Genomic DNA, 43,500 nt, shown 5'->3' with positions numbered 1-43,500 from the left:
CCTATTCCTCTGTTCGCAGTTCAATAGGATTGGGTACGGCAAAAGGAGATATGCCATGCAGCATTTCGATAAGTGCGAACAGTGCGGTAAGGAATACAACCCTGATGTTAAAGATTCTCTGGAAGATATCCCCACATGTGGCAATTGTGGGGCTGAGATATACGAACACGGCTCAACACCCTCGCATGAGGTGGACGGTGAAAATGATGATGAGCATCTTGTTGAAAAGGGCCTGCGAAAAGTAACCGAAGGAATTACTGGCAACAAAAAGTAGTTAGCAGTCAGATCCTTCTTGTCTAATAATTAATTCTTTATAGGCAAACTTATGTTGCGGGTAGATAGGCATTCCTATGTTTTATAGAAAGGCATAAAAAACCGCCTTGAAGGGCGGTTTTGGTAAGAATCAGCTTTCTCGCTTAGTGGAGCTGCGTATGGGCCAGCAAACCACGCATTTGGATGTGTGGTGTCTCGTGAGGAATTACACGTATTTGATGGCTGCTTCTTAATTCGGCGGTGATCTCTCGGTAGGCTTTCTGCTGGACTGCGTTGCTGCCTGTTGGCTCTTTGCATATGAAAACCGTGTCTTGTGGCATGCCACCGTGTTTTGCTAAGCGATTCATCTGCATGATCCAGAGATCACCCTTATCGATTATGCTCTTTGTATCATCAAGATCGAACGATAGGGGGCGAATAGCTTGGGCAGTGATGCCACCGTTTTGCCACACGAAAGGAAAGGTGACGTGATATAACTCATCACCCAGCTTCTCCTCTCAGTAGTCCCGTCCTAACGCAGCTAGCACTAAAACACACCGAGAGCTGGTGAACTACTGAGTGCGCCACTATCGATGATTTTTCGGCAAAGACTCAAAAACGTTTTACGTTCTAGGTCTGTCAGTGCGCCGAACACCTCTTGTTGACGTTGAACTACCTTATGTTCGATCTCTGAAAGCAAAGCGGCGCCTTCGATAGTAGGAAAGAGCTGCTTCGCACGCGTGTCATTATTATCTACCTCGCGTTTGATCAAACAACGGTTCTCAAGAAGTTTGATTGCACGGCTGATCGAGTTCTGTGGTCGTGGGAAGAGAATCTGTACATCCTTTGCAAGAATCCCAGGAAAATAGGTAACCGCATAAAGCGTTGACCACGCATTTACTGGCATATCATAGTTTTTTTCGATGAAGCGGCTCGTCACTTGATTATTGGCCAGCACGATGTGGCTAACAGCCATCAGATAGCACAAGTCTGAGGAGAAGGTCTCATCGAGCATTGAAAACACCTTATCAGTCATTTTTTGATCCTTCCTTCTGCGGTACTCAAATCACCATCCTGTTGCAATATAGATCCATGTGGATCTATATTGAGGTTTAGCGCGCAGCGAATTACAAGCTTAACGGTTACTCAACGGGCTGCGTTCAAACCGAAAAGAGGGTTTCATATGCCACAACTAGCAGCCTTCGCAATACTTGTGTTCATTCTTTACATCGGCGATGCGGTCGCTTTGCGTACCAAATCAAAGCTTCCTTCAGTTTTCGTATGTGCGGTCTTATTTTTGATCGGCTACTGGACATTTTTTCCCGAAAATATAGTTGAGGTCGCGGGCATTCCTACGCCTGTGGTTTATCTCGCTATATATCTGCTAATCACGAATATGGGCACTTTGCTGTCGATTGACGAACTGAAACGACAATGGCGTACGGTCGTCATCGCACTCTCCGGGATCGCTGGCATTGCCGCTATTCTATTCACAGTGGGTCGACTTTTCCTTGATTATCAAACAGTAATTGTAGCAACCCCTCCTCTGACTGGCGGCATTGTATCGTCCTTGATTATGTCAGAGGCAGCTGCAGAGGCTGGCCTCGAAAGTCTTGCGGTGCTTGCGATACTGATATACGTCATGCAGGGCTCCATCGGTTATCCGCTGACATCAATGATGCTACAACGAGAAGGGCGACGCGTTCTTGATCTTTACCGTTCAGGCCAATGGACAGTTTCTGATGCTACCGCAACGGCTTCAAAACCAGACGAGAATTGCCTACCGCGCCTTTTTCGCAAGCTGCCACCCGCCTACAATACGACTTATTTCAAGCTTTTTCGGCTAGGGGTGGTCGCCTTTTTGGCCTGGGGCGCGGCTCAACTGATTCAACCCGTTTTCGACATTAGTCCTTTTGTGCTTTGCTTGATCGGTGGGGTGCTCGCGTCCTCTATTGGTTTCCTCGAACGTCAGCCATTGCAGTCGGCGAACTCGTTCGGCTTCATCATCATGATCCTAATGCTGTTCATTTTTGGCGGCCTTAATAGGGCTACACCTGAAATGTTGCTCGATCTTGCTGGACCGATGTTTGGCGCGATCATTATCGGCATCGTTGGTATGTACATTTTTTCCTTTGTCGCGGGCAAAATTTTTGGAATGACACCGGCGATGGCTTTTGCCTGCTCACTAACAGCGCTATACGGGTTTCCTGCTGACTACGTTATTACTAATGAGGTAGTGAACACGCTTACCAACGATGAGAAAGAGCGCGCCGCTCTTTCCGCGCATATGTTGCCTTCAATGTTGGTCGCTGGATTTGTAACGGTGACTATGGTTTCCGTGGTGATAGCAGGTATTTTTGTAGGATTAATCTAATGACACAGCAGCACGTTAAAGAATGCCGAATCCAGGATATGATCGAACATGTAGCTCAGTTCACCTCGACGCCTGGCAAGGGAACTACCCGCCTTACCTACAGCACAGAGCACCGCGGTGTCCGAGATTATCTGCAGGCGAAAATGAAAGAGGCGGGACTTCAGGTGCGTGAGGATGCGGTCGGAAATCTTTTTGGGCGGATTGAAGGTAAAAACCCTGATCTCCCGCTTGTGTTAGTGGGATCACATTTCGACTCTGTTCCCAATGGGGGTAACTTTGATGGCCCAGCTGGAATTATTGCCGGGCTTGAGACTGCTTTCGTTTTTCAAGAACTTGGTCTGAAGCCTAAAAGATCTGTTGAAATTATTGCGATGATCGAAGAGGAGGGCGGCCGTTTCGGCAGCGGATTGTTGGGTTCACGACTCCTGACAGGCCAGGTCACGCAGCAGGATCTGCATGAGCTGAAGGATCAAAATGGCATATCCGTTGCACAGGCAATGTTGGACTTTGGACTGGATCCTTCAAGGTCTGGCGAAGTTGCGCTTTCCGCAAACGCCCTCTATGCCTTTCTGGAACTGCACATTGAGCAGGGGCCGATCCTAGAACAAAACCAGGAAGACATCGGCCTCGTAACGGAAGTTGTGTCGCTTTCACAGATCGAAGTGACCGTAGCCGGTGCGGCAGGCCATGCGGGAACAACACCAATGAACGCCCGAAAAGATGCGCTGGTCGGGGCAGCAACAGTTATCGCTCGGATTCCCGATATTGTTACAGAGGTGGATAAGCTAGCTGTCGGTACTGTCGGGCGTATAGTGGCTCAACCGGGTGGTGCGAATGTCATTCCGAGCAGTGTCTCTTTTAGCGTTGATATCCGGTCGCCGCAGGCGCAAAGCGTTACCGAGATTAAAAACAAGCTTTGCGCAGAGTTGAAGCAACTTCTGGATAGCGGTCTTACATTCGAGATTGATGAGAAGATAACCATCCCGTCTACACCAATGGCGGAAGTGATTCGAAACCAGTTCGCTCAAGATGCCGATGCGGGTGGAATAAAATGGCGCTGGATGACCAGCGGTGCAGGGCATGACGCTATGATCTTGTCGAAAATAACGCAGACGGGGTTGGTCTTTGTCCCGAGCCGCAATGGCATCTCTCATGCGCCTGAGGAATGGACTGACTACGACAAGCTGGCGAAGGGGATTGAGGTGATTTTCCGAACAGCAAAAACTCTCTCTGAGTGAAAAATGATCAGAAACTGCCAGGCTCGGCTCCTCCATAGACCTTTCCCCTCTCTAAGTGTGAGATCGCAAAACATGTAAGCTGTCTGTCAGGAGGTAGAGTGGCGGCAAGCTGATCGGGCAGCCGCTTAATAATTTTTCCGAAAACTGTTTCCACACCGATAGCCACTTCAATGGTGCGATTTTGATTCAGTTACAGGGTGGCTGCTTGGTTTTCAAAGAAGAATTCTTTGAGTTTTAAACAGTGGAACTGTAATGCACCTTTTTAGCGCATAAAACCGCCCGATGAGCCACAAAGAAGCTCTTTTCCGACAGCAAAGTGCGAGGAAGCACCTTTGACAAGGGGGGCTGTTTGATTGGCACGCTTATTGCTTTTTAGTTAGTAGTGTCATTTAGCTGCCTTTTTCGACCAAAAACACCAGTGCTATATTGACAAAGTCGAAACAGGGTCACAATCTAGGTTTTACATAGACAATTTTGTGCGTCGGTTCATGCCGAACGTTCAAAGAGCAATAGGGCTCCCCTCGCTGCCATAAGGTAGCGTCGAGAGCCCTTTTTTATGCGCGTAAGAAAAAGGAAGGGCAATCCATGAACAGTCGTATTCCGGTTGGTATCCTCTTCTCTACCCAAGGCCCTTACGCCACCGTTGGCCGCTCAATGCGTGACGGGGCGATGCTGGCGCTGGAGGAGGTCAACCAGGACAAACGATTCCCTTTTGAGCTTGTACCCATCGAATGCGAGCCCGCCGGTGACACCGCTGCCTACAGCACCCACGTGCGGAGTTTGCTGCGCCATGAGGGCGTGAAGCATGTGATTGGTTGCTATACGTCTTCCAGCCGCAAAGAAGTCATCCCAATTTTCGAAAAATACGATGGCTTGTTGTGGTACCCGTCTCACTACGAAGGTTTTGAGACCAATAATAACGTTATCTATACCGGCGCTGTTCAGAATCAGCATGTTCTGCCGCTGATGGATCATGTGCTTTCCCATATCACACGCGATGTCTACTTCGTGGGCTCTAACTATGTCTGGGCCTGGGAAAACGGCCGCATCATCAGAGAGCTGACCAAGGCGCATGGCGGAAAGATGATCGCCGAGCGTTATCTACAGGTCGGGGACCTGGATGTGGCCCGCATTATTGAGGAGATTCACGAAAAGCGGCCCGCGTTTATCATGAACATGCTGATCGGTGAGTCCAGCTATGCTTTCTACCGCGCGTTTGCCAAGGCGCGCGATGAGAACGCCGCCCTGCAAAAAACGGTGGTGGGTAGCTGCACGCTTTGCGAGCCGGAACTCGCCCAGATTGGTCCGCAGGCGTGCGGTGGGCACCTCGCATCGAGCGTTTACTTCTCTACTATTGAGACGGCGGCTAACGCGCAGTTCGTCGCCAGTTATCGCCAGCGCTTCGGCCATGATGCCTTGCCCAGTGCCGACGCCGAAGCTTCCTACAACACCGTTCACCTACTCGCCCTTGCCCTGGCTAGCGCGGATTCTGTTGATATCGACCGGGTTAAAAACGCATTGCATGGAGTGTCGTTCCAGGCGCCCCAGGGAAGGGTGCATGTCGATCCTGAGAGTAATCACAGTTACTTAACCGTCCGGCTGGGAATTTCCCGCGAAGACGCGACGTTCGAGGTGATTTCAGAAGCCATGGCACCCGTTCGCCCGGATCCCTATCTCGTCTGGGCGGAAGCATGTGGATCAGGCGCAGCTCAGCCGGAAACGCCCATTGACCAAAACACCATTGGCTTGAGGATCGTGCGATGACCGCTACCACACGACGTAATTTCAGGGGCCATCGGGCATTGATTGTGTGTGCCGCCGAAAAGGATCGAGCGGTACTGACTCAGTTTCTTGTGGAGCTGGGCGTCACCCCAGTCGTTCATGAAGGGCACGATGAGGCGGGGGCTGATAAGCCGTTTGACTTGGTGTTCTTCGACGATGAACTGGGCCGCCAGTTTGGTGCCATTACGCGAATGATCGACAGCGTCCAGGGGCCAGCGATTGCATTGATTGGTTCGGATGCGCCGAGCTCGGTCAATTGGTTCATCGAACGCCGGGTGTGCGGCTATCTCACCAAGCCATTACGCAAGGCTGGGATTCTGGCGAGCCTTATTATCGCTTACCAAACGTTTAACGCGTCTTACGAGACGGAACAGAAGCTCCAGCGTCTGGAACAGCAGGTTCGTGCCCGCCAAGTCGTCTGTACAGCGGCGATCAAGCTCATCGAGGAGATGGGGGTGTCGGTCAATGACGCCTTTGCCCTGTTGCGTTCGGCGAGCATGAACCGACGCCTATCTCTTGAGGATTGCTCGGCCATGATCGTTTCGGGTGAGGTCGCGGTGGCGGCTCTCAAGGAGGATGTCGACACAGTCCATCGTCTCCGGGAAAACCGGTTGAACCGTTATTTGTAGCGGACTCATTGAGATCAATCGAAGTGGAATGTGTCAGTCAGGATTCAAGAGCAAAAGGTCGTTTCTCTCTTTATGAAGAGGCGATTAGGGAGCTGTTGTGCTGTAGGACGGCGAGGAAAGAAAAAGTAAAACTACATTAGAGGTATACAAATGAAATACTCAACAATACAGAAGACGTCAACCCTGACGACGTTGTTAGCGGGCGCTTTCGTGGCACAGGCGTCAGCGGATGATCCCATCCAGATCGGTGTACTTGAGGATCAGTCGGGCAACTTTGCCGCGGTGACCCAGGTTAAGGTGAGTGCCATTGAGTTAGCGGCTGAGGAAATAAATGCGGCGGGTGGTATTGCGGGTCGCGAGGTGGAACTCGTCGTTTATGACACTCAGTCTGATGATCGTCGTTATCAAGAGTTAATGCGGCGGGTTCTCCAGCGTGATCAAGTGGATACCGTCTTCGCGGGGTTTGCTTCTTCATCACGGGAAGCATATCGACCGATTGTTAACCAGTTTGATGGGTTGGCGTTTTATAACAATCAGTATGAAGGCGGCGTATGTGACGCCAACATGATTGTCACTGGTGCAGTCCCTGAACAGCAGTTCTCGACGCTGATTCCCTGGATGATGGAGGAGTATGGCCCTAATGTCTATACGATCGCCGCGGACTATAACTTTGGTCAGATCTCGGCGGAGTGGGTTAGACAGATTGTGGAAGAGGAAGGCGGGGAAATTGTAGGCGAGGCGTTCATTCCACTGAGTGTTTCACAATTTTCACAGACAATTCAGGATATTCAGGGTGAGGATCCAGACTTTGTAGTAACCCTACTTGTCGGTTCCAACCAGGCGTCTTACTACGAGCAAGCGGCATCGGCAAATCTGGGGCTGCCCATGGCATCGTCAGTAAATGTCGGACAGGGCTACGAGCATAAGCGCTTCGCGCCCCCAAGCCTTGCAAACATGTTTGTTACTACGAACTTTATCGAAGAAGTGGATACTCCTGAGGCTAACGCGTTTGTTGAGAAGTTCTATGAGCGCTTCCCTGATACGCCCTATGTGAATCAGGAAGCCGCGAACTCTTACATTGCTATGTACCTTTATAAGCAGATGGTTGAGCGTGCCGACGGTTCGACCGACAAGGAAGACCTTCGCGCCGTCATCGCCGAGGGTGATGTCTGCTTTGATGGCCCTTCTGGAACGGTGTGTCTTGATCCGCAAAGCCAGCATATGTCTCACAATATCTTCCTAGCGAAAGTGGATGAGAACCACGAGATCTCCTTCCCTGAAACCTGGGAAAATATCGAGCCGTACTGGCTGGGTGACAATGGTTGCGACCTGACCCAGAACGACCCGAGTGCCCAGTACACCCCCTCTAGCCCTCCCAACGAGTAAATATCACGCATCGTCCCGGCAGGGTGGCGAACGTCACCCTGCCTGGCTTGTGAGTTTGCATTAAGCAGGAAACCTCGCGGGCGTTTCCTGCCCAGGAGCTGGATATGGAATACCTACATTTAGCGTTCACAGCGTTCTATCAGTTTGGGGATGCGTTTGCTTTTCTGGTGCTATCCGCCATGGGGCTTGCGGTGATCTTCGGAATGATGGGCATCATCAACCTGGCTCATGGTGAATTCATCATGTGCGGCGCCTACGTCACGGTGGTAACGGCACGCCTGGGGGTGCCACTGCCCATCGCGATGCTGTGTGGCAGTCTGGCCGCCGGGATACTTGGCATTGTACTAGAGCGCACGATCATCCATCGCCTCTATCACCGGCCGCTGGACTCTATTGTGGCTACCTGGGGGATCAGCCTGATTCTTACCCAGGGCACGCTAATCCTGCTTGGCTCAAGCATGTCGGGCATCAGTACGCCGCTGGGCAGCTTTTCGGTGGGCGACTACACCTATTCTACCTACCGAATGGTGCTGCTTGGGGTCGCCGTGCTGCTTCTCGTTGGCCTGTATGTGCTGTTTCACCATACGACGTTCGGTATCCACTCGCGTGCCACCATTCAAGCGCCGCACATGGCGAAAGCGGCGGGTATCGATACCGGGCGCATGTACTCCCTCACCTTTGGCCTCGGGGCGGCCCTGGCCGGTCTAGCCGGCGCGCTTTATGCCCCCACAATTTCCATCGTGCCGACGCTGGGGGCCAATTTCCTGGTCGAGAGCTTCGTGACGGTTGTTGTCGGTGGGGCGGATGTGTTCCTGGGTACCGCACCTGCGGCGGCCACGCTCGCGGTTATCAAGGCTTTTCTGACTGGTTGGCAAGGGCAGCTAATAGGCCAGGTGGGGCTATTAATAACCGTCATGGTGGTTATTCGTATTCTCCCACAAGGCCTGTCTGGCTGGTTACTCAAGGGGCGTTCATAAATGGGTATGTTACAGCGAGAAGGATCGATGACGACGCGGTCGTCGTCTCTAGTGCCCAACTGGATGCGGCTCATTAACGGTCCGCAAACACTGGGTCGCGGCCCCCTGTTTTGGGTCGGCTTTGCCTTGGCTATTGGGGCTGCCATTGTTTACCCCGCCTTTGCGGATGCCTGGAGCGTGGGTAATACGGCCTACTTCTTTTGCTGGGTGTTTATGGCCCTTGGGCTGTCGTTGATCTGGGGCTACACGGGCGCGCTTAGCTTTGGTCAGACAGCTTTCTTCGGGCTTGCCGGGTATACCTATGGCGCCGTCACGATCAACTTGGGCGCGGCTTATGGTATGACCCTCGTCGGTGTGTTGCTGGGGGTTGGGGTGTCGTGTCTGGGGGCGGCGATACTCGGTTACATTCTGTTTTACGGACGAATCAGCGGTGTCTTCCTGGGTATTGTCACGCTGTCGACCACGCTGGTATTTGCCACCTTTATGGCACAGACCGCTGGCTCACAGTGGGCGATCGGCGATGCGCGCCTGGGTGGCGACAATGGCATGACCGGTATGCCGCCGTTGACCATTCCTTGGCCAGGGGGCGGTATCGCGCTGTATTCGGGCGTGCCGCTTTATTACCTCCTTCTGGCCCTGCTGGTGCTTTGCTACCTGGGGTTGCGCGTGCTGGTCAATTCGCGATTCGGCAACGTGCTGGTGGCGATTCGTGAGAATCCGCATCGCGCTGAAATGCTGGGTTACGACATACGTCGCTATCAGTTGATTGCCTTTGTGATTGGCAGCGGGCTGGCGGGGCTATCCGGCGTTCTGTATACCGCCTGGGGACAGTACATCAGTCCCTCCAACATGAATTTAGCGGCTGCCGCGTTACCCATTATCTGGGTGGCAGTGGGTGGGCGTAAAGACCTCACTGCGACGCTGGTAGGCACCTTAGTGGTCCTTGGCATCTTCCAGAATCTGACCATTTACGGCAGCTACTACGCCTTCGTCATCATGGGCTTGCTGCTGGTCGTCGTCGTGGTCTATTTGCCGGAAGGTCTGATCACGGGGCTGGTTAGGCTCTTTGGTCGCCTTCGTAGTAAGCGTAAGGAGGGCATGTCGTGACCCTACTGCGAACCGAAAATTTATATAAACATTTCGACGGCGTGAAAGTCGCCCAGGATGTGAACTTCTCGATGGAGACCGGTGAAATCCGCTGCTTGATTGGCCCCAATGGTGCGGGGAAGAGCACGTTTTTCAAGCTTGTGCTTGGTGAGCATCAACCCAGCGCCGGGAAAATTTACTTCTCAGAGAAGGAAATCACCAAGCTTCGTTCCTTTGAGCGGGTGAAACAGGGCATTGCCGTCAAGTTCCAGGTGCCAGGAATCTTCGCTGAGCTGTCCGTTTGGCAAAACATGCAGATCGCGGTTCAGAACCATCTGCATGGCGATTCGATGACAGCGGCGATCGACAAAGCCCTTGCCTTTGTAAGGCTCACCGACAAGGCGGCAGAACTTGCGGGTGAGCTCTCCCACGGCGAGCAGCAGTGGCTTGAGATCGGCATGGCGGTAAGTACAGAACCGCGGTTGCTGCTGCTCGATGAGCCGACGGCGGGTATGACGCCGGAAGAAACAGCTCGCACGGGCGAAATGATCCAAGCGCTCAATCGCCAGGGAATGTCCATTTTGGCGGTTGAGCACGATATGGAATTCGTGCGCCAGATTGCCCACAAGGTCACCGTACTGAACTTCGGAGAGATCTTTGCGGAAGGCACGATCAACGATATCGAGGCTAACGAAGAGGTCGCACGTATTTACCTGGGGACAGCCGATGACGACGAATAATACAGATCTGCTGAGCGTGGAGGGCGTCACTTCTGGCTACGGGACAACCTCTGTTCTGCAAGAGGTCAGCTTGAGTGTTGGCCGGGGCGAAGTGGTGGCCGTCATCGGCCGGAATGGCGTCGGCAAGACGACCTTGATGAAGACGCTGATCGGTCTTCTCAGGCATCGACAGGGCATTATCCGCTTCGATGGTGAGGATATCAGTGCGCTCGAATCCCACCAGCGTGCGCGCTTGGGTATTGGCTATATCCCGCAGGGGCGCGAGGTCTTCTCTCGCATGACCGTCTGGGAAAACCTCAAGGTTGGCGAGATGCTCCAGCAGCCAGGAGAGGGCGTCGACTATGAGCGGGTCTACGAGTTCTTTCCTATCCTACGCGAGCGGGCCAATCAGCGGGCGGGCACCTTCAGTGGTGGACAGCAGCAACAGCTGGCGATCGGCCGGGCCATGGTGGGCAAGCCGAAGCTGATGCTGCTCGATGAACCCTCGGAAGGTATCCAGCCGAATATCGTCAAGGACATTTCGCGCAACATTCTCAAGCTCAACCGTGAGCTGGGCGTCACGATTCTGCTCGTCGAGCAGAACCTGGACATGATCATGACCATGGCGCAGCGCTGCTACGTCATGGACAAGGGGCAAATCACCCACGAGCTGGCTAGGGAACAACTCCGTGACCGTGACGCGATGCGTCGCATTCTGGCGGTTTGAGGGTAGGGCGTGACCCCAAGGTGGGCATGCGAAGCGTAGGTTCATTTCACCATGACGCAAGCTCCGGTCTGCAGTTCCTGGAGCGATGACTGAAAGCAGCTAAAAGTACCTAAACAGTACATTAAAAGGAGTAGAACAATGAATTGGTTTGATCATTCCATCATGGCGCGTCGCGCAGTCGCCAGCGGTAAGCCGGGTACTACCCACCAACTGACAGAGGCGGTTCAAGGTCAGTATCACTATACGCTTGGGCCCAACCCCAAGCCCGTGCTGCATATTCAGCCGGGGGATATCGTCAGTGCGGAAACCCATGATGCTTTCGAAGGCAAACTGCGCTCGGAAAGCGACAAGCCAAGCGAATTGCTTAATCTGCCTTACCTTAATCCGCAAAACGGGCCGATCTACGTAGAAGGGGCCGAGAAGGGTGACTGCCTGGCGGTGTATATCCGCGACATGAAACCCCGTGGCCCGCAGCCCTGTGGTACGACGGCGCTGATTACCGAATTTGGTGGCCTGGTCGCGACCGGGGATACCGCGCTACTCAACGCACCGCTACCAGAGCGGGTAAAGAAGGTGGAGGTTGACGCGGTCACCGGCGTCAAGTGGACCGACAAGATTACCCTCCCGTATCAGCCATTTATCGGCACCATTGGGGTATCGCCGGAGATCGAGTCGATCAGTTCGCTGGTCCCCGATTATTACGGCGGCAATATGGACTTGCCCGATGTGGCGCCGGGGGCGGTGATCTATCTGCCGGTGCACACGAAAGGCGCCTACCTGTATCTGGGTGACTGCCACGCGGCACAGGGCGACGGTGAATTGTGCGGCGTGGCGATCGAGCATCCTACCGTGACCACCGTACAGGTCGACTTGATTAAGGATTGGACGTTCAAGTGGCCGCGCCTGGAAAACGAGCAGTTTTATATGACCATTGGATCGGCGCGGCCCATGGAAGATGCCACGCGCATCGCCTACCGAGAGCTGGTTCGCTGGCTGGCAGCAGAGTTTGATTTCGATGAGATCGAGGCTTACATGCTGCTTACCCAGGCAGGGCGTGTGCGGTTGGGTAATATGGTCGATCCAAAATATACGTTGGGCGCGTCCATTCTGAAGTCCATCGTCGGGCAAGCACGCTAGCGAGCGGGGAGGTCACCATGAAATACCTTGCCGCCACGGTGCAGTTTGAGCCTGAGATGTTCGCCAAAGAGCGCAATGTCGAGGCGCTGAAGCGATTAGTGGAAGAGGCGGCTGCGTCGGGGGCGCGTCTGATCATCACGCCGGAAATGGGGCTGACTGGTTACTGCTGGTACGACAGGCAGGAAGTAGCGCCCTATGTGGAAACGGTCCCCGGGCCTTCAACCGATACCTTCGCCGCCCTGGCGGCGAAGCTTGATTGCTATATCGTTATCGGGCTTCCCGAAGTGGAACCCACCAACGGGCTTTACTACAACACCGCTGCTTTAGTGGGCCCAGACGGGTATTTGGGCAAGCACCGCAAAAGTCATCCCTACATTGCCGAGCCAAAGTGGGCGGCCTCGGGGGATACGGGCCATCAGGTGTTCGAGACGTCGCTTGGGCGTATTGCGCTGCTCATCTGCATGGATATTCATTTTCTTGAAACCGCTCGGCTGGTGGCATTGCAGGGCGCCGACGTCATCTGCCACCTGAGCAACTGGCTCGCCGAGCGCGCACCGGCACCGTACTGGATCAGTCGTGCCAGGGAAAATGGCTGCTACCTGATCGAGAGTAACCGCTGGGGGCTTGAACGTGGGGTGCAATTCAGCGGCGGTAGCTGCGTGATTGATCCGGATGGCCGTCTCCAGGCGAGCCGCGATGACGGCGATGGGATTGTGCTGGGCGAGATTGATACCGACCGCGTTACCGGGCCGCTGGCCGCTGAGCGTCGACCAGAGCTCTATCATGAGCTGCTCCACCAAACTTACGCCTGGAACCCGCTGGACTTTTTCAGGCTTTATGGCCATCAGCCTCTACCCAAGGGCAAAGCAAGCACCATCGCGGTTGCGCAATTTGCCCCAACTAACCACCTCGATGACAACCTTGCTGAGTGTATGGCACTGATCGAACAGGCAGGGCACGTGGAGCTTGTGGTGTTGCCCGAGCTGGCCCTGACGGGGCTGAGCCCTGGCGCGATCAATCCTATTTCATTGGATCACCCGGTTTTCGACTCGCTGCGTAGGCTTGCGGCGGAGCGTCAGCAGTATTATGTGGTCGGTTTTGCGGAGGCATCCGATGACTACCTCTATAATGCGACCGCGGTGGTGGGCGCCCAGGGCGTTATGGCGGTGTATCGCAAGATTCACTTGAATGATGCTGATCGTAAATGGGCGACCCCAGGCGAGCGGTGGGTAAGCTGCGATTTGCCTCTGGGCCGCGTAGGAATGCTGATTGGCCACGATGCCGATTTTCCCGAGGCGGGGCGCATCCTGGCACTGCGGGGGTGTGATGTCATCGCTTGCCCAGCCGCCTTACCTGGGCCATTTCATAGTGCGCATCCCGGTACCTGCATTCGTCAGCCGTCACCGATTCCCACCGGCTCGGACGATCACCATTGGCACCATTACCGGGTGCGCGGTGGCGAGAACAACTGCTATTTCGCTTTTGCCAATGTGCACATGCCCGAGGCGGGATTGCCCGGGCTGAGCGGTATATTCGGCCCGGATACGTTTCATTTTCCCCGCCATGAGGTGCTGCTGACCAGCGACACAGGCTGCGTTCAGCTTGCCATCGACACGAGCAACCTGGAATCGGCTTACCCGAATAGTGCAGTGCGCCGCAAGGACCTGGTGGTGATGCGCCTGCCACACCACTACCTTGAATTATTGAAGAGATAGCGCACCCCCTTACTGGATTCCTTTTCAGGCAAGCATTCGCGTACAGGAGTAGTTGACCATGAGTGTGAAGCGACCCGGCATCGATACGTTAGCGGCCATTTCCGATTATTACGGCTTTGATCTTTCCTTTGAGGAACTGGGCGAGTTCCAGTCCGCCGTTGCGGGCTCAATGGCCATTTATGATCGTCTGGATGAACTGGCGGATGAAGCACTACCCGTCAACTATCCTCGGGCAGAATTGGGCTATCGCCCGGTTGGTGACGACAACCCGCTCAACGGCTGGGCGTGGAGATGTTCGGTGCCCGGTGCCGACGAAGGGCCACTCGCGGGTCGAACGGTCGCGCTAAAGGACAATATCGCCCTGGCCGGCATTCCCATGATGAATGGCTCGCCGGTCATGGAAGGCTTTGTGCCCCGGGAAGACGCCACCGTGGTCACCCGGCTGCTCGACGCTGGCGCGCATATCATCGGCAAGACGGCCGTACCTGCGTTCTGTTTTGACGGTGGCGGCTGTACCGGTTATCCCGAACCTCAGCCGGTTAACCCGCATGATCATGGCCGGCTGGCCGGGGCTTCCTCCAATGGCAGCGCGGTGGTGGTCACCAACGGTGAAGTGGATATGGCGCTGGGGGGCGACCAGGGCGGCTCCATTCGGTTGCCCGCCTCCTGGAGCGGCTGTTACGGCATTAAAGGCACTCATGGCCTGGTGCCTTACACGGGTATTTTTCCCATTGAACTGACACTCGATCACGTTGGCCCCATGGCGCGCACCGCGGAAGATTGCGCCCGCATGCTGGAAGTACTGGCTGGCGCGGATGGCTTGGATCCGCGCCAGTACGATGTACGCACGGCGAAATACACCGAATCGCTTAGCGAAGACCTTTCTGGTTTGCGCATTGGCATCCTGCGTGAAGGGTTTGGCATTGCTGGAGTCAGTGAACCCGATGTGGACGCCGCGGTGAGAGAGGCCGTCAGCGTGTTGGAAAAAGTAGGGGCGCTTGCCTCGGAGGTATCGGTGCCCATGCATAGCGACGGGCTTGCGCTGTGGAGCGCGATCGCCTTTGAGGGTGCCACCGAACTGATGGTCAGAGGCGATGGCTACGGTACTAACTGGCGTGGGCATTACAGTACGCAACTGATGGACTTTTACGGGCGGGCTCGCCGCGCTCGCGGCCACGACTTTAGCGACACCGTGAAGATGACGGTTCTCGCTGGGCATTACATGTCCGAACAGTACAATCGCCACTACTACGGTAAGGCCCAGAATATCGGTCGGCGGTTAGCTCGCGATTATGACAAGGCCCTGCAGGAATATGACCTGTTGATCATGCCCACCACCGCCATGAAAGCGGTCAGCAAGCCGGCTGACAAACGCCTGGATAGCACAATTGCCGGGGCGCTTGGCAACCTGCACAACACCGCCCCGTTTGATGTGAGCGGTCACCCGGCAATGAGTGTGCCGGTCGAGTTTTCAGAAGGCTTGCCGGTGGGCATGCAGCTTGTGGGCAGACGCTGGGATGAAGCGACCGTGCTGAAGGTTGCTCACGCCTATCAGGTGGCCAGGGGGTAGCGGTTAAAGACCAAACTTTATAGTCAAACGGTTGCCCGGTTCTCTTCGATGCACCTGGAGATAATCGGGTTACTTCAACTGCTTGGCATACGATATTAATGAGACTACGCTAATTGCAGTAAGAGCTCTCATAAATCCTCGTGAATTTAATCCATCGTTCCCACGAGATTACGGTTATGAGATCCAATTAGCATGAAATAATGTGGATCATGAGAGGAAGGGGCCAGGTAGATAACTAAAAATAAACGTTGTGATGTATAAATTTGAAAGGCAAGTGTCCATTATAAAGAGACCGCTTTAGTGCTTGCAAGTAGGGGGCTATAGGTCTATTCAGCAGACACCTATTTTTCACTTAGTTGATGGGTGACGTTATATCAATCCAATGAATATATTGCACTAACATCTTGCCTCCACCAAGACTTGATGATTATAGGTCAATCAAGAAGGCATATAAACAGTGATATGCTTGGTCAAACTGCACTGAATGAATTTCAGCCCTTTACCGCGTTCACTGATGAAAGGCCATACTTTCTGACAAGTGGAACGCCCCGAAAATAGAAAGGATCATGATGCAACATCATATCTCCGCCTCTGTTGAAAACTGCGCCTGGGGCTACTTCGACGCCGAGCGTGCACCTGTCCACACGATCAAAAGCGGTGATACCGTTACGATCGATACCGTCTCCGGTGGCCCTGAGGCACTGCCAGGCGAGGGGTTTGATATCCCCCCTGAGCTTCTCGACATCCATGCCCGCAGTGATCGCCCCATGCCGGGGCATATTCTTACGGGCCCCGTGGCGGTAGAGGGGTTGGTGCCTGGGTCGGTGCTTGAGATACGGATCGAAGAGGTCTCACTGCGCCAGGACTGGGGTTACAACGCCATGCGACCGCTTGCTGGAACCCTTCCCTACGAGGTTGAACAGGCCCGCATTGTGACGCTGCCGCTGGACCGTGCGTCGATGAAGGCAAGGTTGCCTTGGGGGCGAGATCTGGCACTTGCCCCTTTCTTTGGCGTTATGGGAGTAGCACCGCCGCCTCATTGGGGGCGTATCTCCTCGATCCAGCCGCGTGTCCATGGAGGTAATATTGACAACAAAGAGCTAGTCGCTGGCACAACCCTTTACTTGCCTATCTTCAATGACGGCGGGCTGTTCTACTGTGGTGATGGCCATGCGGCGCAGGGAGATGGTGAGGTTTGCGTTACCGCGATCGAAACTGCCCTTACTGGCACCTTCAAGCTGATTGCGCGCAACGATATGAATCTCGTCTATCCACGCGCCGAAACGCCGACTCATTATATTACTATGGGTATGGATCCAGATTTGGATCAATGCGTTGAGATGGCATTGCGCGATATGCTTGATCTTATTGAACAAATAGCGGGTTTGAGCCGGGCCGACGCCTATATGCTTTGCAGCATCGCAGGCGATTTGAGGGTGACGCAGACTGTTAATGGCTGTAAAGGCATACACATGATGCTCGACAAGACACACCTCGAAAAGATATAGCAAGCGTGGTCGTAAGATGATGCGAGGAAGGTAGCTACCAACGCTGATTTCCTCGCGATTACCCTTTTCATTTGATCGTTAGAAGGCTCGTTTAGCAACTGTTCTTTAGACAGATTTTCATGCAGTTGCTCGTTTCACTATTTTATCCAGTATGTGTGATATGCCAGTTACTTTTAATACTGAAAGATAAAGCGCATCTCTCATCTGCACGATCCCGACGCACGTATTAACTACTATTCCCGCAAAATAATTCCTGAAACATGTCACTAACCAGCGGTGCTTTAGCAAGTTAACACCTGATCCTGCTAACTGTGCGAAGGAGGGCCCGGCCAAAAGGGTGTGCCAATGCTATGCCAAGGCTCTAGATTTCTGGAAGTTTTTTCCGGCTATCGGTAATTGGGGAGTCAGTGATTAGGAACGGTCTGAGCCTTTTGGAAGTTAGCAATATGCCTTTAATGCTATTACTTGGGTTAGCACGCTCAAGTGTGTTGATGAATGCTCTCTTATGGTGCGTGTAAAGCTTGATCTGCATCGTTTCAGAGAAAAGCGAACATGACGGTATTTTTAGGATATTGCTGTTTCTCTATTCTTTATTTTAATTAATTGTTTTTAAAAATATTTTTTATTAATGGCATGGTTGTTCCTTACTTATGATTAATGCCTCGGGCCTAGGCCAGTATTCTTAAAGATTTGGCTAGATTCCTACGATATAGACAACGAAGCCTAAGATGGAGATGCCTGTATATGCTTTTTCTTCGATTTGCCGCCGTCTCGGTGCTTGCCACAGCAGTGGCGAGCGGTGCGACCGCACAAGAACTCCGTATCGGTCTTCAATCGGATAGCGACGTGCTCGATCCAGATCAATCCCGCACATTCGTTGGCGAAATCGTTTTTACTGCGTTATGCGACAAGCTTGTAGATATCACGCCGGACCTCGAGCTTACTCCTCAGTTGGCAACGGCCTGGACATGGTCGGAAGATGGCACATCGCTGACCTTTACCTTGCGCGACGACGTAACCTTTCATGATGGAACACCATTTGATGCAGAGGCAGTCGCCTACAATATTGATCGCTCGTTGACGCTAGAGGAGAGCAGGCGCAAATCGGATTTGGCTTCTGTTACAGGGACTGAGGTGCTTGGGCCCCATGAGATCCGCATAAACATGGATCATCCTGACGCGGCGCTGCTAGCCGAGATGGCTAACCGACCGGGCATGATGGTATCACCTGAGGCTGCTCGTGCGACCGGAGCAGATTTTGGCAACAGTCCGATATGTTCGGGGCCGTTCCGTTTTGTCGATCGAGTAGCCCAGGATCGCATCGTGCTCGAACGGTTCGATGATTACTGGAACGCCAACGAGATTCATCTTGATCGGGTGGTGTATCTACCAATCCCCGATACCACAGTCCGGTTAGCTAACCTGCAGTCGGGCGATCTAGATCTGATTGAAAGGCTGGCGGCGTCTGATCTTGACCAAGCGCAGGAAAATGAAGGGATCGAGATTGAGAGTGTCACGTCGCTGGGATATCAGGGTCTGACTTTCAACATTAACAACGGCTCTCGTGGGGATACGCCATGGGGAAACGAGCCGCTTCTGCGGCAGGCGCTGAGTCATGCGATCGACCGCGCTGTGCTTAATCAAGTGGTATTCGAGGGGGCGTTCACCCCTGCTAACCAGCCCTATGCGCCAGAGTCGCCCTGGTTTGATGCGGACCACCCCGTTCCACCTCGCGATTTGGAGCGCGCCCGTGCGCTTTTAGCTGAGGCGGGATATCCCGACGGTTTGCCATTAGAGATACAGGTACCCAATACCAGTGAGCCGATGCAGTTGATGCAGGTCGTGCAGGCAATGGCATCTGAGGTTGGCATTGAGATAAAGATTACCACTAAGGAGTTCGCGACCATGCTTTCTGACCAAACTGCCGGCAATTTTACCGCAAGCCAAGTCGGCTGGTCAGGCTATGTTGATCCCAGCGCAAACCTGCATCAGTTTGTTACCACCGGCGGCGGGATCAATGATGCCCATTATTCCAACCCCGAGGTTGACGAGCTTTTGAACGCGGCCCGCGAGTCCGTCGATACGGCCGAGCGGAAGGAGTATTACGATCAGGCACGCGACATCCTGGTCGAGGAGGCACCGCTAATCTATCTCTATCATCCTACCTGGCTCTGGGCAATGCGCGACGAGGTAACAGGATTTAATCCCTGGCCAGACGGGCGTATCCGCCTTGAGGGAGTTGGGGTCGATCAATGAGAGGGCTTTCTTTTCTGGCAAGGCCGGTACACGCTCTGCCAGTCGTGGCGATTCTGAACAAGATCGCGTTGATCCTTCAAGCTAGCTCAAGCATAGAGTCTGGTCGACGCGACACAATGCCGAGCAATACGACTTAAGGTCGAACGGTGATATCTAACCCGGCATTGTCCATGCAGCCTAAACTTTGGTCATCTGGTAGGGATTCTCAGTGCTTCCCAGACCGGCTTCAAATTAAGGAACAGTAGTATTGGTTGCTTTTATGACTGATCAAGAAAATTCCGATAAAGCTAAGACGTCAGAGATACCTTTGCTTGAGGTGCGATCCCTCAGCATGCGTTTTCGTGGCCAACAAAGTGATCTGTTGAAATCGATTCATTACACGGTGCGCGCAGGCGAGACGCTTTGTATCGTCGGCGAGTCCGGTTGCGGTAAGAGCGTTAGTTCTCTGGCCTTGATGGGGCTTTTGCCATCGAATATCGCTGAATTGAGTGATGTGGATGTTCGCTTTTGTGGAGCTCCGCTAGATCTTTCGAACCGCGAAGCCCTACGGCAGCTGCGGGGGAGGTCGATGGCAATGATCTTTCAGGAACCGATGACGTCGCTGAATCCTGCTTTTCGTATTGGCTACCAGATCGTCGAGGCCGTGCTAGCCCATAACGACGTATCGAAGGCCCAAGCCCGAGATCGGGCTCTGGAGATGTTGCATAAGGTCGGCATTCCTGCCCCCGAAGCGCGGCTTGATGAATATCCGCATCAGTTGTCGGGTGGGATGCGCCAACGGGTAATGATTGCCATGGCGCTAGCCAACGATCCGGCACTATTGATAGCTGACGAGCCGACCACGGCGCTTGATGTGACCATCCAAGCTCAGATCCTTGATCTGATTCTCGATTTGCAGCGCGACGCACAGATGGGGACGATCATGATCACTCATGATCTTGGCGTTGTGGCTCAGGTCGCGACGAACGTAGCGGTCATGTATGCCGGCACTATCGTCGAATCTGGACCGGCAGAGCGGATTTTCAACAATCCGCAGCATCCCTATACGATTGGGTTGATGTCCTCTATTCCACGGCTGACAGGCCCACGATCACGGCTAACCACAGTGCCCGGGTCGGTGCCGACGGCTGAGACAATGCCCGCGGGCTGTCGGTTCTCCACCCGTTGCCCGTTCGCCCAACCAATCTGCGCGGAGCCTCCGCCTGAGCGCAACTTTGGAGAAGGCCACTTCGCTGCCTGCCATTTCGCGCCGCTGGAACGGATGTTAGAGAGGTCCGCATGACAAAACCCATTCTTGAAGCGCATCATTTGGTCTGTCATTTCGATGTCGGGGGCTCGCTTTTTCGCCGACCCGATAAAGTGTATGCAGTAGATGATGTCTCGTTAGCTGTAGCGCCAGGTGAAACCTATGCCATTGTTGGGGAATCGGGCTGTGGGAAATCCACCTTAGCGAGGATGCTGACCCGATTGATTGAGCCGACGAAGGGAGAAATGCTTTTCGATGGGCGGCAGATCGACAAGCTGACTGGGTCGGAGCTGAAAAGACTGCACCGCGACATGCAGTTCATCTTTCAAGATCCGTTCTCTTCGCTAAACCCGCGCATGACAGTGGGAAAGCTTGTGGCTGAGCCGATCGAGACACATTTCCCTGCCGTGTCGGCAAAAGAACGCCGCACACAAGTTTCAGATTTGCTATGCAAAGTTGGTCTGCGGCCCGAACATGCCGACCGATACCCGCATGAATTTTCCGGTGGTCAACGCCAGCGGATCGGTATCGCCCGCGCGCTCGCATCAGGTCCGAAGCTGATTGTCGGCGACGAACCGGTTTCGGCGCTTGATGTCAGTGTGCAGGCTCAGATTATCAATCTGCTTTCGGATCTGCGTGACGAGTTGGGTCTAACGCTGGTGGTGATCGCACACGACCTGGCAGTGATCCGGCACATGAGCGATCGTGTAGCGGTTATGTATCTGGGGCGTATTGTGGAAGAGGGCCCATGCGATAAGATTTTTGAAGCGCCGCGTCATCCCTACACGATGGCTTTGCTGTCAGCGATTCCGGTGGCCGAATACGGGCGCACCCGCCATCAGATCCCTCTGACCGGCGATATTCCAAGTCCGATCGATCCGCCAGCAGGTTGCCGGTTCCATACTCGCTGCCCCTTCGTTCGCGACACCTGCCGCCAAGACGTTCCAGAGTTACGCCAGGTTGACACAACAACGGGACAGCGTGCCGCTTGCCACTTCTTCGAAGAGATTGCCGCATCGACCAATGACACTCTGATGGTCCCCGAGGCGCCGCGCTCATCAGCGTCCGAAATGCGCTTTGCCCTTTATGCTGAAGCAAGCAGTGGGAAGAAGTTCGTCCCATGTACCCCCTCTCCTGAAAATGCTCTTTCGGGCCGTGATTGACGATGTGTACCAAGCCGAAAAGACGAATGAACACGACCATCAGCTACTGCCACAACAAGGAAATGACATATGAAATTTCGATATATGACACTTGCCACCGCATTGCTGGGAGCGACGGCGCTCGGGGCTCAAGCTCAGGAACTAAGGATTGGTTTGCAGGAAGATCCCGATGTGCTTGATCCCGATCAGTCTCGTACCTTTGTCGGCCGCATTGTCTACACTGCGCTCTGTGACAAGTTAGTGGATATAACGCCCGAGCTGGACATCATCCCGCAGCTTGCGACCGACTGGACGTGGAGCGAGGATGGCACCGAGCTAACCATGAGCCTACGTGATGATGTGACCTTTCATGACGGCACAGCATTCGACGCTGAGGCGGTGGTGGCTAATATCAACCGTTCTCAGACCCTTGATGAATCTCGCCGTAAGTCCGAACTGGCCTCGATAGAAGAGGCAGAGGCGATTGACGATTACACCGTGCGCTTCACACTCTCACAGCCGGACGCTACGGTCTTGGCGCAGTTCGCTGATCGCTCGGGAATGATGATGTCCCCCGCCGCCTTTGATGAGGCCGGGGCCGATTTTGGGGCTAATCCTGTCTGTTCGGGTCCATTCGCCTTTGGAGAGCGGGTACAGCAGGATCGGATAGTACTGAACAAGTTCGATCAGTACTGGAACGCCGACGAGATCAATTTCGAGAGTGTCATCTATCTGCCAATCCCGGATACCACTGTGCGGCTGGCGAACCTGCAATCGGGCGATCTCGACATGATCGAGCGTTTGGCGGCGCCTGATCTGACGGCCGTAGAGGAAGATGCCAACATTGAAGTGGCGCGTGCCACGGGGATTGGCTATCAGGCTGTCACCATCAACGTTGATAATGGCTCACAATCCAACAACCCGCTAGGTGAAAGCCCGCTAGTGCGGCAGGCATTCAGCCTAGCCATCGACCGACAGGCGTTGAACCAAGTGGTGTTTAACGGCGCATTCGAGCCCGGAAATCAGCCGTTTCCTACAGATAGCCCCTGGTATGACGAAGAACATCCGGTGCCGGAGCGGGACGTCGAACAGGCTCGCGCGCTTCTTGAAGAAGCGGGTTATGGTGATGGCATCACCGTTGATATGCAGGTTGCCAACAATCCGGTCGGATTGCAGGTAGGGCAGGTTATACAATCCATGGTCAGCGATGCTGGTATAACACTCAACCTTGTGTCTAAAGAGTTCGCGACGCTTCTATCAGACCAAACGGCGGGTGACTACCAGGCAAGCCGCATCGGCTGGTCAGGTCGAGTCGATCCTGACGGCAACTTGCACCAGTTCGTCACCACCGATGGGGGTATCAACGATTCCGGCTATTCAAACGCCGATGTGGATCGGTTGCTGAACGAAGCCCGCCGCTCCACCGATGTAGAAACTCGTAAAGAAAGTTATCACGCAGCGGGAGACATCCTGAATGAGGATCTGCCATTGGTATATCTTTACCATGAGGTTTGGCTGTGGGCTTACGCTTCCTCGGTTGAGGGTTTCACTCCCTATCCTGACGGGATGATACGCCTTGAAGGTGTGTCAATGTCTGGGGACTAATTTAGAAACCTCTGCCGCACGCCGATAGGGCGTGCGGCCCTCATATCTGGAGCCGAGATGCTGTCCTTCATCCTGCGCCGTGTTCTAATCGCGATCCCCACAATCCTCCTAATCTCAATCTTCGTCTTTACCCTTCAGCATCTTTTGCCAGGTGATCCAGTTTTGGCCATGGCGGGCGAGGATCGCGACCCTGAGACGCTCAACTTTCTGCGCGAGAAATACGGTTTCAACGACCCCCTGCCGGTGCAATATTTAAAGTGGTTAGACAATGCTCTGACTGGCGATCTTGGTATATCGCTGCGCACCAATCAGCCGGTGATCACACTGATCGGCGAAAAGCTGCCGGTGACTATCCAGTTGGCGACAATGGCGATGATTTTTGCCCTTGTCATCGGCATCCCGGCCGGTATCGTCTCTGCTATTTACAAGGGCACGTTTACTGACTACCTAGCCAACTTTGTGGCTCTTTCGGGGCTGTCGATACCCAATTTTTGGTTGGGAATCATGCTGATCTTACTAGTCTCGGTTAAATGGGGGCTTTTACCGGCAAGTGGGTATGTACCCTTCAGCGAGGATCCCATTCGATCGCTGCAAGTGATGGTCATGCCAGCTTTTGTTCTTGGCACCGCCCTAGCAGCTGCGCTGATGCGCCATACCCGCTCGGCTATGCTGACCGTATTGACATCCGATTATGTGCGTACTGCCCGTGCAAAGGGGTTGAAAGAGCGGCGGGTAATCTTGCTCCATGCCTTTCGCAACGCTCTGACGCCGATCGTGACACTGGCTGCGCTGCTGTTCGGAGAACTGATCGCAGGCGCCGTGCTGACCGAACAAATATTTACCATTCCAGGTTTCGGTAAATTGGTCGTTGATGCCGTGTTCTCTCGCGACTACGCCGTGGTGCAGGGAATCATTCTGGTGACCGCCGTTGGCTTCATCTTTATGAACCTCTTAGCCGATGTCGCTTATGTCTTGCTGAACCCGCGTTTGAGGAAACAGTGATGTCTCAAGTTACAACACCGGCCACGCTCGACCCCGAGAGCGCCAATGATCCAATTCTTGACCGCAAACCTGAGAACCGAGTTTGGAAAAAATTCCGTGTCCATCGCAGTGCTATGCTTGGCGGTTTCCTGGTAGTTTTCTTTATCGTCGTCGCGTTGCTAGCACCCATTTTGCCGGTGGCTGATCCTACCGCGACGGATTGGGGCGCGGTACGCGAAGCGCCCTCCGCCGCACATCTCATGGGCACTGATGAGATTGGGCGGGACGTGTTGTCACGGATGATTTGGGGTGCGCGTGCCTCTCTTCTGGCTGGCGTGATATCGGTTCTGATTGCCGTGGCGCTTGGTGTGCCTTTGGGTATTGCTGCGGGATATTTCCGCGGCTGGACCGATGCAACGATTTCGCGCTGCACCGAGGCGTTGCTTGCTGCGCCATTCCTAATCCTAGCCATCGCACTGGCGGCCTTTCTTGGGCCTTCGCTGACCAATGCGATGATTGCCATCGGCATCGCTGCAACGCCACTGTTCATTCGGCTGACGCGAGGCCAGGTATTGATGATCGTGGCCGAGGATTACGTCGACAGTGCTCGTGCCATTGGTCTTCCAACGTCCAAGATACTGAGACGCTACATCCTGCCGAACGTGCTGCCACCGATCTTGGTGCAGGCGACGTTGACCATTGCCACGGCGATCATAGCTGAAGCTTCACTGTCTTTCCTCGGCCTCGGCCAGCAGCCGCCTTCGCCTTCGTGGGGGGCAATGCTCAATACCGCCAAGAATTTCCTCAGTCAAGCGCCATGGATGGCACTCTGGCCTGGTATTGCGATCTTTCTTGTTGTGCTTGGATTCAACCTGCTGGGTGACGGGCTGCGCGATGCCCTTGATCCACGCGAGCAGTAAGAAGGGAGATTTCATGAGCAATTTCACGACCCGCCCCGAGATTCGCGGCACCTTTGGTGTTGTCACATCGACACACTGGATTGCCTCAGCAGTGGGGATGGCGATTCTCGAAAAGGGCGGCAATGCCTTCGATGCTGCTGTAGCGAGCGGCCTGACGCTTCAGGTCGTCGAACCTCACCTCAACGGGCCCGCAGGCGACTTACCTGCGGTGTTTCACGATATCAAGAGCGGGAACGGTGCCCTTTGTGCGCAGGGGGTCGCACCTGCAGGTGCGACAATAAAGCATTACCGCAGCGAAGGGCTTGAGCTGATTCCAGGCTCAGGTTTGCTGGCGACGGTGGTGCCGGGCGCTTTCGACGGTTGGATGCTCCTGTTGCGCGATCACGGCACGATGAAGCTACACGAGGTTCTGGCGCCTGCCATTGGCTATGCTCGGGATGGGCACCCAGTTCTGCCACGCGTCGCAGCCACGATTGCGAGTCTTTCGGACTATTTCGCCAAACAATGGCCCAGCTCGGCTGCTGTTTGGACACCCGATGGCGATATACCTCAGGCTCACAGCCTTTTCCGCAATCCAGACCTCGCGTCGACCTACCAGCGTCTCGTCGAAATCGGCGAGGCCGGTGATGAGCGTGTGGCTCAGATCGACGCTGCCCGTGAGGCCTGGGCTGAGGGATTTGTGGCCGACTTGATCTTCGACTATCTCAAGACTGCGAAAGTGCACGATGTGTCCGGCGCCGAACATGCCGCCGTGATGGCCCCCGCGGACATGGCCGATTGGCGCGCAAGCTTCGAGGCGCCGCTCAGCTATGCGTATCACGGTTGGACGGTGTATAAGACCGCGCCTTGGGGTCAGGGGCCTGTCCTTCTGCAGACACTCGCTATACTGAAGCACTTCGACCTTGCCGCGATGGATCCGATGGGCGAGGAATTCATCCATACGGTTATCGAAGCGATCAAGCTGTCCTATGCTGATCGCGAAGCCTATTACGGCGACCCAGCGCATAGCGACATACCAATAGCGTACTTGCTATCCGATGCCTACAACGCAGAGCGCGCAAAGCTGATTACGCAGGAGGCTTCGATGGAACAACGGCCGGGGCGGGTACCTGGTTTCGAACATCTCGCTGACGCCTATATTACCCGTGCCGCAAGAGATTTCGAGGTGCCCGAGACCGACGCTCAAGAGCCAACGATGGCACATCTGACCGAAAAGCGTGGCGACACGGTTCACCTTGACGTGATTGACAGTTGGGGTAACTGCGTGGCGGCGACGCCGTCGGGGGGCTGGTTACAGTCTAGCCCGATTATTCCCGGGCTTGGTTTTGCGCTTAACAGCCGCGCGCAAATGTTCTGGCTAGACGAAGGACTGCCAACGTCGCTCGCGCCTGGTCGCCGACCGCGCACAACGTTGACCCCCTCGCTGGCTGAGAAGGACGGGGCGCGTCTCGTCTTTGGCTCGCCCGGTGGAGATCAGCAGGATCAGTGGCAACTGATCTGGTTCCTGCGCTTCGTACATCATGGCTTCGGCCTGCAAGAGGGAATGGACGCGCCGCTTTTCCACTCGATGCATTTTCAGAGCTCATTCTTCCCCCGTGCTGCTGATGTCGGAGAGATCATGATAGAACCTAATGTAAGCAACGGCGCTATAGAGCGCCTTCGTGCGAAGGGCCATAAGGTCACAGTCGCCGAGCCGTGGAGCATCGGCCGACTGACAGCAGCTTTGCGTGAACCGGACGGCACTCTGCGAGCGGCGGCGACACCACGCCTGATGCAGGCCTATGCGGTGGGCCGCTAAAATGACCTATTCACTTATAGCAAAAGACGTCGCAAGTGGCGAAATCGGTATCATTGTTGCCTCACGCTTTTTCGCTTGTGGTGCGGCGGTACCTTATATCGGTCGGCTGAGTGCGGTAGCCACCCAGGCCTTCGTCAACCCTCTCTGGGGTACTGAGGGGCTGCGTCGCCTGGAAGAGGGTGCCTCGGCCGCAGAGGTGATCGAGGACTTCATCGCACGAGATAGGGGCGCGGCAATTCGCCAGTGTCACATGATCGACAGCACAGGCGCCTTTGCTGTCCATACTGGTGCTGACTGTATCAGCTGGGCTGGTCACCGAGTCGGCGACAGCCATTCGGTTGCGGGAAATATGCTGGCCGGTGCCGAGGTGATTGATGCTACCTTCGAAACCTATGCCGCCAGGGCCGATTTACCCATGGCCCAGCGTATGCTGGTGGCGATGCGTGCCGGCGAAGAGGCTGGGGGGGACAAACGGGGTCGGCAGGCAGCCGGGCTGTGTATCCATCGCGGTGAGGCGCATGCCTATCTCAATCTGCGTGTAGACGATCATGCCGATCCGCTTAGCGAGCTTGATCGGCTTCTTGATGTGGCAGCTGAGCGCTATCTGCATATCGCCGCTGTGATGCCGACTGAGGCTGACTTTTCTGGGACTATCGACCGCGATCCCATCGATAGAGCGATAGCTGCCGAAGAGGAGCAACGCATTAGAGACGGGCGGTCGAGCCAGTCGCACGCAACTAATAAAGGCGGCTAATGAACTGATTTTCTTTGGAGCTACTAGAGTGTAGAGATGCCCTAGCCCGGTTTCCTGGCTTCATGCAAGACTCCCTGCTCGAACTTTGGGGCATTGTTGAGGTGATGATAGTGTGGCTCCAATGTAATGTTCTGCAGGATGAACCGATGGGGAGTAGGTTGAACTGCTGAAACACCATGCCAATATTTTTGATCTTATCGACCCAAGGTGATTGTGTTCTCTCGTGTAGCCGTCTCCATCATCTTTTTAAAATAGCAAGGTTCCAACTGAACACTCAGTTAGCAGTAGTGTCGTCCTTGGGTTGCGCCTGATTACCTTCGCTTAGACGCTCAATAGATGCGTTGCCTTGCTTAGCCAGGGTTGCCAAGCGGTTGATCTGCTCATCCAAGCGGGGTAGGGCTTCCTGACGATAGCTTGAGAGATCGTCAATGGCACCCATTACCTCACTGAACGCCTCCTCAAGCACTTGCATGTCGAGCATTGCGGAGGAGGCTTTTTTCTGGATGTCTACGCCTTGCTGGCGCAGCGCCTTGGCAGTGCCGCCAATCATCTGCGAGGTGGTCGTGTTGAGGGCTTCGACGCGATCCAGCACTAGACGCTGGTTGGCCATTGCCATGGCGACTGTTACTGCCACGGTGAGGGCTGAGACGGTGACATTGATGGCTCTGTCCACACCGCGCATCAATTCCCGGTTGTTGCGGATGATCACTTCCAGCGCCAGCACACCCTGCTGGCTTACCGCCAGCTGCTGCTGGAGATCAACGATGCGCTGCCGAAGTGGAAAGAGCAGTTCTTCCTCAAGAAATTGACGCCGTGGGTCATCGCTGTCTCGGGCGGCTATCTCGTCGCACAGACGTTGATCAATCAAGCGCCCCAGGGCGATCTGGCGGTTCAGCTCGGTTAGGATGTCATTGAGAGCTTTCTGGTCATCGCTCAGCGTCAGGTTGTCACGATGCAGCATGTCGCGACCGCTTTCCAGATCCTCAATGATCGCATCCAGGGCTTGCTGGGCATTCTCAAACTTATGGAAATAGCGCTGTAGCCGACTATCGATACCGGGAATGATCGCTAGAACGCGATCCAACGCGCTTGGCATCAGGCGATGACGTGAAGGGTCGAGCCCCTCCATGCGGCCGCGTAGATCGGTCAGTGCCTTGGCAACGGGCCCTCCTTCATCGCCCTGGTGGGCCAGCTTGCGCAGTGGCGTTTGTAGCATGGCGCTGCGGTGGGCGGCCTGCTGTTGCAACTCAAGGCCCATCTCGTCCACGGCCCGGCGCTGGCGAACAGTTGACGCCTCGTCACCCTCGGCAAGGATATCCTCGACAAAGCGGTCAGCCATCGCCTCAAGCTCAGGGTCGCCGGAGCCGGCTTGACTCGTGCCCAACTGGCTGGCGATCTCGTCCACCGGGGGCAGGGAGAGGCGAGGTTGGTCATCGGATTGCTGCGTCATGGGCATCTCCTGAGCTGTCAATAAAAACGTATGAATACCGCTCGCTGCCAGTGGCCGCTGGATTACTCCTTACGGGCATAGCGATCCGCACCTTCGACAAATTGGCGCAGATCCTCCAACGCCTTCTCGGTGGTGACCGAGGCCTGTGGTCGTGCCGTCTCAATACGCGCCATGGAAACGGCGGTATCATCAAGCACAGTCAGGGCGGATTCAATGCGGGCGGAGAGCTTATTTAGCCGGTGTTCGGTCTCTACCAGCAGATCCAGGCGTCGCACCAACGCGGCGCGTTCTTCATCGCTTAACCGTTTGCCCTCCCGATCTAAACGACCCCGAACGTAATTACCATCGACGCTAACCACCCCGCGCGCCTGCGAGGCCATGGTCGTCAGCGTATCCACCGCGCCGAAACAGACCTGGGTAACCAACCCCCGCGAGCGCTCGAAGGCCAGCTCGCCAGTGTGGAATCGGCCACTCAGCACGTCCATTACATGGCGGTAGCGGCTATAGAGGCGATCTGAAAGGATAGCTAGGTCAGGGCGCTGCACGTCAAGTAGGCTCTGTTTGGCTTGACACATGGCCAATACAAGGTCGTCGGCTCCCACGGGCGGCCTTACTGGATCAAGCACTAACACGCCAGCTTCATAGGCCTTGCGCTCCTCTTGGGCACGGCGCTGATGGGCTTCGGCCTCTCGTTGTGCTTCCCAGCGACGTTCGCGGCGGCGGGCCAGCCAGCCGCGCAGTCTTCGCTCGATAGGCAGCGCCACAGGAATGGCAACAATACCCGCTAGCCAGCCCAATAGGCTCGGGCTGAAACCACCCCATAGGGAGGTCAGCCACAGCAGCATACTGATAAAAGGGATGATCAGGCAGTAGCGGGCGATGACCTGCAGGCGGCCCTGGGTCGCCACTGGAAGTGCCAGCCCAGGATTGAATAGGCCGACCAGTAGCCAGGGCAGGCAGGTCATAAACAGGCCATAGGAAAATCCCTGCAGGAATCCCAACATAGATGCGGCTATCCTTCGGTCATGGAACGCAAACACGAAGTGTAGAGTAACTGAGGTTGGGACGCTAAGCACCCGTTGGGCAACTGCAGGGCATTGTCTGACGTTGAGGGGTTATTTAACCTTGCAGGTATTGATGTCCAGTAGCTTGTAGGCTGGGCAAAAGTTAAATAGCCCGGTGGCTAACGGCACCACGCCGATCCAGCCCCAAACACCGATGGTTCCGGTTAGGGCCAGTACGATCAGTGCAATGCCTACCAGGATGCGTAAAATCTTATCGATACCGCCTACGTTGCTAGTCATGACAGGCTCCTCAAAAAAACTGGGTTCAAGTGCTTAAAAATAGCCGCAGTAGCGGCTGTCAGTGCCAGGGCAGTGGTGCTGGTTTTATGGGCGTTATTTATACGATTACCTCGTTGGGTTTTAGGCATAGGTATGAATCATTTTTATTGGCTTTTGATATAAGCTAATAGCCTGTGCTTATATATAAAGTATAGCCGCCTTTCTGCCATGAACACGAGGCAAGTGGTCGTAGCTTGATCTATATCAAGCCTGTGAGGCTTTTAGTGGTTGCGAACAGCTGTATCGCTAGAGAAGTCCGCAATTACGCGGATGGGCAGGGGCCATGACGGCGTCTTCCAGATAAAGAGCATGCGTCTATCCGGAGAGGGGTATGCTTAAATCGTCACAATATCCGCGGCAATCTAGGCCGGTATAACTGGGATTCTCCTGGTTACCGTTGCTGCGTTTGAGAGGTTTCATGCTGTTAAAACTGCTTCTCTGGGTGATCCGTTTATTGGTGATCTTGATGTTAGCGGTGGCCTTACTGCCATTAATACCCAGCGGTCAATGGTGGGTCAGGCTGTGGGATTTTCCGCGCCTGCAGCTAACGGGCGCGCTGGTTCTGCCACTGCTGCTCCTGGGTGTGCACGCGTGGTTTAAGCGTCCACTAAAAGAACACGCCGTGTGGGGCGTTGTCATCCTAGCCATAGCGGGGTGGCACTTAATGCACATCCTGCCGTTTACATCCGTTTGGTCGACCGAGGTGCCTACCGCTGAGGTACAACCTGGTGAAAACCGGACGACGCTCAAAGTGCTGACGGCCAATGTTACTTACACGAACGATCACTACGCTGAAGTCCTTGAGATGGTTCAGCGTGAAGATCCCGATCTACTGCTGCTAATTGAAGTCAATAGCGCCTGGTCCGAGGGACTGGCGCCCCTTGATGAAGATTATGCCTATCGAGTAGGAGAGGTACGCGGTGAGGGCCTTGGGATAGTGCTGTGGTCACGAATTCCGCTGCTGGAAAATGAGGTTAAGTATTTGGTCTCTGAGCGTAGGCCCTCAATTTTCGCGACCATCGACGCGCCAGGCATCGGGCCAGTGCGCTTTGTTGGCGCCCACCCGGTGCCGCCAGGCTTAGAGGAGAGAACCGTCAGCAACGAGGATAAACGTCGGGACAGTCGTGAACGCGATGCAGAGCTGATGCTCATTGCCCGTCATGTTGAACAAGACCCGGACAACCGCTGGATCGTCACTGGGGATTTCAATGACGTAGCGTGGTCTGACACCACTAAGCTTTTTGCCGATTTGAGTGATCTTAAAGATCCTCGCCGTGGTCGGCGACTGCTCAGCACCTACCATGCGAAATACCCATGGTGGCGATACCCGATTGACCACCTGTTCGTTTCTGATGGGTTCCATCTTATTGGTATCGACAGAGTGAAGGTGCAGGGTTCGGATCACTTTGGTCTTTCTACCACGCTAACCGTTGGTCAAAAAGATCACGGAAAACCAGAGGCTTCGCCCGAGGAGGAGGAAGAAGCTCAAGAGATGGTCGAGGAAGGAGCCGAAGACGCTGCCGAGCATGATAGTGGTTAATCACAGGCCGTGAGGTGCATCGATAAAGCCAGGATTTTGTTAATTTTTAAAATAGGTGGGGCTATTGTGCCCTAGAAGACTGGCAAAATTATTCTTTAATAATCTCTAGATAACTTCTACAGCTATTCAACAGGAATTCTACAGTTTAGTTGCCATTTGTAACCGTATCGACTAGCTTAGTTGTTACGGGTGCGCTAAAAAATACCCTAATGCTGGCTTGCTCAATCGCCACTGAATATCACTGACTGCGGCTCAGCTCACTTGGTGCGCTCTAATCCCAGCGCAGTCAATTTGGGTCAACCAGCAAGGAGGACATTGAATGTCGATAACATCAGAAAAGCAATTACCCGAAGCAATAGCGGCTTGGCGTGATCCGGAATTGGACTCGGTTAAAGGCACTGAGACCCCTAAAGATCCAAATAAAGGTTACATCGCCCTACTTGGCTGGAGCGTGAACGCGATCAAGGCTGCGCAAAAATTTGACCGCCGCTATATCGTCGTTGCGCCAGAGTGGGCCGCGGATTTTTGTACTGCCAACAATATCCCTTTTCTCCCCTGGGACTTTATTCGACTGAATGATCGGTCGATGGAAATTGCTGAAAGATTGAAAGAGGAAGGCGTGGATGTTGCCATCCCGCTGTTTGAGGAAACCGTTGAGTGGTCCGGCGCGATCAACTCCGTGCTCCTTGATAGCCCGCGGATGTTCGGACAGTCCATCCTTTTCCGCGACAAGGCCCTAATGAAGCGCCGTGCTCAGTTGGGCGGCATTCGTGTCGGGATCTTTGAAGAGGCACATGAGAAAGAGGACATCGTCCGCTTCATGAAACGCGTCAACCAAACGCTGCTCAAGTTGGACGGTGACCCGGATGACCCGATTCACGTCAAAGCCTTTGATAAAGCCGGTTGCCTCGGTCACCGGATGATCCGTACCATTGAAGAAATTGATAATATTCCAGACGAAGAATACCCCTTGCTGATGGAAAGCCATCTAAGCGGCTGGGAATTTGCTGTCGAAGCCTGGATTCACGATGGCAAAATTCAGTTCCTGAATATTTCTGAATACGTGACGCTGGGCTATTCAGTCTTCGTACCCGCGACCGCGGAACTGGAAAGCTGGCGCAATGCGATCACCAAGCAGATTGAATTGCTGATCAAAACGTTCGATATCCAGTTCGGTTTGATTCACCCCGAGTACTTCGTCACCGCTGATGGTGAGATGTACTTTGGCGAGGTTGCCTATCGTCCGCCTGGCTTTAAAGCGTTTGAACTGATCGAAAAAGCCTACGGGTTCAACGCCTATCAGGCGTCGATGCTGGTGTTCGATCCGAAAAGCAGCAAAGAGGAAGTGGCTGCCTTCTTCCCACGCGAAGTGGTCGATGCGAAGGGCTATGCAGGCTGCTTTGGCGTATACCCTCGCCGTCGTGTTGTCAGCAAGCTGGAAATGCCTGAAGAAACGATTAATCATCCGTATTTCGAGTCACACGAACTGGTCGCGCCAACTGAAGAGACCGTTCCTGACCGCTCGGCCTTTGGGACGCATTGGGGCTTGCTCTTCTTCTTTGGTGATGACCCCATCAAGATGCGCGATTTGCTTAAAGCCCAAGAGGATCTGGACTTCTACGTCTAAAGTGCGTTAACGCAATACGCGCGATCTATGGGCGCGACTATCCGTATCAGGAGTATTCCGATGCTGATAGTCGCGCCCTTTTTTGTGCCCGGGTATGGGCTATTTCGCTCAGTTGCGCTTGAGAAGAGCAGGCGGTTTGGCCGCCGAATGGGTCGTTTCAGTCCACGGCTGATACCAAAAAGTGAGTAAATCTTTGTTATCGAGCATATTGCTATTGGCGATGTTAAGAGCGGCGTTTGGAAGACGGTGAACGCTACGTTGTTAACTTTCTGCGGAGAGTAACTCACTCAATTGCAGCTGTGAAAGCCGCGTATTGGCCATATAGTAAACAATGTCGCCGTCCTGCAATGGGCGATCAGTAGTGGGGTTAAGCATATTACCGTCGCTGTCATCACTGCTGTTAGCGAGTCCTAGCACGGTAGCGTTGCAGACTTTTTTCGCTTGCATAAACAGGTCACCAAAGGTGGCGCCGGCAGGTGGCTGGTTTAGCCTGGTTTGGTACTGGGTAGCGCCACGATCAACCGCGAGTAGTTCGTTGACGACTCGCGAAATTCCTGCATCAGAGGCTGACCGTACCAACATTTCCAACGCTAAGGCCTGAGTGCATTCAATGCCTGGCAAGGTACGCCGCAACATGGCTGCGGTATCGGGATTGGCACAGTGGGCGACGATATGGGCGTTTTTTGCTTTAAGGCTGTAGGCGCTCAGCGCGACAGTGGCAACACGGTCATCGCTGGTATCGTAAATAATGATGCGGCTGGCGCTCTCAACTCCTGCCCGCTTTAATAGGTCGGCATTGGAGAAACTCTCCCCTTTAATAAATTTCAAATCGGCCGGGCGAGGATTGCTCATCTCTTTGATAACGCAGAGCACTATTTCATCAGGCAGGCTCTTATCGGCTTGGAGAATGTCCAAAATGCGCTCTGTGGTTTCACCGTGCCAGCCAATAACAAGGGTGTGGCCGGATAGATGGCTAAAATCGCCTTTTCCTTGCATTTGTAGTCTCCAAAAATTAGAGAGAGTGACAGTGGCTTTACCGATTAAGGCAGCAAACAGCGAAATGCCGCCAGGGATAAGATAGAGCGTGGCGATCCACTTGCCAGCCACGGTGGTCGGGCTAAAATCGCCGAAACCCACGGTACTGGAGACGACCACATAAAAATAAACCCAATCGGTAGCGGAATCAGCCATTGCTTCGCCGACCAGTGCAAACAGCACCCAGGTAGTGCCCATGTGGGCGAGCACAATAAGAAGAAGAAAGGTCCACGAAATTTGTAGCGTGGAGGCTTTAAGAACGCGGAGCAGTCGCTGAATAACGGGCATAACGGTCTCTTACAGTTGTGTGGCAGTCTAATTTGCTCGGCGTTGATTAGCTTTTGAAGCACTAGCTCTTAAAGCACAGCAAGGCGCGCCTGCTATCGTGCTCTGAATAAACAAAAGGGCCGCTATATGCGACCCTTTCATATTTGTTAACGGGACTTGTCAAACAAATCGTTTGGCGAGCCAGGAAAATGCGCTATCGGTTAGCGATTTTTTACCGTGGTGCTCGCGGTGCTGACTCCACACCATACCGCCAGACACAACCGCTAGGCTCATCAACATACCGGCAAGAATAAGTTCATTCATAGCCTTTCATCCTCATCTGAGGTTTTATCGCGCTCTACATAACCATAGCCGAACGACCCCACAAAAATCAATATTATACCTAGCCCCACGCCGAGCCAAACGTTATCGGTATTTAGGCTGGGGTTTGTGACTACCCAGCCAGCAGTGAAGCAGGTAGCAACCACAATAACTCCCACGTTCCGAGTCGCCTCTAAGAACTGTTGTCGAGTCGCTCGGGCGCCAATTCTACGCCGATGGGCTGAAGCCCTGCGTTCTTGTAAGCTTTTTTGGAGCCTCGCTCGCAGGGCCTCCTGTGGGTCCTTACCGCCATGAGGTTCTTTCATGCCACCAGCCTGCCATTAATCCAGAAAATCAACGTGAAAACAATGCGGTATTAAAAACCTGCCTTATTCACTTGGGTGCCGCGTATGCAGTCACCATAGACCATGGTGTCGCCAGCCTCTTCTGCTAGTTGGCGGCAGTCTGCGGTTCTTGAAGAGGTAGGGCCTGAGCTACAGCCTGCAAGTACCAAGGTAAGTAGGCAGAGGGCGGTGAGGGCTTTCATTGGCAACTCCTTGTCAGCAAATAATCCTTTCGGCATTTAACCTCATAGGTATCGCATGTGTCGATGATATGTTTCGGAACATCGCGCTAAACGTTAATGTCATAGCAAGGGTTTTGTTTTTCTAGGATAGGCATATGGATCGTGTATTTGCATGGGATCACCACCACCGTCAGATCGTTTACCGCATCCCCGGCCATCAGCATGAAGATGGCCGGGAAGATAGCGATCTCTCTCCCGTATGGCTGCCCGCGGAGGAGTCAGACTTACCCGAGGGGGTGACGGTTGAGGATCTGCGCAAAGTATCCGTTAAGGATTAGCCGTTAGTGGTCTTATCTGTTGAGCCGCTGCTATACGTGCTATTCAGGGCTTTTAAACAGGTATGTTCAGGCTCATAAAATAGATTGTGTTTGGCTAGCGATCAGCTAAGATTCGATTGCTAGCCCCTCTATTTCTGGATATACCGCCATGTTGAAAGGTTTGATTGTCTGTTTTGCGGTGCTATTTGCGCAATTGGCGGTACTGCATGTGATTGATGCTCGTCTTTACAACTCCCCTCAAGATGCGCGACAAACGGCGGCGGCCACCGTTACCCCGCATAAAGATGAAAAAGACCATAAAGAAGTGCAAAGTTAATCGTTAGCGCCGCCCAGCGCCGCTAACGTTGTTGGCTTTAAAGCATGTCATCCAACCAGACGTTGAAGGCCTCCCAAGAGCGTTGGTCGGCGCGCTCGTGATAGGCATCACTACCAAATACGCTAAAGGCATGGGGCGCTCCAGAATAGATGCCTACTTCATAAGTCACGCCTGCGGTTTCCAGCTCCTCCGCCAGAGTAGCAACATCCTCTAAGCTTACCGCGCTATCAGCGCCGCCGTGGGCGATAAAGATAGGCGCCGTTTCACTTGAGTAGGCCTGGCCTTCGGGCGTTGTTAGTCCACCGTGAAAGCTTGTATAAGCGGCTATGTTGTCGGCTTCGCCGGAGCGGGCGATCTCTAATGCCACTGCTCCGCCAAAGCAGTAGCCCATGATCACCGTTTGTTCGGCAGCGCCTTGCTCTCGTGCTTGGGCTAAGCCGCCCAGCGTGAGGGCACGCATCCGCTCTCTATCTTGGTAGAGCCGATTGGTAGCGGCGCGCTTATCATCGACTGCCTGGGGGCGATTGCCTTCACCATAAAGATCCACTGCGAACACGTCGTAGCCTTCATCGGCCAGCATATCGGCGCGCTGGCGCTCATAATCATCCAACCCATCCCAGTCATGAACGATCAGTACACTGCCTTTAGCGTTGTCACCCGCGGAAACGAAGTAGCCCTGAAAATTCTCTTCATTCAGGCTGTAGGCAATATCCTCTCCAGCGGGTGAGAAAGCCATGGCCGGCAGAGCCAGGGTTAAAAGTGTTAAGGTGCTGGCAGGCAGTAGAATTTTTTGCATCTTTCTGGTGTCCAAAGAAGTGTTCAACAAGCATAGACAATGATTGTTGAACTGTTTCAACGTTGAATAACCATTTAAGAGAAAGTCTTTGTGAGTTAGACAAAGGCTTGCGTCTGGAACTCGGTAACGGCATTCTTGTCAGTTGTTGGAAATACCATTTAGGGAGCATGAATACATGGCTTACAACGATCTACGTACGGCACGTCCTCAGTCGAGCGGCGTTGCCAACAGTGTCAGTACTAACAAGGTGTTGCGTAACACCTACGCGCTATTGGCAATGACACTGCTGTTCTCAGCTGTCACCGCGGGTGCTGCTGTGGCCCTCGGTATCCAGCAAATGAACATCTTCGTGTTCTTCATTGGTGCTTACGGCTTAATGTTTCTGGTTCACAAAACCGCGAACTCAGCGGCTGGTTTGTTGGCGACGTTTGCCTTCACCGGTTTTATGGGCTTCACCCTTGGGCCGATTCTTTCTGCCTATCTGACCCTGCCTAACGGCGGTGCGTTGATCATGAATGCGCTAGCCATGACAGGCCTGACGTTTGTTGGCCTTTCCGCGGTCGCGTTGACCACTAAGAAAGACTTTAGCTTTTTGAGCAACTTCCTGATGGCAGGTGCCATCGTGTTGATTCTCGCTATGGTGGCTGGAATCTTCTTTAATATTCCGGCGCTTTCGTTGATGGTGTCCGCCGGCTTTGTGCTGTTTGCTTCTGCCGCCATCCTGTATCAAACCAGTGAGATTATTCACCGTGCTGGCGAAACTAACTACATTCTCGCCACGGTGACGCTCTACGTATCCATCTACAACCTGTTCGTTAGTCTGTTGTCTATTCTGGGTATTATGAGCAACGACTGATCTAAACAAGCGGTAGACGATATGACAGGCCCTATTACAGGGCCTGTCTTTTTTTAGGGTAACTGTTACCAGGTATTATAATCATGCAGTACGGCTTATTGGTGATGGGCGCGCCATATAGCAGCCCGGCGCCTCACTCTGCATTGCGTTTTGCCCATGCTTTACTATCGCGCGGGCATCAAATTACGGGTGTGTTTTTCTATCATGATGGCGTCCATAATGCCTCATCGCTGATGGCGCCGCCCCAGGATGAGCTTAACCTGCGAGAGGCCTGGGTTGAGCTGAATCAGCAACAGGCGGTTCCATTAGACGTCTGTATTGCTGCAGCGCTGCGGCGCGGACTGATGAGTGAGTCGGAAGCGCAACGGCATGGCAAGCAGGCTTTTAATGTAGCGCCTCCCTTTGAGTTGACCGGGCTTGGTCAATTACTTGAGCTACAGCAACGCGCTGATCGCTTAATTACCTTTGCTTAAAGGAGGGCCAATGGTGACACCTGAAGCGCTACTAGTAATAATCCGCCATGCACCTCACAGTTCAAACTTGTTACGGGAAGGGTTAGATGCTGCATTGGTCGCAGCGGCCTTTGGCCAGCCCGTGCATTTGCTATTTATGGGCCAGGGGATAATGGCGCTGCTGAAAGAGCAGGGCAGTGGTGCGCCCGGCCAAAAAGCTACGCTGCCCACCATCGATATGCTGGAAATGTACAATATCGACCAGCTTTGGGTTCCTGAAGGGGCGCTGCAAAGTATGCAAATATCCGTCGATTTGCTGGTAGAGAACGCCACCTTGATAGCGGATCAGCAAATACCTGGGTTATTTCAGCAACACGCCACGATACTTAACTTCTAGAGTGAGCGCATTATGATCCTACACATCCTTACCAAAGCGCCTGATAGTAGTGCAGCTACGCAAATGCAGCAGGCGGTAGGGGATCAAGATGCCGTGCTGTTAATCGAGTCCGCGGTAACAGCTGCGCTTGATGTTTCCTGGGACGCTTGGCAGCAGTACTCGTCGCGTATATTCCTACTCTCAGAAGATCTTATCTCCCGCGGGCTGGCCAATATTGCTGAAGATAACGAGCTGCCCACCTTAGAGATGGTAGGCTTTGTTGCACTTACTGAACAGTATGAAAAGACGGTCACCTGGTACTAACTATGTCAGAAGCAAAAATATACCGTTATCTTGATTCACCAAAAAAGTATCCGCTGGATCCGGAAGGTTACTTAGTTAATCAGTCCGATTGGGATGAATCCGTCGCGAATTTAATGGCTGCCGAAGAGGGCTTAACACTTACCGCTGAGCACTGGGAAGTGATTGACGTTGTGCGGGCATTTTATCAGCGTTACGAAATGGCACCGGCGATGCGACCACTGGTAAAAGCGACCAAGAATGCCTTGGGTGAAGAGAAAGGGCGCTCGATTTATTTGATGCAGCTGTTCCCTGGCAGCCCGGCAAAGCGCATTGCTCGCCTGGCCGGTTTACCGAAGCCTACTAACTGCTTATAGCTGAGCCTAGGCCGTGTCGCCGCGGGTACAGACCGACAGAACAACGGCATCGTCTATGCTAGTGGATACCAGGGCGTGCCCCATGTCACTATCGAAATAGATGCTGTCGCCCTCGGCCAGCACTAGCGGGGCGTAGAATTCGGTATAGAGCATGATATCGCCATGCAGCACCATCAAAAACTCTTCACCATCGTGGCGTACCCACTGGTGATACTCGTCAAAGCTACGCGCCCGGACAATGGTTTTGAAGGGAATCATACGCTTTTGGGCTAGCTGATGGCCGAGTAATTCGTGCTCGTAAGTGGGGGTGGGGTGCAGTTGTCCTTTGCCTTTACGTGTTAAGTCGCGCCGTCCCATTGTGTAACGCTCACGCTTAGGCGGCGTGAGCAACTGAGGAAGGTCGATATTTAAGCCGGTCGTGAGCTTCTGTACCACGCTAAACGTTGGCGAGACCTGGTCATTCTCAATTTTCGATAGCGTTGAGCGGGCAAGCCCTGTGCGCTGGCTAACGTCTTCCAGCGTCCACTGATTCGCGAGGCGAATTTGCTTTAGCCGCTCGCCTAAGCGCAGCGGCTCAACAAAGGGTTTGCTTCCCGATGCAATACGCAGCGCGGCATGATGCTCTTCAGTTGTAGCGGTCATAGGTCGTCACATTGGCTGCGTTGTCAAACGATGCGTGTCGATAGGCGCGCGTGATATGCCAACATGATATCACAGCCAAGAAGTGGCTAAGAACGGTTGCCCGAGGCGAGTAAGCTCATGGCACCTCAGCAAAAGGAAGGCCTAAAAGCGCTTTTAGATGCGCCTCCACGCCACTCGCCAGCGACTTAGGGTTATAGCCACCTTCAAGCACCGATACAATGCGGTTATCGGCATACAGCGTGGCGATCTCCATAGCCAGATGGGTTATCCAGTAGAAGTCCTCATCCTCTAAACAGATATCCCCCATGGGGTCATCCCGATGTGCATCGAAACCGGCGGATAGCATCACCAAGTCAGGTTTAAAGGCGTGCAGGGCAGGCAGCCAGTGGTTCTCAATAATGCGCCGAAACTCCAGTCCATCGGTACCCACTTCCAACGGCGTGTTGACAACGTTTTGCCACTCGCTGCGCAGATAACGCCACGGGTAAAACGGATACTGGAAGCTGGTGCAGATGAGTATCTCAGGGTCGTTTTTAAAGATATCGATGGTGCCATTGCACTGGTGCACGTCAAAATCCAGAATCGCGATTCGCTTGGCGCCGTATTTGGCTCGCGCATGGGCCGCGCCCACGGCGATATTATTGTAAAAGCAGAATCCCATCGCATCGCTGGCTTCTGCGTGGTGGCCTGGTGGTCTAACCGCACAAAAGACGTTATCTGCCTGACGCTTAAATACCTGATCCACACCACGAATAACCGCCCCGGCAGCAACCCGCGCGGCTTGCAAGCTGTCAGGGTTCATCATGGTATCGCTATCTAGCGTAACAATGCCTTCGGTGGGCAAACACTTATCCAGCGAGCGCAGATGGCGCAAGGGGTGTACTCTGGCAAGAGCCTCTTCGTCGGCTTCCTTGGCATCCGCCTGCATGGTTTGCTGTAATAACCCGGCAAGCGACAGGCGAGCGCGAATAGCCTCCAGACGCTGAGGGCTTTCAGGATGCTCCGGCCCCATATGATGCAATGAGCAGTCTGGGTGGGTAAGGTAGGCGGTAATCATTCCAACGCTCCATTATTATTGATGCCACCTTAATCGCCTTCAGGCCTTGGGCGACAGTGTCAATAAGTCGTACAGCCGCGATTCATGTTCAGGGGAGACGCATTTTGAGCACGCGCTTTTTACACCATTTTTTCGAACCCCGCACACTAGCGGTGTTTGGCGCCTCTGAAAAGCCTGCGTCGTTAGGCGGTTTAGTGCTGAGAAACATCCAAGAGGGCGGTTTTAAGGGGCCGCTTTGGGCGGTCAACCTTAAAGGCTACTCCCAGGTCTTTGGCGTGCCGTGTTTTAGTCGTGTAAGCGATCTACCCGAAGTGCCCGACTTAGCCGTGGTCTGCTCGCCTATTGAAGGCGTTCCCAGCCTGATTAAAAAGCTTGGGCAGTACGGTGTCAAAGCGGCTCTGGTACTCTCCGGCGGCGCTTACTTGGATCGAGATAAGGGTAATAAGGGCTCCATTCGCGAACGCATGTTGAGTGCGGCACGTATCTCCGGTATTCGAGTACTCGGCCCCGAGTGCATGGGGTTGATTGTACCGGGTAAGAAGTTAAATGCCTCTTACGCCAGTCAACCGGTGAAAGCGGGCCGCGTCGCTTACCTGGGCCAGTCCGGAATGCTGGCCAACGCCATGATTGACTGGGCCGCCGGGCGTGATGTGGGCTTTTCGCACCTGATAACCGTTGGCGACAGCGTCGATGTGCTGTTGCCAGACCTGATCGATTACGTTAATCAATTCTCGCCCGCTCAGGCCATTATGCTGCACCTTGAGCGAATCAGCGACGCTCAGCACTTTATGACCGCCGTGCGTGATGCATCACGTAACCGCCTGGTGTTGGCGATAAAAAGTGGCCGCACCCCAGAGTCAGACATATCCGGTATGGCGCCCACCCCAGGGATTGCCAATCGTGATGTAGTGTTTGATGCCGCCTTTGCCCGAGCAGGGGTGGTGAGGGTCGACGACTCCGACGAACTGCTTGATGCATTGGAAACACTGTCGCGCATGAAACCCTTGAAGGGTGATCGTCTGGCCATTGTGTCTAACGGCTTAGGGCCCGCGATGCTGGCCATCGATAAGTTGATCAGCGCGGGCGGAAAACTGGCCGAATTTAGCGACGAAACCCAGGCAGCGCTGCATCGCAGCGAGGTCGATATGAGCAAGCCAGGGGAGAACCCGGTGGACGTGGGGGGCAACGCTTCGCCGGAGCGATTTGTCCAAGCCCTGGAGATTGTCGCTGCTGACGCCAATGTCGATGCGGTACTGGTGGTACACGCGCCCACCCGAATGGCGCCATCGCTAGTGACTGCCCAGGCGCTGATCGATAACCGCAAGAAGTTTCGTCGCAACCTGCTCACCAGTTGGATGGGCTTAAAAGAGGCGCTTAATGCCCGCCATATCTGCAATTTAGCAGGGATTCCGACCTATATTTCACCCGAAAAAGCCGTTAAGGCATTTATGCATATGGTGATTTATCAGCGTGTTCAAGCCCTGCTACAGGAGATTCCGCCAAGCCTCCCGTTTACCACCAGTCCCGAGATACGTGCCCAGTGCCGCACGCTGATCAAGCAGGCAAAAGAGCAGGGCAGACAAACCTTAACTCACTCTGAAACCGCCCAAGTGCTCGAGGCCTATGGTATTCCCACGGCACCCAGCGTGTATTTGGCCAATGCCGATGAAGCGCTCGCCCGCGCTGCGGAGATTCCTGGCACCAAGGCGCTTAAAGTAGTGCATGAAGGCAACTGTCGCCCTTATCGCTACCGCAAGCACCCGCATAAAATTTCGGCGGGTCTGCTGCAGGATTTAGACACACCCGAACAGGTGGCGGAAGGCGTTCGCCAGCTAGGCGAAAAAGTCGCTGAGAAATTCCCCGAATACGCGATCCGCGAGTACTGTTTGCAGCCCATGCAGCGTGGCAAGCACTCGATGCAGATTTGCGCGGGCATAACCCGTGACCCAGTCTTCGGCCCGCTTATCGTCTTCGGCATCGGTGGCTATAAGGTCAACGTGCTGGCTGACCGTCAGGTCGCGCTACCGCCGCTCAATATGAGTCTGGCCGCCGATGTGGTGGGGAGAACCCACGCCGCCT

Annotated in this window: 42 protein-coding genes (1 of these 42 only partly in view); 32 read left to right on the top strand and 10 right to left on the bottom strand. The window is 54.1% G+C overall.

Annotated elements, in window-relative coordinates:
• On the top strand, positions 1-274 hold a 274-nt coding region (locus ACT3UM_RS12170; RefSeq protein WP_498899101.1), incomplete at its 5' end, for a hypothetical protein.
• 525 nt (positions 275-799) lie between these two features.
• Here the strand turns inward: ACT3UM_RS12170 and ACT3UM_RS12165 are convergent.
• Positions 800-1,288 (bottom strand): MarR family winged helix-turn-helix transcriptional regulator, encoded by a 489-nt coding sequence (locus tag ACT3UM_RS12165; protein ID WP_498899099.1) that lies wholly within the window; start codon positions 1,286-1,288, stop codon positions 800-802.
• Positions 1,289-1,435: 147 nt separating this feature from the next.
• Here ACT3UM_RS12165 and ACT3UM_RS12160 point away from each other — a divergent pair, with 147 nt between their 5' ends.
• The 21 genes from ACT3UM_RS12160 (at position 1,436) to ACT3UM_RS12060 (ending at position 27,802) form a co-directional block, all read left to right on the top strand.
• The gene (locus ACT3UM_RS12160; RefSeq protein ID WP_498899097.1) at positions 1,436-2,626 is read left to right on the top strand and encodes a hypothetical protein; all 1,191 of its coding nucleotides are present in this window, start codon (positions 1,436-1,438) and stop codon (positions 2,624-2,626) included.
• A complete protein-coding gene (locus ACT3UM_RS12155) occupies positions 2,626-3,864 on the top strand; it encodes a Zn-dependent hydrolase (protein WP_498899096.1) in 1,239 nt (412 codons plus the stop codon). The genes ACT3UM_RS12160 and ACT3UM_RS12155 overlap by 1 nt, the downstream gene beginning before the upstream one ends.
• A 585-nt stretch (positions 3,865-4,449) precedes the next feature.
• Positions 4,450-5,628, top strand: coding sequence for a transporter substrate-binding domain-containing protein (locus tag ACT3UM_RS12150; RefSeq protein WP_498899094.1), 1,179 nt, complete (start codon positions 4,450-4,452; stop codon positions 5,626-5,628).
• The gene (locus ACT3UM_RS12145) at positions 5,625-6,275 is read left to right on the top strand and encodes an ANTAR domain-containing response regulator (RefSeq protein WP_498899092.1); all 651 of its coding nucleotides are present in this window, start codon (positions 5,625-5,627) and stop codon (positions 6,273-6,275) included. The genes ACT3UM_RS12150 and ACT3UM_RS12145 overlap by 4 nt, the downstream gene beginning before the upstream one ends.
• 150 nt (positions 6,276-6,425) lie before the next feature.
• Entirely contained in the window at positions 6,426-7,661 is a 1,236-nt protein-coding gene (locus tag ACT3UM_RS12140; RefSeq protein WP_498899090.1) for an urea ABC transporter substrate-binding protein, read from the top strand.
• A gap of 104 nt (positions 7,662-7,765) precedes the next feature.
• Entirely contained in the window at positions 7,766-8,638 is an 873-nt protein-coding gene (locus ACT3UM_RS12135; RefSeq protein ID WP_498899088.1) for an ABC transporter permease subunit, read from the top strand.
• Between the two features lie 27 nt (positions 8,639-8,665).
• Positions 8,666-9,745: an ABC transporter permease subunit gene (locus tag ACT3UM_RS12130; RefSeq protein WP_498899086.1), complete on the top strand. Its 1,080-nt coding sequence runs from the start codon at positions 8,666-8,668 to the stop codon at positions 9,743-9,745.
• The gene (locus ACT3UM_RS12125) at positions 9,742-10,464 is read left to right on the top strand and encodes an ATP-binding cassette domain-containing protein (RefSeq protein ID WP_498899084.1); all 723 of its coding nucleotides are present in this window, start codon (positions 9,742-9,744) and stop codon (positions 10,462-10,464) included. Before ACT3UM_RS12130 ends, ACT3UM_RS12125 begins: the two co-directional genes overlap by 4 nt.
• A complete protein-coding gene (gene urtE / locus ACT3UM_RS12120; RefSeq protein ID WP_498899082.1) occupies positions 10,451-11,170 on the top strand; it encodes an urea ABC transporter ATP-binding subunit UrtE in 720 nt (239 codons plus the stop codon). Before ACT3UM_RS12125 ends, urtE begins: the two co-directional genes overlap by 14 nt.
• A 138-nt stretch (positions 11,171-11,308) precedes the next feature.
• Positions 11,309-12,307, top strand: a complete 999-nt coding sequence (locus ACT3UM_RS12115; RefSeq protein WP_498899080.1) for an acetamidase/formamidase family protein — start codon at positions 11,309-11,311, stop codon at positions 12,305-12,307.
• Positions 12,308-12,324: 17 nt separating this feature from the next.
• Entirely contained in the window at positions 12,325-14,022 is a 1,698-nt protein-coding gene (locus ACT3UM_RS12110) for a nitrilase-related carbon-nitrogen hydrolase (protein ID WP_498899078.1), read from the top strand.
• A 58-nt stretch (positions 14,023-14,080) separates the two neighbouring features.
• Positions 14,081-15,592: an amidase gene (locus ACT3UM_RS12105; protein ID WP_498899076.1), complete on the top strand. Its 1,512-nt coding sequence runs from the start codon at positions 14,081-14,083 to the stop codon at positions 15,590-15,592.
• Positions 15,593-16,158: 566 nt separating this feature from the next.
• Positions 16,159-17,100, top strand: coding sequence for an acetamidase/formamidase family protein (locus ACT3UM_RS12100; protein WP_498899074.1), 942 nt, complete (start codon positions 16,159-16,161; stop codon positions 17,098-17,100).
• A 744-nt stretch (positions 17,101-17,844) separates the two neighbouring features.
• Positions 17,845-19,356, top strand: a complete 1,512-nt coding sequence (locus ACT3UM_RS12095; RefSeq protein WP_498899072.1) for an ABC transporter substrate-binding protein — start codon at positions 17,845-17,847, stop codon at positions 19,354-19,356.
• Positions 19,357-19,687: 331 nt separating this feature from the next.
• Positions 19,688-20,638, top strand: a complete 951-nt coding sequence (locus ACT3UM_RS12090; RefSeq protein ID WP_498899070.1) for an ABC transporter ATP-binding protein — start codon at positions 19,688-19,690, stop codon at positions 20,636-20,638.
• Positions 20,635-21,765: an ABC transporter ATP-binding protein gene (locus ACT3UM_RS12085; RefSeq protein WP_498899068.1), complete on the top strand. Its 1,131-nt coding sequence runs from the start codon at positions 20,635-20,637 to the stop codon at positions 21,763-21,765. Before ACT3UM_RS12090 ends, ACT3UM_RS12085 begins: the two co-directional genes overlap by 4 nt.
• A 69-nt stretch (positions 21,766-21,834) precedes the next feature.
• Entirely contained in the window at positions 21,835-23,349 is a 1,515-nt protein-coding gene (locus ACT3UM_RS12080; protein ID WP_498899066.1) for an ABC transporter substrate-binding protein, read from the top strand.
• A 57-nt stretch (positions 23,350-23,406) separates the two neighbouring features.
• The gene (locus ACT3UM_RS12075) at positions 23,407-24,351 is read left to right on the top strand and encodes an ABC transporter permease (RefSeq protein WP_498899064.1); all 945 of its coding nucleotides are present in this window, start codon (positions 23,407-23,409) and stop codon (positions 24,349-24,351) included.
• Positions 24,351-25,250 (top strand): ABC transporter permease, encoded by a 900-nt coding sequence (locus ACT3UM_RS12070; protein ID WP_498899062.1) that lies wholly within the window; start codon positions 24,351-24,353, stop codon positions 25,248-25,250. The genes ACT3UM_RS12075 and ACT3UM_RS12070 overlap by 1 nt, the downstream gene beginning before the upstream one ends.
• Positions 25,251-25,263: 13 nt before the next feature.
• The gene (locus ACT3UM_RS12065; protein ID WP_498899060.1) at positions 25,264-27,048 is read left to right on the top strand and encodes a gamma-glutamyltransferase family protein; all 1,785 of its coding nucleotides are present in this window, start codon (positions 25,264-25,266) and stop codon (positions 27,046-27,048) included.
• Between the two features lies 1 nt (position 27,049).
• Positions 27,050-27,802, top strand: coding sequence for a DUF1028 domain-containing protein (locus tag ACT3UM_RS12060; RefSeq protein WP_498899058.1), 753 nt, complete (start codon positions 27,050-27,052; stop codon positions 27,800-27,802).
• Positions 27,803-28,076: 274 nt separating this feature from the next.
• Here ACT3UM_RS12060 and ACT3UM_RS12055 read toward each other — a convergent pair whose 3' ends face one another.
• The 3 genes from ACT3UM_RS12055 to ACT3UM_RS12045 all read right to left on the bottom strand — a co-directional run bounded on the left by ACT3UM_RS12055 (position 28,077) and on the right by ACT3UM_RS12045 (position 30,556).
• The gene (locus ACT3UM_RS12055; protein ID WP_498899056.1) at positions 28,077-29,252 is read right to left on the bottom strand and encodes a toxic anion resistance protein; all 1,176 of its coding nucleotides are present in this window, start codon (positions 29,250-29,252) and stop codon (positions 28,077-28,079) included.
• A 62-nt stretch (positions 29,253-29,314) separates the two neighbouring features.
• Positions 29,315-30,256 (bottom strand): cobyrinic acid a,c-diamide synthase, encoded by a 942-nt coding sequence (locus tag ACT3UM_RS12050; protein WP_498899054.1) that lies wholly within the window; start codon positions 30,254-30,256, stop codon positions 29,315-29,317.
• A 111-nt stretch (positions 30,257-30,367) separates the two neighbouring features.
• Entirely contained in the window at positions 30,368-30,556 is a 189-nt protein-coding gene (locus ACT3UM_RS12045; protein ID WP_498899052.1) for a YgaP family membrane protein, read from the bottom strand.
• Positions 30,557-31,013: 457 nt separating this feature from the next.
• Here ACT3UM_RS12045 and ACT3UM_RS12040 point away from each other — a divergent pair, with 457 nt between their 5' ends.
• Positions 31,014-32,135, top strand: coding sequence for an endonuclease/exonuclease/phosphatase family protein (locus ACT3UM_RS12040; protein ID WP_498899050.1), 1,122 nt, complete (start codon positions 31,014-31,016; stop codon positions 32,133-32,135).
• Between the two features lie 319 nt (positions 32,136-32,454).
• Entirely contained in the window at positions 32,455-33,762 is a 1,308-nt protein-coding gene (locus ACT3UM_RS12035) for an ATP-grasp domain-containing protein (RefSeq protein WP_498899048.1), read from the top strand.
• A 261-nt stretch (positions 33,763-34,023) separates the two neighbouring features.
• On the opposite strand, the gene ACT3UM_RS12030 is transcribed toward ACT3UM_RS12035, so the two are convergent.
• The 3 genes from ACT3UM_RS12030 to ACT3UM_RS12020 all read right to left on the bottom strand — a co-directional run bounded on the left by ACT3UM_RS12030 (position 34,024) and on the right by ACT3UM_RS12020 (position 35,932).
• Entirely contained in the window at positions 34,024-35,085 is a 1,062-nt protein-coding gene (locus tag ACT3UM_RS12030; RefSeq protein ID WP_035579355.1) for an ion channel, read from the bottom strand.
• Between the two features lie 159 nt (positions 35,086-35,244).
• The gene (locus ACT3UM_RS12025) at positions 35,245-35,388 is read right to left on the bottom strand and encodes a hypothetical protein (protein WP_157693171.1); all 144 of its coding nucleotides are present in this window, start codon (positions 35,386-35,388) and stop codon (positions 35,245-35,247) included.
• A 373-nt stretch (positions 35,389-35,761) separates the two neighbouring features.
• Positions 35,762-35,932, bottom strand: coding sequence for a hypothetical protein (locus ACT3UM_RS12020; protein ID WP_498899045.1), 171 nt, complete (start codon positions 35,930-35,932; stop codon positions 35,762-35,764).
• Between the two features lie 134 nt (positions 35,933-36,066).
• Between ACT3UM_RS12020 and ACT3UM_RS12015 the strand changes: the two genes are divergently transcribed.
• Both ACT3UM_RS12015 and ACT3UM_RS12010 read left to right on the top strand, forming a co-directional pair.
• Positions 36,067-36,249, top strand: coding sequence for a hypothetical protein (locus tag ACT3UM_RS12015; RefSeq protein WP_498899043.1), 183 nt, complete (start codon positions 36,067-36,069; stop codon positions 36,247-36,249).
• Positions 36,250-36,397: 148 nt separating this feature from the next.
• The gene (locus ACT3UM_RS12010) at positions 36,398-36,565 is read left to right on the top strand and encodes a hypothetical protein (protein WP_498899041.1); all 168 of its coding nucleotides are present in this window, start codon (positions 36,398-36,400) and stop codon (positions 36,563-36,565) included.
• A gap of 37 nt (positions 36,566-36,602) precedes the next feature.
• Here the strand turns inward: ACT3UM_RS12010 and ACT3UM_RS12005 are convergent, their stop codons facing one another.
• Positions 36,603-37,361: a dienelactone hydrolase family protein gene (locus ACT3UM_RS12005; RefSeq protein WP_498899039.1), complete on the bottom strand. Its 759-nt coding sequence runs from the start codon at positions 37,359-37,361 to the stop codon at positions 36,603-36,605.
• Between the two features lie 175 nt (positions 37,362-37,536).
• Between ACT3UM_RS12005 and ACT3UM_RS12000 the strand changes: the two genes are divergently transcribed.
• From ACT3UM_RS12000 to ACT3UM_RS11980, 5 genes are all read left to right on the top strand, one after another.
• Positions 37,537-38,217, top strand: a complete 681-nt coding sequence (locus tag ACT3UM_RS12000) for a Bax inhibitor-1/YccA family protein (RefSeq protein ID WP_035579348.1) — start codon at positions 37,537-37,539, stop codon at positions 38,215-38,217.
• A gap of 83 nt (positions 38,218-38,300) precedes the next feature.
• Entirely contained in the window at positions 38,301-38,690 is a 390-nt protein-coding gene (tusD, locus tag ACT3UM_RS11995; protein WP_035579346.1) for a sulfurtransferase complex subunit TusD, read from the top strand.
• Between the two features lie 10 nt (positions 38,691-38,700).
• On the top strand, positions 38,701-39,066 hold the full coding sequence (locus ACT3UM_RS11990; RefSeq protein WP_498899037.1) for a DsrE family protein: 366 nt from the start codon (positions 38,701-38,703) through the stop codon (positions 39,064-39,066).
• 12 nt (positions 39,067-39,078) lie between these two features.
• On the top strand, positions 39,079-39,369 hold the full coding sequence (tusB, locus tag ACT3UM_RS11985) for a sulfurtransferase complex subunit TusB (protein WP_498899035.1): 291 nt from the start codon (positions 39,079-39,081) through the stop codon (positions 39,367-39,369).
• A 2-nt stretch (positions 39,370-39,371) separates the two neighbouring features.
• Entirely contained in the window at positions 39,372-39,722 is a 351-nt protein-coding gene (locus ACT3UM_RS11980) for a TusE/DsrC/DsvC family sulfur relay protein (RefSeq protein WP_498899033.1), read from the top strand.
• 6 nt (positions 39,723-39,728) lie between these two features.
• Here ACT3UM_RS11980 and ACT3UM_RS11975 read toward each other — a convergent pair whose 3' ends face one another.
• Positions 39,729-40,364 carry a helix-turn-helix domain-containing protein gene (locus tag ACT3UM_RS11975; protein WP_035579338.1) on the bottom strand — a complete coding sequence of 212 codons (636 nt, stop codon included), beginning with the start codon at positions 40,362-40,364 and terminating at the stop codon, positions 39,729-39,731.
• A 115-nt stretch (positions 40,365-40,479) separates the two neighbouring features.
• Positions 40,480-41,421, bottom strand: coding sequence for a histone deacetylase family protein (locus ACT3UM_RS11970; protein WP_498899031.1), 942 nt, complete (start codon positions 41,419-41,421; stop codon positions 40,480-40,482).
• Between the two features lie 104 nt (positions 41,422-41,525).
• Here ACT3UM_RS11970 and ACT3UM_RS11965 point away from each other — a divergent pair, with 104 nt between their 5' ends.
• Positions 41,526-43,500 carry the 5' portion of a bifunctional acetate--CoA ligase family protein/GNAT family N-acetyltransferase gene (locus tag ACT3UM_RS11965; RefSeq protein ID WP_498899029.1) on the top strand. Its footprint extends 773 nt past the window's final position, so 1,975 of the gene's 2,748 nt are visible here — the first part of the coding sequence; the start codon lies at positions 41,526-41,528; its stop codon lies off the right edge, out of view.

It is taken from the genome of Halomonas sp. AOP13-D3-9 (genome assembly GCF_052379125.1).
GTDB lineage: Bacteria > Pseudomonadota > Gammaproteobacteria > Pseudomonadales > Halomonadaceae > Vreelandella.
Note: the sequence above shows the minus strand (reverse complement) of the source record. Positions and strands in the feature narration are given on the sequence as shown.

Coding starts and splice junctions, on each gene's coding strand:
- ACT3UM_RS12165 (WP_498899099.1), bottom strand. CDS start 1,288: ATGACTGATAAGGTGTTTTCAATGCTCGATGAGACCTTCTCCTCAGAC.
- ACT3UM_RS12160 (WP_498899097.1), top strand. CDS start 1,436: ATGCCACAACTAGCAGCCTTCGCAATACTTGTGTTCATTCTTTACATC.
- ACT3UM_RS12155 (WP_498899096.1), top strand. CDS start 2,626: ATGACACAGCAGCACGTTAAAGAATGCCGAATCCAGGATATGATCGAA.
- ACT3UM_RS12150 (WP_498899094.1), top strand. CDS start 4,450: ATGAACAGTCGTATTCCGGTTGGTATCCTCTTCTCTACCCAAGGCCCT.
- ACT3UM_RS12145 (WP_498899092.1), top strand. CDS start 5,625: ATGACCGCTACCACACGACGTAATTTCAGGGGCCATCGGGCATTGATT.
- ACT3UM_RS12140 (WP_498899090.1), top strand. CDS start 6,426: ATGAAATACTCAACAATACAGAAGACGTCAACCCTGACGACGTTGTTA.
- ACT3UM_RS12135 (WP_498899088.1), top strand. CDS start 7,766: ATGGAATACCTACATTTAGCGTTCACAGCGTTCTATCAGTTTGGGGAT.
- ACT3UM_RS12130 (WP_498899086.1), top strand. CDS start 8,666: ATGACGACGCGGTCGTCGTCTCTAGTGCCCAACTGGATGCGGCTCATT.
- urtE (WP_498899082.1), top strand. CDS start 10,451: ATGACGACGAATAATACAGATCTGCTGAGCGTGGAGGGCGTCACTTCT.
- ACT3UM_RS12115 (WP_498899080.1), top strand. CDS start 11,309: ATGAATTGGTTTGATCATTCCATCATGGCGCGTCGCGCAGTCGCCAGC.
- ACT3UM_RS12110 (WP_498899078.1), top strand. CDS start 12,325: ATGAAATACCTTGCCGCCACGGTGCAGTTTGAGCCTGAGATGTTCGCC.
- ACT3UM_RS12105 (WP_498899076.1), top strand. CDS start 14,081: ATGAGTGTGAAGCGACCCGGCATCGATACGTTAGCGGCCATTTCCGAT.
- ACT3UM_RS12100 (WP_498899074.1), top strand. CDS start 16,159: ATGATGCAACATCATATCTCCGCCTCTGTTGAAAACTGCGCCTGGGGC.
- ACT3UM_RS12095 (WP_498899072.1), top strand. CDS start 17,845: ATGCTTTTTCTTCGATTTGCCGCCGTCTCGGTGCTTGCCACAGCAGTG.
- ACT3UM_RS12090 (WP_498899070.1), top strand. CDS start 19,688: ATGCGTTTTCGTGGCCAACAAAGTGATCTGTTGAAATCGATTCATTAC.
- ACT3UM_RS12085 (WP_498899068.1), top strand. CDS start 20,635: ATGACAAAACCCATTCTTGAAGCGCATCATTTGGTCTGTCATTTCGAT.
- ACT3UM_RS12080 (WP_498899066.1), top strand. CDS start 21,835: ATGAAATTTCGATATATGACACTTGCCACCGCATTGCTGGGAGCGACG.
- ACT3UM_RS12075 (WP_498899064.1), top strand. CDS start 23,407: ATGCTGTCCTTCATCCTGCGCCGTGTTCTAATCGCGATCCCCACAATC.
- ACT3UM_RS12070 (WP_498899062.1), top strand. CDS start 24,351: ATGTCTCAAGTTACAACACCGGCCACGCTCGACCCCGAGAGCGCCAAT.
- ACT3UM_RS12065 (WP_498899060.1), top strand. CDS start 25,264: ATGAGCAATTTCACGACCCGCCCCGAGATTCGCGGCACCTTTGGTGTT.
- ACT3UM_RS12060 (WP_498899058.1), top strand. CDS start 27,050: ATGACCTATTCACTTATAGCAAAAGACGTCGCAAGTGGCGAAATCGGT.
- ACT3UM_RS12055 (WP_498899056.1), bottom strand. CDS start 29,252: ATGACGCAGCAATCCGATGACCAACCTCGCCTCTCCCTGCCCCCGGTG.
- ACT3UM_RS12050 (WP_498899054.1), bottom strand. CDS start 30,256: ATGTTGGGATTCCTGCAGGGATTTTCCTATGGCCTGTTTATGACCTGC.
- ACT3UM_RS12045 (WP_498899052.1), bottom strand. CDS start 30,556: ATGACTAGCAACGTAGGCGGTATCGATAAGATTTTACGCATCCTGGTA.
- ACT3UM_RS12040 (WP_498899050.1), top strand. CDS start 31,014: ATGCTGTTAAAACTGCTTCTCTGGGTGATCCGTTTATTGGTGATCTTG.
- ACT3UM_RS12035 (WP_498899048.1), top strand. CDS start 32,455: ATGTCGATAACATCAGAAAAGCAATTACCCGAAGCAATAGCGGCTTGG.
- ACT3UM_RS12030 (WP_035579355.1), bottom strand. CDS start 35,085: ATGCCCGTTATTCAGCGACTGCTCCGCGTTCTTAAAGCCTCCACGCTA.
- ACT3UM_RS12025 (WP_157693171.1), bottom strand. CDS start 35,388: ATGAATGAACTTATTCTTGCCGGTATGTTGATGAGCCTAGCGGTTGTG.
- ACT3UM_RS12020 (WP_498899045.1), bottom strand. CDS start 35,932: ATGAAAGCCCTCACCGCCCTCTGCCTACTTACCTTGGTACTTGCAGGC.
- ACT3UM_RS12015 (WP_498899043.1), top strand. CDS start 36,067: ATGGATCGTGTATTTGCATGGGATCACCACCACCGTCAGATCGTTTAC.
- ACT3UM_RS12010 (WP_498899041.1), top strand. CDS start 36,398: ATGTTGAAAGGTTTGATTGTCTGTTTTGCGGTGCTATTTGCGCAATTG.
- ACT3UM_RS12005 (WP_498899039.1), bottom strand. CDS start 37,361: ATGCAAAAAATTCTACTGCCTGCCAGCACCTTAACACTTTTAACCCTG.
- ACT3UM_RS12000 (WP_035579348.1), top strand. CDS start 37,537: ATGGCTTACAACGATCTACGTACGGCACGTCCTCAGTCGAGCGGCGTT.
- tusD (WP_035579346.1), top strand. CDS start 38,301: ATGCAGTACGGCTTATTGGTGATGGGCGCGCCATATAGCAGCCCGGCG.
- ACT3UM_RS11990 (WP_498899037.1), top strand. CDS start 38,701: ATGGTGACACCTGAAGCGCTACTAGTAATAATCCGCCATGCACCTCAC.
- tusB (WP_498899035.1), top strand. CDS start 39,079: ATGATCCTACACATCCTTACCAAAGCGCCTGATAGTAGTGCAGCTACG.
- ACT3UM_RS11980 (WP_498899033.1), top strand. CDS start 39,372: ATGTCAGAAGCAAAAATATACCGTTATCTTGATTCACCAAAAAAGTAT.
- ACT3UM_RS11975 (WP_035579338.1), bottom strand. CDS start 40,364: ATGACCGCTACAACTGAAGAGCATCATGCCGCGCTGCGTATTGCATCG.
- ACT3UM_RS11970 (WP_498899031.1), bottom strand. CDS start 41,421: ATGATTACCGCCTACCTTACCCACCCAGACTGCTCATTGCATCATATG.